52 protein-coding genes and 1 pseudogene (2 of these 53 cut by a window edge) are annotated in these 55,476 nt (G+C 72.1%); 31 read left to right on the top strand and 22 right to left on the bottom strand.

Going from position 1 to position 55,476, the window contains the following annotated elements:
* The 6 genes from AB0C84_RS14175 to AB0C84_RS14150 form a co-directional block, all read left to right on the top strand.
* A protein-coding gene (locus AB0C84_RS14175; protein ID WP_361065360.1) for a LutB/LldF family L-lactate oxidation iron-sulfur protein crosses the window boundary here: on the top strand, positions 1-470 show its final stretch. 952 nt of this gene lie to the left of the window's left edge; 470 of the gene's 1,422 nt are visible here — the last part of the coding sequence; its start codon lies beyond the left edge, outside the window; it ends in the stop codon at positions 468-470.
* Entirely contained in the window at positions 467-1,087 is a 621-nt protein-coding gene (locus tag AB0C84_RS14170) for an LUD domain-containing protein (RefSeq protein WP_361065357.1), read from the top strand. Before AB0C84_RS14175 ends, AB0C84_RS14170 begins: the two co-directional genes overlap by 4 nt.
* A 50-nt stretch (positions 1,088-1,137) precedes the next feature.
* Positions 1,138-2,571, top strand: a complete 1,434-nt coding sequence (locus AB0C84_RS14165) for a rhamnulokinase family protein (RefSeq protein ID WP_361065354.1) — start codon at positions 1,138-1,140, stop codon at positions 2,569-2,571.
* Positions 2,572-2,825: 254 nt separating this feature from the next.
* Positions 2,826-5,765: an AAA family ATPase gene (locus tag AB0C84_RS14160; RefSeq protein WP_361065351.1), complete on the top strand. Its 2,940-nt coding sequence runs from the start codon at positions 2,826-2,828 to the stop codon at positions 5,763-5,765.
* A gap of 172 nt (positions 5,766-5,937) precedes the next feature.
* Entirely contained in the window at positions 5,938-7,032 is a 1,095-nt protein-coding gene (locus AB0C84_RS14155) for an alpha/beta hydrolase (protein ID WP_361065348.1), read from the top strand.
* Complete coding sequence (locus AB0C84_RS14150) at positions 7,029-9,464, top strand: GMC family oxidoreductase (RefSeq protein ID WP_361065346.1); 2,436 nt, start codon at positions 7,029-7,031, stop codon at positions 9,462-9,464. The genes AB0C84_RS14155 and AB0C84_RS14150 overlap by 4 nt, the downstream gene beginning before the upstream one ends.
* Before the next feature lie 131 nt (positions 9,465-9,595).
* Here AB0C84_RS14150 and AB0C84_RS14145 read toward each other — a convergent pair whose 3' ends face one another.
* From AB0C84_RS14145 to AB0C84_RS14135, 3 genes are all read right to left on the bottom strand, one after another.
* Positions 9,596-10,045, bottom strand: a complete 450-nt coding sequence (locus tag AB0C84_RS14145; RefSeq protein ID WP_361065343.1) for an SRPBCC family protein — start codon at positions 10,043-10,045, stop codon at positions 9,596-9,598.
* A gap of 55 nt (positions 10,046-10,100) precedes the next feature.
* Positions 10,101-10,526: a PPOX class F420-dependent oxidoreductase gene (locus AB0C84_RS14140; RefSeq protein WP_179847780.1), complete on the bottom strand. Its 426-nt coding sequence runs from the start codon at positions 10,524-10,526 to the stop codon at positions 10,101-10,103.
* 64 nt (positions 10,527-10,590) lie between these two features.
* Entirely contained in the window at positions 10,591-11,247 is a 657-nt protein-coding gene (locus AB0C84_RS14135; protein WP_179847779.1) for a hypothetical protein, read from the bottom strand.
* A 436-nt stretch (positions 11,248-11,683) separates the two neighbouring features.
* Between AB0C84_RS14135 and AB0C84_RS14130 the strand changes: the two genes are divergently transcribed.
* From AB0C84_RS14130 to AB0C84_RS14120, 3 genes are read left to right on the top strand one after another with little or no spacing between them, the layout of a single operon-like run.
* Entirely contained in the window at positions 11,684-12,172 is a 489-nt protein-coding gene (locus AB0C84_RS14130; protein WP_312879808.1) for a sigma-70 family RNA polymerase sigma factor, read from the top strand.
* Positions 12,169-12,894, top strand: a complete 726-nt coding sequence (locus AB0C84_RS14125; RefSeq protein WP_258943531.1) for a zf-HC2 domain-containing protein — start codon at positions 12,169-12,171, stop codon at positions 12,892-12,894. The genes AB0C84_RS14130 and AB0C84_RS14125 overlap by 4 nt, the downstream gene beginning before the upstream one ends.
* 57 nt (positions 12,895-12,951) lie before the next feature.
* Positions 12,952-13,656 carry a hypothetical protein gene (locus tag AB0C84_RS14120; protein WP_361065339.1) on the top strand — a complete coding sequence of 235 codons (705 nt, stop codon included), beginning with the start codon at positions 12,952-12,954 and terminating at the stop codon, positions 13,654-13,656.
* Here the strand turns inward: AB0C84_RS14120 and AB0C84_RS14115 are convergent.
* Positions 13,653-14,432 carry an ABC transporter permease gene (locus tag AB0C84_RS14115; protein WP_361065336.1) on the bottom strand — a complete coding sequence of 260 codons (780 nt, stop codon included), beginning with the start codon at positions 14,430-14,432 and terminating at the stop codon, positions 13,653-13,655. The genes AB0C84_RS14120 and AB0C84_RS14115 overlap by 4 nt on opposite strands.
* A 68-nt stretch (positions 14,433-14,500) precedes the next feature.
* Complete coding sequence (locus AB0C84_RS14110; RefSeq protein WP_361065333.1) at positions 14,501-15,457, bottom strand: ATP-binding cassette domain-containing protein; 957 nt, start codon at positions 15,455-15,457, stop codon at positions 14,501-14,503.
* A gap of 94 nt (positions 15,458-15,551) precedes the next feature.
* Here AB0C84_RS14110 and AB0C84_RS14105 point away from each other — a divergent pair, with 94 nt between their 5' ends.
* On the top strand, positions 15,552-16,301 hold the full coding sequence (locus tag AB0C84_RS14105) for a TetR/AcrR family transcriptional regulator (protein WP_361065330.1): 750 nt from the start codon (positions 15,552-15,554) through the stop codon (positions 16,299-16,301).
* Here the strand turns inward: AB0C84_RS14105 and hrpB are convergent.
* Positions 16,288-18,798, bottom strand: a complete 2,511-nt coding sequence (hrpB, locus tag AB0C84_RS14100; RefSeq protein ID WP_361065327.1) for an ATP-dependent helicase HrpB — start codon at positions 18,796-18,798, stop codon at positions 16,288-16,290. The two genes, AB0C84_RS14105 and hrpB, sit on opposite strands and share 14 nt — an antisense overlap.
* A 287-nt stretch (positions 18,799-19,085) precedes the next feature.
* Between hrpB and AB0C84_RS14095 the strand changes: the two genes are divergently transcribed.
* Positions 19,086-19,853, top strand: a complete 768-nt coding sequence (locus AB0C84_RS14095) for an NERD domain-containing protein (RefSeq protein WP_361065324.1) — start codon at positions 19,086-19,088, stop codon at positions 19,851-19,853.
* 54 nt (positions 19,854-19,907) lie between these two features.
* Here the strand turns inward: AB0C84_RS14095 and AB0C84_RS14090 are convergent, their stop codons facing one another.
* Complete coding sequence (locus AB0C84_RS14090) at positions 19,908-20,315, bottom strand: hypothetical protein (protein ID WP_361065474.1); 408 nt, start codon at positions 20,313-20,315, stop codon at positions 19,908-19,910.
* Between the two features lie 172 nt (positions 20,316-20,487).
* A complete protein-coding gene (locus AB0C84_RS14085) occupies positions 20,488-20,853 on the bottom strand; it encodes a hypothetical protein (protein WP_361065321.1) in 366 nt (121 codons plus the stop codon).
* An 81-nt stretch (positions 20,854-20,934) separates the two neighbouring features.
* Between AB0C84_RS14085 and AB0C84_RS14080 the strand changes: the two genes are divergently transcribed.
* A complete protein-coding gene (locus tag AB0C84_RS14080) occupies positions 20,935-21,660 on the top strand; it encodes a histidine phosphatase family protein (protein WP_258943723.1) in 726 nt (241 codons plus the stop codon).
* On the opposite strand, the gene AB0C84_RS14075 is transcribed toward AB0C84_RS14080, so the two are convergent.
* Positions 21,644-23,092 carry a GAF domain-containing protein gene (locus AB0C84_RS14075; protein ID WP_361065317.1) on the bottom strand — a complete coding sequence of 483 codons (1,449 nt, stop codon included), beginning with the start codon at positions 23,090-23,092 and terminating at the stop codon, positions 21,644-21,646. The two genes, AB0C84_RS14080 and AB0C84_RS14075, sit on opposite strands and share 17 nt — an antisense overlap.
* Before the next feature lie 267 nt (positions 23,093-23,359).
* On the opposite strand from AB0C84_RS14075, the gene AB0C84_RS14070 reads away from it, so the two are divergent.
* From AB0C84_RS14070 to AB0C84_RS14045, 6 genes are all read left to right on the top strand, one after another.
* Positions 23,360-23,527 carry a hypothetical protein gene (locus AB0C84_RS14070; RefSeq protein WP_179847770.1) on the top strand — a complete coding sequence of 56 codons (168 nt, stop codon included), beginning with the start codon at positions 23,360-23,362 and terminating at the stop codon, positions 23,525-23,527.
* A gap of 82 nt (positions 23,528-23,609) precedes the next feature.
* Entirely contained in the window at positions 23,610-24,170 is a 561-nt protein-coding gene (locus AB0C84_RS14065; protein ID WP_361065314.1) for a hypothetical protein, read from the top strand.
* Between the two features lie 34 nt (positions 24,171-24,204).
* Positions 24,205-25,263 (top strand): beta-eliminating lyase-related protein, encoded by a 1,059-nt coding sequence (locus tag AB0C84_RS14060; protein ID WP_361065311.1) that lies wholly within the window; start codon positions 24,205-24,207, stop codon positions 25,261-25,263.
* Between the two features lie 100 nt (positions 25,264-25,363).
* On the top strand, positions 25,364-26,557 hold the full coding sequence (locus AB0C84_RS14055) for a beta-ketoacyl synthase N-terminal-like domain-containing protein (RefSeq protein WP_361065308.1): 1,194 nt from the start codon (positions 25,364-25,366) through the stop codon (positions 26,555-26,557).
* A 190-nt stretch (positions 26,558-26,747) separates the two neighbouring features.
* Positions 26,748-27,668, top strand: coding sequence for an oxygenase MpaB family protein (locus AB0C84_RS14050; protein WP_258943728.1), 921 nt, complete (start codon positions 26,748-26,750; stop codon positions 27,666-27,668).
* 103 nt (positions 27,669-27,771) lie between these two features.
* Positions 27,772-28,818: a lysylphosphatidylglycerol synthase domain-containing protein gene (locus tag AB0C84_RS14045; RefSeq protein WP_361065305.1), complete on the top strand. Its 1,047-nt coding sequence runs from the start codon at positions 27,772-27,774 to the stop codon at positions 28,816-28,818.
* 19 nt (positions 28,819-28,837) lie between these two features.
* On the opposite strand, the gene AB0C84_RS14040 is transcribed toward AB0C84_RS14045, so the two are convergent.
* Positions 28,838-29,647, bottom strand: coding sequence for an amidohydrolase family protein (locus tag AB0C84_RS14040; RefSeq protein ID WP_361065302.1), 810 nt, complete (start codon positions 29,645-29,647; stop codon positions 28,838-28,840).
* Positions 29,637-30,209 (bottom strand): TetR/AcrR family transcriptional regulator, encoded by a 573-nt coding sequence (locus AB0C84_RS14035; protein ID WP_361065299.1) that lies wholly within the window; start codon positions 30,207-30,209, stop codon positions 29,637-29,639. Before AB0C84_RS14035 ends, AB0C84_RS14040 begins: the two co-directional genes overlap by 11 nt.
* A gap of 252 nt (positions 30,210-30,461) precedes the next feature.
* On the opposite strand from AB0C84_RS14035, the gene AB0C84_RS14030 reads away from it, so the two are divergent.
* Entirely contained in the window at positions 30,462-31,631 is a 1,170-nt protein-coding gene (locus AB0C84_RS14030; RefSeq protein ID WP_179847762.1) for a Cmx/CmrA family chloramphenicol efflux MFS transporter, read from the top strand.
* Here AB0C84_RS14030 and AB0C84_RS14025 read toward each other — a convergent pair.
* Positions 31,577-32,392 (bottom strand): SGNH/GDSL hydrolase family protein, encoded by an 816-nt coding sequence (locus AB0C84_RS14025; protein WP_179847761.1) that lies wholly within the window; start codon positions 32,390-32,392, stop codon positions 31,577-31,579. The genes AB0C84_RS14030 and AB0C84_RS14025 overlap by 55 nt on opposite strands.
* A 353-nt stretch (positions 32,393-32,745) precedes the next feature.
* On the bottom strand, positions 32,746-33,051 hold the full coding sequence (locus AB0C84_RS14020) for a PGPGW domain-containing protein (protein ID WP_312879584.1): 306 nt from the start codon (positions 33,049-33,051) through the stop codon (positions 32,746-32,748).
* A gap of 146 nt (positions 33,052-33,197) precedes the next feature.
* Here AB0C84_RS14020 and AB0C84_RS14015 point away from each other — a divergent pair, with 146 nt between their 5' ends.
* Positions 33,198-33,692: an NUDIX domain-containing protein gene (locus AB0C84_RS14015; protein WP_361065294.1), complete on the top strand. Its 495-nt coding sequence runs from the start codon at positions 33,198-33,200 to the stop codon at positions 33,690-33,692.
* Positions 33,693-33,710: 18 nt separating this feature from the next.
* On the top strand, positions 33,711-34,103 hold the full coding sequence (locus AB0C84_RS14010; RefSeq protein WP_361065291.1) for a PPOX class F420-dependent oxidoreductase: 393 nt from the start codon (positions 33,711-33,713) through the stop codon (positions 34,101-34,103).
* A 141-nt stretch (positions 34,104-34,244) separates the two neighbouring features.
* On the opposite strand, the gene AB0C84_RS14005 is transcribed toward AB0C84_RS14010, so the two are convergent.
* Positions 34,245-36,884: a tetratricopeptide repeat protein gene (locus AB0C84_RS14005; protein ID WP_361065288.1), complete on the bottom strand. Its 2,640-nt coding sequence runs from the start codon at positions 36,882-36,884 to the stop codon at positions 34,245-34,247.
* Between the two features lies 1 nt (position 36,885).
* On the bottom strand, positions 36,886-37,188 hold the full coding sequence (locus tag AB0C84_RS14000) for a trypco2 family protein (protein WP_361065285.1): 303 nt from the start codon (positions 37,186-37,188) through the stop codon (positions 36,886-36,888).
* Positions 37,189-37,624: 436 nt separating this feature from the next.
* Here AB0C84_RS14000 and AB0C84_RS13995 point away from each other — a divergent pair, with 436 nt between their 5' ends.
* Positions 37,625-38,572, top strand: coding sequence for a hypothetical protein (locus AB0C84_RS13995; RefSeq protein ID WP_361065282.1), 948 nt, complete (start codon positions 37,625-37,627; stop codon positions 38,570-38,572).
* Positions 38,573-38,595: 23 nt separating this feature from the next.
* On the opposite strand, the gene AB0C84_RS13990 is transcribed toward AB0C84_RS13995, so the two are convergent.
* Complete coding sequence (locus AB0C84_RS13990) at positions 38,596-38,916, bottom strand: hypothetical protein (protein WP_361065279.1); 321 nt, start codon at positions 38,914-38,916, stop codon at positions 38,596-38,598.
* Positions 38,917-39,000: 84 nt separating this feature from the next.
* Here AB0C84_RS13990 and AB0C84_RS13985 point away from each other — a divergent pair, with 84 nt between their 5' ends.
* Complete coding sequence (locus AB0C84_RS13985) at positions 39,001-40,425, top strand: alpha/beta hydrolase (RefSeq protein ID WP_361065276.1); 1,425 nt, start codon at positions 39,001-39,003, stop codon at positions 40,423-40,425.
* A 7-nt stretch (positions 40,426-40,432) separates the two neighbouring features.
* On the opposite strand, the gene AB0C84_RS13980 is transcribed toward AB0C84_RS13985, so the two are convergent.
* The 4 genes from AB0C84_RS13980 to AB0C84_RS13965 all read right to left on the bottom strand — a co-directional run bounded on the left by AB0C84_RS13980 (position 40,433) and on the right by AB0C84_RS13965 (position 46,617).
* Positions 40,433-43,906 (bottom strand): AAA family ATPase, encoded by a 3,474-nt coding sequence (locus tag AB0C84_RS13980; RefSeq protein ID WP_361065273.1) that lies wholly within the window; start codon positions 43,904-43,906, stop codon positions 40,433-40,435.
* A 521-nt stretch (positions 43,907-44,427) separates the two neighbouring features.
* Positions 44,428-45,420 (bottom strand): SMI1/KNR4 family protein, encoded by a 993-nt coding sequence (locus AB0C84_RS13975; RefSeq protein ID WP_361065270.1) that lies wholly within the window; start codon positions 45,418-45,420, stop codon positions 44,428-44,430.
* Positions 45,421-45,628: 208 nt separating this feature from the next.
* Positions 45,629-46,195: a hypothetical protein gene (locus AB0C84_RS13970; protein ID WP_361065267.1), complete on the bottom strand. Its 567-nt coding sequence runs from the start codon at positions 46,193-46,195 to the stop codon at positions 45,629-45,631.
* On the bottom strand, positions 46,192-46,617 hold the full coding sequence (locus tag AB0C84_RS13965) for an ATP-binding protein (protein ID WP_361065264.1): 426 nt from the start codon (positions 46,615-46,617) through the stop codon (positions 46,192-46,194). The genes AB0C84_RS13970 and AB0C84_RS13965 overlap by 4 nt, the downstream gene beginning before the upstream one ends.
* Positions 46,618-47,296: 679 nt before the next feature.
* Between AB0C84_RS13965 and AB0C84_RS13960 the strand changes: the two genes are divergently transcribed.
* The 5 genes from AB0C84_RS13960 (at position 47,297) to AB0C84_RS13940 (ending at position 51,255) form a co-directional block, all read left to right on the top strand.
* On the top strand, positions 47,297-49,156 hold the full coding sequence (locus AB0C84_RS13960; protein ID WP_361065261.1) for a hypothetical protein: 1,860 nt from the start codon (positions 47,297-47,299) through the stop codon (positions 49,154-49,156).
* A complete protein-coding gene (locus tag AB0C84_RS13955) occupies positions 49,140-49,586 on the top strand; it encodes a hypothetical protein (RefSeq protein WP_361065258.1) in 447 nt (148 codons plus the stop codon). The genes AB0C84_RS13960 and AB0C84_RS13955 overlap by 17 nt, the downstream gene beginning before the upstream one ends.
* Entirely contained in the window at positions 49,586-50,086 is a 501-nt protein-coding gene (locus AB0C84_RS13950) for a hypothetical protein (RefSeq protein ID WP_361065255.1), read from the top strand. Before AB0C84_RS13955 ends, AB0C84_RS13950 begins: the two co-directional genes overlap by 1 nt.
* Before the next feature lie 237 nt (positions 50,087-50,323).
* A complete protein-coding gene (locus tag AB0C84_RS13945; RefSeq protein ID WP_361065252.1) occupies positions 50,324-50,695 on the top strand; it encodes a hypothetical protein in 372 nt (123 codons plus the stop codon).
* 107 nt (positions 50,696-50,802) lie between these two features.
* Complete coding sequence (locus tag AB0C84_RS13940) at positions 50,803-51,255, top strand: hypothetical protein (RefSeq protein WP_361065249.1); 453 nt, start codon at positions 50,803-50,805, stop codon at positions 51,253-51,255.
* Positions 51,256-51,458: 203 nt separating this feature from the next.
* Here AB0C84_RS13940 and AB0C84_RS13935 read toward each other — a convergent pair whose 3' ends face one another.
* The gene (locus AB0C84_RS13935; RefSeq protein ID WP_361065246.1) at positions 51,459-52,109 is read right to left on the bottom strand and encodes a GNAT family N-acetyltransferase; all 651 of its coding nucleotides are present in this window, start codon (positions 52,107-52,109) and stop codon (positions 51,459-51,461) included.
* A gap of 559 nt (positions 52,110-52,668) precedes the next feature.
* Between AB0C84_RS13935 and AB0C84_RS13930 the strand changes: the two genes are divergently transcribed.
* From AB0C84_RS13930 to AB0C84_RS13920, 3 genes are all read left to right on the top strand, one after another.
* Entirely contained in the window at positions 52,669-53,544 is an 876-nt protein-coding gene (locus AB0C84_RS13930) for a helix-turn-helix transcriptional regulator (protein ID WP_339153966.1), read from the top strand.
* 2 nt (positions 53,545-53,546) lie between these two features.
* Entirely contained in the window at positions 53,547-53,741 is a 195-nt protein-coding gene (locus tag AB0C84_RS13925; RefSeq protein WP_361065242.1) for a DUF397 domain-containing protein, read from the top strand.
* Between the two features lie 758 nt (positions 53,742-54,499).
* A complete protein-coding gene (locus tag AB0C84_RS13920) occupies positions 54,500-55,285 on the top strand; it encodes a methyltransferase (RefSeq protein ID WP_361065481.1) in 786 nt (261 codons plus the stop codon).
* A 185-nt stretch (positions 55,286-55,470) separates the two neighbouring features.
* On the opposite strand, the pseudogene AB0C84_RS13915 reads toward AB0C84_RS13920, so the two are convergent.
* Positions 55,471-55,476, bottom strand: a pseudogene (locus tag AB0C84_RS13915) (UvrD-helicase domain-containing protein) (its annotated part continues 251 nt past the right edge of the window); the annotation flags it as partial.

The following is a 55,476-nucleotide window of genomic DNA, read 5'->3' as shown; positions in this document are numbered from 1 at the left end:
CGGTCTACCAGCGCGCGGGCGGCCACGCCTACGGCTCGCCCTACCCCGGCCCGATCGGCGCGATCCTGTCCCCGCAGATCAGGGGCATCGGGTCGGCGGTGGACGCGTCGCTGCCGTACGCGTCGACGCTGTGCGGGGCCTGCTTCGAGGCGTGCCCGGTCGCCATCGACATCCCGGAGGTGCTCGTGCACCTGCGGGCCCGCGCCGTGGAGAAGGGGCCCCGGCATCCGCTGGAGCGGGTGGCGATGGCGGCGGCCGGGTGGACGCTGCGCTCCCCCACCCGGCTCGGGCTCGCGCAGCGCGCCGCGTCCGCGAGCCGCCGCGCCGTGGCGCGCGGCGGCCGGATCCGGCGGCTGCCCGGGCCGCTGGGCGCCTGGACCGAGACGCGGGACGCGCCCGCGCCGCCGCCCGAGTCGTTCCGCGCCTGGTGGGCCCGGACCGGCGGCGGGCGCGAGGAGGGGGAACGGTGAACGCGCGCGAGGAGATCCTGCGCCGGATCGAGCGGGCGGCGCCCGCCCGCCCCGCCGCCGAGGTCGCGGCCTCCTACGACCGGATCGACCGCGGCTACCTGCGCCGCCACCACGACGACGCGATCCTCGACCTGTTCGCCGAACGGGTCGCCGACTACCGCGCGACCGTCCTGCGCGTCGCCGCGTCCGAGGTCGCCTCGGCCGTCGCCGAGCGGCTCGCGGCCCGTCCCGGCGCCTACGGCGTCCCGTCCGGCCTGCCGGAGGAGTGGACGTCCGCGACCGGCGCCGCGCTCGTGCGCGACCCGTCGGCCGCCTCACTCGACGGCCTGGCCGGCGCGGTCACCGGCTGCGCGGCCGCGGTCGCCGAGACGGGCACGATCGTGCTGGACCACGGCGCCGGGCAGGGGCCGCGCGCCCTGTCGCTCGTGCCCGACTACCACCTGATCGTCGTCCTCGCGGCCCAGGTCGCCGCCGACGTGCCGGAGGCGCTCGAACGCCTCGATCCGCGGCGGCCGCTGACGTTCGTGTCGGGCCCGTCCGCGACGAGCGACATCGAGCTGTCCCGGGTGGAGGGCGTGCACGGGCCGAGGACTTTGGAGGTTGTGGTCATCACATGAGCGCAGCGAACCGGGGGGTGTGGGGGATCGCCCCCCCACAAGGGCACAGCATGAGCGAAGCGATGTTCGCGGCGGTCGATCTCGGGGCGTCCAGCGGGCGGGTGATGGCCGGGCGCGTCGGGCCCGGCACCCTCGCCCTGGAGGAGATCCGCCGCTTCCCGAACCGCCCCGTCCGGGTCAACGGCACCCTGCACTGGGACATCCTCGGCCTCTACGGCAACGTCCTGGACGGGCTGCGCTCCGCCCCGCGCGGCCTGGCCTCGGTCGGCATCGACTCCTGGGCCGTCGACTACGGGCTGCTGGACGCCGGCGGCGCCCTGCTCGGCAACCCCGTGCACTACCGCGACGCCCGCACCGACGGGGTGATGGAGCGGGTCCGCGCCGAACTGGGCGAGGACCTCCTCTACCAGGCCTCGGGGCTGCAGTTCCTCCCGTTCAACACGATCTACCAGCTCGCGGCCGACGACCTCTCCCGGGCCGCGACGCTGCTGCTGATCCCCGACCTGCTGGCCTACTGGCTCACCGGGGAGATCGGCGCCGAGCGCACGAACGCCTCGACCACCGGGCTGCTGGACGTCCGCGGCGGCACCTGGTCGGCGGACCTCGTCGACCGGCTGGGCCTTCCCGCGGGGATCTTCCCGCCGCTGCACGACCCCGGCGCGGACATCGGGACGCTCCGCGCGGACGTGGCGGCCGAGACCGGCCACGGCGCCCTGCGCGTCACGGCCGTCGGCTCGCACGACACGGCGTCCGCCGTCGCCGCGGTCCCCGCCGCCGCGGACCGCTTCGCCTACATCTCGTGCGGCACCTGGTCGCTGGTCGGCGTGGAGCTGGACGCCCCCGTGCTGACCGAGGAGAGCCGCAAGGCCAACTTCACCAACGAGGGCGGCGTCGACGGGACCGTCCGCTACCTGCGCAACGTGATGGGCCTGTGGCTCCTCCAGGAGTCCATGCGGACCTGGGGCGACGCGGACCTGCCGGCCCTGCTCGCCGCGGCCGGGGACGTGCCCGGCCTGCGCTGCCTCATCGACCCCGACGACCCCGAGTTCCTGCCGCCGGGCGACATGCCGGCCCGCATCGCCGCGCACTGCCGCCGCCGCGGCCTGCCCGAGCCGTCCTCGCCCGCCGAGACCGTGCGCTGCATCCTCGACAGCCTCGCCCTGGCGCACCGCGCCACGCTCCGCCAGGCGGCGCGCCTGTCGGGGCGGGAGATCGACGTCGTCCACCTGGTGGGCGGCGGCAGCCGCAACGACCTGCTGTGCCGGCTGACCGCCGACGCCAGCGGGCTGCCGGTGGTGGCCGGGCCCGTCGAGGCGACGGCCCTCGGCAACGTGCTGGCGCAGGCCCGCGCGCACGGCGCCGTCGCGGACCTCGCCGAGTCCCGCGCCCTGGTCGCCGCCACCCAGGACCTGCGCCGGTACGAGCCGTCCGGCGACGAGGCGCGCTGGAGCGAGGCCGCCCGGCGGATCGGGCTGGACGGCTGACCCCCGGTCCCCGGTCCGGATGTCACGGCTGCGGGACGGTTTACCCTCCCGAGGTTGACATGGGGCCGCAAAGGGCCGTTCATAGCTATGAACAACACGGTCACGCAGGGTCCCCCCGCGGCGATGGCACTCGGGGATGGGCGGGTTGCCCCACCTTATTGACGTTCTACCCGATAAGGTGAACCCCGCTCAGGGACCACAACGAGAAGCATGATCACGGCGTTTCGACCGCCTGTCGCTGTTGGGGTGTGGACATGGAGGGTCGTACCGGCCACGACAACGGAGCGGCGCCGAGCGGCGTCCCGCTGGTCGGGCGCAGGGACGTCCTCCGTGTCTTCGAGGAGTCCCTGGACGCCACGGCGGCCGACGCGTTCCGCTTCCTGGCCCTGGTGGGCGAGCCGGGGGCGGGCAAGACGCGGCTGCTGACCGAGCTGTCGAACGCCGCCGACGCCCGTAAGCTCGCCACCCTGGCCGGACGGGCCTCGGAGTTCGAGCAGGAGATGCCGTTCGGCGCCGTCGTCGACGCCCTCGACGACCACCTGGAGGACCACGCGGGCGACCTCGGCCGCGGCACCGTCCGGCTGCTCGGCCCGGTGTTCCCGGCGCTCGCCGCCTCCCTCAGCGACGGGGAGGACGCCGGCCCGCCCGGCAGCGCGCCCGTGGCCACCCCGGTGGCCCGCTACCAGCTGTACCGCGCGGTGCGGCGGCTGCTGGAGGAGGTGGCCGCCCCGTCCGGGCTGGTCCTCATCCTCGACGACGTGCACTGGGCCGACAACGCCACGATCGAGCTGCTGGACCATCTCGTGCGGCACCCGCCGCGCGCCCGGGTGCTGATCGCCGTCGCCTACCGTCCCGCGCAGGCGTCGGCGCGCCTCGCCGCGCTGGTCCAGGCGTCGCTGCGGGACGAGGGCGGGCACCGGCTCACCGTCAAGCCGCTCACCCAGGCCGAGGTCGCCGAGATGCTCGGCCCCGGCGTCAGCGGGGCGCGCTGCAGCGAGCTGTACCGGGCCAGCGGCGGCAACCCCTTCTACCTGGAGGCCCTCGCCCGCACCCGCGAGCCCCTCGCCCCCGGCTACGCCGAGGGCGAGCTGCCGCCCGCCGTGCGGGCGGCGCTGCAGCTGGAGCTGAGCGGGCTGTCGCCGGACGCGCTGCTGATCGCGCAGAGCGCCGCCGTCGCGGCCGACGAGTTCGCGCCGCCGCTGGCCGCCGTGGCCGCGGAGGTGAGCGAGCGGGTCGCGCTGGCCGCGCTCGACGAGCTGGTCGCCCGCGACATCGTGCGGCCCCGGGCCGAGCGCTTCCGGTTCCGGCACCCGCTCGTGCGGCACGCCGCCTACCGGTCCGCCGCGGCGGGCTGGCGGCTGGCCGCGCACGGCCGGATCGCCGCCTACCTCACCGAGATCGGCGCGCCCGCCGCCTTCCGCGCCCGGCACCTGGAGCGCTCGGCCCGGGTCGGCGACCGCGCCGCCGTCGCGACCCTGGTGGAGGCGGCCCGCGCCTTCGCCACGCAGGCCCCCTCGACCGCCGCGCACTGGCTGAAGGTCGCGCTCGGGCTGATGCCCGCGACCGACGACGCCGGCGCGGCGGGCGGTGACCCCGCCCAGCCCTCCCGCCTCGCGCTGATGATGGAGCTGGCGCAGGTCCAGACGGTCGGCGGCCACCTCATCGAGGGGCGCGAGACCGCGCGGAGCGTCCTGAAGATGCTGCCGCTGGACGCCTACGAGCAGCGCGCCCGCGCGGCCCGGCTCGCCGCGCTGATGGAACGCCAGCTCGACCGCCCGAACGAGGCCCGCACCCTGCTGCTGGACGAGCTGCGCCGGATGCCCGACCCCCGGTCCCCGGCGGCGGTGCCGCTGCGGATGCGGCTGATCGCCGAGCGGATGATGCGGATCGACTTCCGCGCCGCCCAGGCCGTCCTGGACCTGATGCCCGACAGCTCGGAGGACTGGGAGCCCAGCCTGGAGCTCGCGGTCGCCGCGTTCCGGCCGATGCCCGCGCTCGCCGCCGGCCGCATCGAGGACACCCTGCGCTACCTGGCGGCGGCCGACCGGCTGGTGGACGCCGCCCCCGACGAGCACCTCGCCGAGTGGATGGACGCGATCGCCTGGCTGTGCTGGGCCGAGACGTTCATGGGCCGGTTCCGTCCCGCGGCCCGCCGGTTCGAGCGGGCGGTGGAGGTCGCCCGCGCCACCGGGCAGCTCTACGTCGTCCCCACGCTGATGGCGGGCCTCACCCGCGCCTACGGCATGCTCGGCCGGCTGGAGGAGGCCGCGGTCGTCGCCGAGGAGGCGGTGGAGGAGGCGCGGCTCCTGCACTCGGGGCAGCAGCTGGTGTTCGCGCTCACGCAGCAGAGCCTCGTCGCGGGCTGGTCCGGGGACGAGGAGTCCGCGCTGCGGCACGCCGAGGAGGCCATCGAGAGCGGCGCCGGCGTCGGCGAGTGGTGGGGCTCCATGGCCCGGTACGCGCGCGCGATGGCGCTGATCGGGCTCGGCCGGCTGGAGGAGGGCGCCGAAGCCGTCGACGCGACGGTCAAGGGCCCGCTGGACCAGCGGACGCACCTGTCGCTGAGCGAGGTCATGGCCGGCGTCGAGGCGGGACGGGGCCGCGCCGCGGCCGCCCAGAAGTGGGTGGAGCGCGGCGAGCACTACATCATCCCCGGCCTGGAGGCCCACAACGGGCTGGCGCAGCTGGCCCGCGCCCACGTCCTGCAGCTCACCGACGCCGCCGCGGCGGCGCGCGAGGCGCTCGCGGCCGCGGAGATGTTCGAGGAGGCCGGGCACCGCATCGACGCGGGCCGGGCCCGGATGCGGGCCGGGCAGGCGCACGCCGGGTCCGGCGAGCGCGCCGCCGCCCGCGAGCAGCTGCGGCTCGCCGCCGAGATCTTCGCGGGCTGCGGGGCGCGCTCCCTGCACGCGCAGGCCGTCCGCGAGCAGCGCCGGATCGGGGTGCGGGTGCCGGCGCGGGGCGGCGGCCGCGAGACGGGGCTGCCGGGCGGGCTGTCCAAGCGCGAGTACGAGGTCGCGTCGCTGGTCGTGGAGGGGTGCACGAACTCGCAGATCGCCGAGCGGCTGTTCGTCAGCATCCGCACCGTCGAGACGCACCTGTCGCACATCTTCGCCAAGTTCGGGGTGAACTCCCGGGTCGGCGTGGTCAACGCTCTCAGCCGCCAGGACCCCGACGCCCCCGGGGCCGGCTGACCCGGGTTCGGACCCCGGTCCGGTCCGGGCCGTCCCCGACGCGAACGCGCGCCGCCGTATCCCCGTCTCAGTATGCGTTCGTCAGGGTTCCGTGCCAGAAGTAAGGGTTTACCACGATGTTGTGTTCCAGCAGGTCACCCCATGATTACTGCGGGAAAGGGAGGTGACGGACATGAACCGGACGATTCCTCGATTCACCCTTGAGGGCGTCAAGGATGCGCAGATCTCGACGTATCCGGTCACGACGGGCGACGGTCTCGGGCTGGGGCTGACCCGGTTCCTGCGCGAGGAGAGCGACGACGTCGTCCTGCTCGTGCACGGGCTCACCTCCTCCAGCGACCTGTTCATCATGCCGGAGATCCCGAACCTGGCGTCGCACCTGCTCGACAACGGCTTCACCGACGTGTGGACCGTGGACTTCCGGATGAGCGGCCGCTTCCCGTACGACGGCGAGACGCACCGCTACACCCTCGACGACATCGCCCTGTACGACTTCCCGGCCGCCCTCGCCGAACTGCGCAGGCACATCGGCGACCGGCCGCTGCACGTCATCGCGCACTGCCTCGGCGCCGTGTCGTTCTCGATGGCCCTGTTCGCCGGGACCGTCACCGACATCGCCTCCCTCACCTGCAACAGCGTGTCGCTCACGCCGCGGGTGCCGGCGTTCTCGAAGGTCAAGCTCGGCCTCGGCACCTGGTTCCTGGAGTACGTCCTCGGGCTGCCGTTCCTCGACCCGCGGTTCGGCGACGCCCCGCGGTTCACCCGGCCGTGGATGCTGTCGCGGGCGGTGTCGCTGTTCCACGGCGAGTGCTCCACCCGCGCCTGCCACATGCAGAGCTTCCAGTGGGGGGCGGGCAAGCCGGCGATGTACGAGCACGAGAACCTGCTGCCCGAGACGCACGCGCGCGTCGCCGACATCTGCACCGCGTCCGGGCTGCACTACTACCGGCACGTCCGCAAGATGGTCAAGACGGGCCACTCGGTCAAGTACGCGCCGCGGGACGAGCGCTACGCGCGCCTCCCGGAGAACTACCTGGAGAACGCGGCGGACGTGGAGACGCCCATGCTGCTCCTCGCGCCCGGCAACAACCGCGTCTTCACCGACTCCAACATCCACCTGCACAAGATCCTGGAGAAGGCGGCGCCGGGGCGCCACGAGCTGGCCTCGCTGCCCGGCTACGGGCACCTCGACCCCCTGATCGGCAAGGACTCGCACATCGACGTGTTCCCGCGCGTCGTCGACTTCCTCAAGCGCCACGCATCATGACCGACATCGAACACGTCGACGCCGTAGTGATCGGATCCGGATTCGGCGGATCCGTCACCGCGTACCGGCTGGCGGAGGCCGGGCAGCGGGTCGTCCTGCTGGAGCGCGGGCAGCCGTACCCGCCCGGCAGCTTCCCGCGCACCCCCGCCGAGATGGGCCGGGCGTTCTGGGACCCGGACGCCGGCCTGTACGGGATGTACGACGTGTGGGGGTTCAAGGGCTGCGACTCGGTCGTGTCCGCCGGCCTCGGCGGCGGTTCCCTGATCTACGCGAACGTGCTGCTGCGCAAGGACGAGCGCTGGTTCGTGCACGACCGTCCGGTGCCCGGCGGGGGCCACGAGCCGTGGCCGATCTCGCGCGCCGACCTGGACCCGCACTACGACGCCGTCGAGCGGATGATGGGCGCGACGCCGTACCCGCTGGACCAGGTCCCCTACGACGACACCCCGAAGACGCACGCGCTCCAGGACGCGGCGGCCGAGCTCGGCCTGCACAGCACGCTGCCGCCCCTCGCGGTCAGCTTCGCCTCCGAGCCCGGCGGCACGCCCGGGGTGAGCCTGCCGATCGCCGACCCCGCGTACGGGAACCTGCACGGCGCCCGCCGCCGGACGTGCAAGCTGTGCGGCGAGTGCGACATCGGCTGCAACGAGGGCTCCAAGAACAGCCTCGACCACAACTACCTGTCCGCGGCCGCGCACCACGGCGCCGACATCCGCACCTCCCACGAGGTGAAGGCGATCCGGCCCCGGCCGGGCGGCGGGTACGAGGTCGACTACGTCCACCACGCGGACCTGACCGCCAGGAAGCGCCGCCTGCCGACCCGGACGATCACCTGCGACCGGCTGGTCCTGGGCGCCGGCACCTACGGCACGACGTACCTGCTGCTGAAGTCGCGCAAGGCGTTCCCCGGCCTCAGCTCCGCGCTCGGCACCCGCTTCTGCGGCAACGGCGACCTGCTGACGTTCCTGATGCGGGCCAAGGACCGCAACCGGGTCCGCCCGCTGAACGCCAGCCGCGGACCGGTGATCACCACGGCGATCCGGCTGCCGGACGACCTGGACGGCGTGCCCGGCGCGGGCCGCGGCGCCTACATCCAGGACGGCGGCTACCCCGGGTTCACCGACTGGATCGTGAACGGCTTCGACGTCCGCGGCGAGTTCGAGCGCGCGGTCGAGTTCCTCTGGGGCCGCTTCAAGGAGTTCTTCAAGGACGCGCCGGACACCAACCTGTCCAAGGAGCTGTCGGACCTGATCGGCGACGGGGCGCTGACGGTCAGCTCGCTGCCGCTGCTCGGCATGGGCCGCGAGACCGCCGACGGGCGGCTGCACCTCCAGGACGGCCGGCTCACCGCCGACTGGAACGCCCGGACCAGCGAGGAGCTGTTCAACCGCGTCCGCAAGACGATGCAGGGGATCGCGGACGTGCTCGGCGCCGACTACGCCGACAACCCGATGTGGTTCCGCAAGCGCATCATCACCGTCCATCCGCTGGGCGGCGCCCCCATGGGCGACCACCCGGGCGAAGGCGTCTGCGACGCCTTCGGCGAGGTGTTCGGGTTCCCGGGCCTCTACATCGCCGACGGGGCGGCGATGCCCGGCCCGGTGGGCCCGAACCCCTCGCTCACCATCGCCGCGCAGGCCGATCGGCTGGCCACGCGGCTGCTGGAGGAGACGTCCGCCCGCCGGGGGGCGGGAGGACCGACCGCCCCGCCTGCCACGGGGGCCGAGCCGGCCGGGGGAGCCGGCTCGCCAGGCGGGGCGGGGAACGGCTCGGCGTACGGCCCCGCATCGGGGAGTCACGGCGGAACACGGGGACCGTCCACCGTGGCCGCGGGCCGTACGTCGCTGTCGTTCACCGAGGAGATGAAGGGGTTCGTCACCTACGGCGAGACCGACACGCGGATCGGCGAGCTGGTAGAGGGGCGCCTGCCCCTGTCGTTCCGCCTGACTATCACCGCGGCGGACACCGACCGGTTCCTGGCCGAACCGGACCACGAGGCGACGGCCACGGGGTGGGTCGACGCCACCGGGCACGGGGGGCGCCGCCCGGTCGAGGGGGGCACGTTCAACCTGTTCGTCGCGGACGGGCCCGAGGACCGGCGGCTGATGCGGTACCGGCTGTTCTACACCGACGGGGAGGGACGGCGGCGCACGCTGAGCGGGCACAAGAACGTCCTGCACGGGCCGCCGACGCGGATCTGGCCGGACACCTCCACCCTCTACGTGCGGCTGCTGGACGGGCACGTCGCCGCGGGCGAGGAGGACGGCGCGGAGGTCGTCGCGGCCGGGGTGCTGCACATCCAGCTGACCGACTTCGCGCGGCAGCTGACGACGTTCCGCACGACGGGGCCGGGCGGGGCGGGCACGCTGCTCGACTTCGGCAGGTTCTTCGCCGGGGAGCTGTGGGAGGTCTACGGTCCCGACCCCGACTGAGGGGTCCATGGTCGTGCAGGCCGAGGGAACTGCGGGGTGCTCTCGGCCTGCACCTTTTCGCCGGAGGCCGTGCGGGGGGTCGCACGGTCTCCGGCTCGGGGCCCTCCGCCGGGCCGGGCGCCGCGCCGGGGTCAGATGCCCTCGGCCGTGCGGGCGGGGCAGTCCGGCGGGCAGTGCTCGACGTGGGCGGGCAGCCAGCGGGTGAAGGCCCTCAGCATCTGCCGGAGCGCGAAGCCGACGACCGGGCCGGTGCCGGGGATCAGCGGCTCGAACGTCGCCTCCCAGCGCAGGAATGTCCCGGCGTCCCGGCGCTCCAGCCGGACGTCCGCGCGGTAGGAGCGCACCGGCAGGCCCGCCACCGCGATGTAGCCGAAGTGCTCGTAGGGCTCGTAGGCGACGGTCCGCTCGCTGGCCGGCCAGATCTTCTTGACCGTCCCGACGCCGTAGGGGGCGGTGTCGCCCGCGCGCGCCCGCCGCGCCGGGATGGGGAACCGGCCCCAGGCGCCCCACGCCTCGGGGACGGCCAGGTGCCGGAAGAGGTCCTCGGGCGAGGCGGCGGTGGTGGCGGTTGCCTGGATCATCGCCACACGCTACAGCCGCGCCCGAGGCGGGGGCAGACCCGGTTCCGGGACGCCGTCAGTGCGCCTGCCCGTAGAGGCGGTCGACGCGCAGGCGGACGACGACACGGCCGTCCTCGACCATGACGCGGCGGTACTCGTCCCAGTCAGGGTGCTCGCCGCGGATGTCGCGGTAGACCTCGACGAGCTCCTCGACGGCGGCGTCGCCGGGGTCGGCGGCGACCGCCGAGAGCTCGGCGGTGCCCTCGGCCACCACCCACGACCAGCCGTCGGGCGAGCTGACGTGCAGGCTCGCGCGCGGGTCGCGGGCCAGGTTGCGGGCCTTGGCCCGGTCGGCGGTGATCGAGATCCGGACGAGCCCGCGTCCCTCGTCGAAGTGGTAGTTGATCGTGGACAGCTGGGGCCGCCCGTCGCGCTTGAGGGTGGCCAGCACCCCGATGTCGCGTCCCGCCAGCAGTTTCCGCAGTGCCGCCTCGTCCGCCATGGCCGCCTCCCTCGATTGTCGCCTCTACCCGCGTCAACCCCGGGGCGCGCCGATCGCTTCCCGGTCAGCCGAGGGCGAGGGCCGGGAAGTCGAGGACGCGGGCGGACCGGGCCCCCGGCCCTCCCGCGTCCTCCCCGGCGGCGCGGCCGGTGAGGATGTGGCCGCGGAACACCGCGCCCTTCGCCGCGACCCTGACGGCGCGGAAGCCGCGCGGCGGCAGGGCGCAGAACCCGGTGCGCACGACGTCGTCGAACAGCGAGTCCGACACGACGTAGGCGAGGTCGCGGTCCGCGTCGTCGGCCAGCAGGCGGCGCAGCGGCGCGGCGTCCAGCAGCCGCTGGACGACGATGGGCGCGTCGCCCGCGGGGCCGAACGGCCCGGCCGTGAGCGTGCCGTGGTGCAGTGAGAGCCGCACGCGCAGCCGGAAGCGGCCGGCGTCCCGGTTGGCCTCGCGCAGCGCCCCGTCGAGCAGGATGACGAAGTCGCCGGCGACCGTCGCCGGGTCGACGCCCTCCGGCAGCGTGGCGAGCTCCCCGTCGCCGCCGACCTGCTTGTCCCAGCCGGCGCGGTCGAGGCCGACGCCGCGGGCGGCGCCGTCGAGCGCCTCCGACAGCAGCCGCTGCGCGTGCAGCTGCTCGCGCGTGTCGCGCCTGCTGTACCCCTGGATGTCCACCGCCAGCAGCAGGCGGTAGCTGAGCTGTCCTTCCTCGTTCTCCTTCACCAATCCGATCCCCGCCCTCGGTCTCTATGGGCAAATGGGCCCAATGCCCGCATTCGCTCCAAAGCATGGAGTGAGCGTTGCCCGGCGAAGGTCCGTTGCGCGGTCCGGAGTCGTCGCCTCCCGTACGCCCCTGAGACGCACCTAGGCGAGCCCTGGGACCGAAAGGTAAGGAGAAGGTGGCGAACAAGTAAGTAGCAATCCGGAAAATCCCCCATGAAACGGCCTCGGTTGAACCGCGCGGCGCGAGGGTCCCGTACTGCCTCCCAACGTGACACCCACGGTCACCGCGTCGCCCCGCACCCCTCGCACCCCGCCGGAGACCCCGATGGCCCACAGATCACCGGCCGCCGCGTCGGCCACCCGCGAACGCCCGCCCGGACCGTGGAGCTGGTTCCGCGGCCCGCGGCCCGCCGGCGGCGTGGACGACCAGGTGATCGTGACCGAGCTGTACCGCGTGTACGGCCGCCCGCTGCTGTCGTTCGTCCTGCGGCTCACCGGCGGCGACCGGCACTGGGCCGAGGACGTCGTCCAGGAGACGATGATCCGCGCCTGGCGCAGCGCGCACCAGCTCGACGAGAACGCGACCTCGCTGCTGCCCTGGCTGGCGACCGTCGCCCGCCGGATCGTCATCGACGACCAGCGCCGCAAGAACGCACGGCCGCAGGAGGCGGGCGAGGGCCCGCTGGAGAACATGCGCGTGCCCGACGGGTTGGAGGATCTGCTGCGCTCCGTCGTCGTGTCCGAAGCCCTCCTCGCCCTGTCTCCGGCCCACCGCGAGATCCTCAACGAGACCTTCTTCCGGGACCGCTCGGTGAACGAGGCCGCCAAGCGGCTCGGGATCCCCGTGGGGACCGTGAAGTCCCGGGTCTACTACGCGCTCCGGGCGCTGCGCGTCGCCCTGGAGGAGAGGGGCGTGACGCCATGAGAGCGCCGGACATGCCGCACGTCGACGTCGGCGCCTACGCCCTCGGCCTGCTGGAGGAGCCCGACCGCCGCGCGTTCGAGGCGCACCTGGCGACGTGCTTCTCCTGCCACGAGGAGCTCGGCGCGCTGAGCGGGCTCGCCCAGACCCTGGACGGCATCGGCCCGATCGCCGACCCGGTGGAGGCGATGCCCGCGCCGCCCGAGCCGGCGGCGGTCACCGACCTGATCCGGCACCGGATCCGCCGGGAGCGGCGGCACCGGACCGCGCGGGCGCTGGCCGCGGCCGCCGCCGGGGTCGTGCTGCTCGGCGGGGCGCTCGGCACCGGGTACACGCTGGGCGCCGACCGCGGCCCCGCCGCCTCCGCGCCGGACGGCGGGACCGCCCAGCTGTTGCGGGACGGCCGGGCGATGTCGGCGACCGACGCCGGCACCGGCGTCACCGGGACCGTGGCGATGCAGCAGAAGGCGTGGGGCAGCCGGGTCGCGCTGCGGCTCAGCAAGGTCGCCGGGCCGCTCTCGTGCGAACTGGTCGCCGTGGACGAGCGGGGCAAGGCGCACACCGTCGTCGGCTGGTCCGTCCCGGCCAAGGGCTACGGCCTGCCGGGCTCGCCGCAGCCGCAGCTGGCCCTGCAGGGCGGCACGGCGCTGCGGCCGCAGGAGATCAGCCGGTTCGAGGTCCGGACGATCGGCGAGGGCCGCACACTGCTGACCGTCCCGGCATAGGCTCCGCGCCCGGAACGCGCGGCCGGGGCGCCCTCCGATGTCTCATAGGCTGAGGTGGTGAGTGCGACCCGACCGTCCGCCGGCCCCGAGCTGATGCTGCCGGGGCTCGGCGAGGTGTACGCGGCCTACGTCCGGGAGGCCGGCGCCCTGCCCGCGCAGCCCGGCCCGCTGCAGGCCGAGATGTGGACGTCCGCGCAGCTCGGCGCCCTGGAGGCCGCGGCCCCGCACACCGCCGCGCGGCGCGCCGCGCTCGGCGACCTGATCGGCTGCCTGCACGCGGCGGCCACCCCGGGGGCCCGGGCCTTCCTGCGGGCGCTCGCCGCGGTCGGCCCGGCCGAGGGACGCGCGGCCGCGGCCCGCGCCGCCGGCCGCCTCGACGGCGTCCCGGCGGCGCCCTGGGAGGAGTCGCTCGGGCGGGTCGTCCCGGGCCAGGCGTGGCTGATCCAGGAGGGGCCGCTGGACGGCGACCGCCTGGTCTGCGAGTTCCGCTACGAGGGCGCCGGCACCGCCGGCATGCACGCCCTCGCCGTCCGGCTCTCCTACGGCGACGCCCCCGCCGAGATCGTGGTCGCCGGGGACGTCCCGGCGCTGATGGCGGCGGCGCGGCAGGCGATGCAGGCCGAGCTGTGCGTCGTCCAGCCCCACGACGCCGCGGCCGTGGGCGCGAGGCTCCGCTCCGCGCTCGGCGGCGCGGAGCCCCTGCCCGAGGGGTGCTACCCGGCGCTGGCGCTGGCCCGGCACCGGGTGTCCCTGCTGCCCTAGCGGCCGAGGGCGCGGTAGCGGCGCACCGACAGCGGGAAGAACACCGCCGCGATCACCAGCGGCCACACCACCGCCATCAGCACGCTGTGCTGCGCCGCCCACGACCCGCCGGGGACCGGCTCGCCGAACAGCTCCCGGCACGCCGTCACCGTCGCCGACATGGGGTTCCACTCGGCCACCGCGCCCAGCCAGCCCGGCATCGTGCTCGGCGCCACCAGGGCGCTGGACAGGAACCCGATCGGCCAGACCAGGATCTGGACGGCCGCCACCGACTCGGGCCCCTTGGCGACCAGGCCGAGGTAGACGCCGAGCCAGACCAGGGAGAAGCGCAGCAGCAGAAGGAGCCCGAGCCCCGCGAGGGCCTTGGCCGCGCCGTCGTGGACGCGCCAGCCGATCAGCACGCCGCAGGCCGCCATCACGGCCAGCGCGACGACCGAGTGGAGCATGTCCGCGGTGGCCCGGCCCACCACGACGGCGGAGGAGGCCATCGGCATCGACCGGAACCGGTCGGTCACGCCCTTGCTCGCGTCGCTCGCGATCGCGGCGAACGTCGTCTCGACCCCGAACGCCATCGTCAGCGCGAACATGCCGGGGACGATGAACGCCCGGTAGCCGCCGCCGCCGGGAACGTCCATCTGCCCGCCGAACAGGTAGCCCATCATCAGCACGACCATCACCGGGAACAGCAGCGCGACGGCGACCTCGCCCGGCTTGCGCGCCCAGTGGGCCAGGGCGCGCGAGGTCAGCACCCACCCGTCGGCCACGGCCCACCTCATGGACTGAACGCTCACAGTGACGCCTTTCTGTGGGGGGACGACCCCCCACGCCCCCCGATTCGCTTCGCTCACAGGGACGCCTCTTCCTTCTCCGTGAGGTGCAGGAACACCTCGTCCAGGGTCGGGCGCCGGAGGCCGATGTCGGCGACGGCGACGCCCGCCTCGTCCAGGGCCCGGACGACCTCGGTCAGCGCGGCGGCCCGCCCCGGCACCGGCGCCCCGACGCGCAGGGCCTCCGCGTCGACGTCCACCTCGCCGGTCGCGACCCGGCCGACGATCTCGGCGGCGGCGGCGAGCGCCCCCGGGTCGTCGACGACGACCTCGACGCGGTCGCCGCCGAGCCGCGCCTTGAGCGCGTCGGGGGTGCCCTCGGCGATGACGCGGCCGTGGTCGATCACCGAGACGCCGGAGGCGAGCCGGTCGGCCTCCTCCAGGTACTGGGTGGTGAGCAGGACGGTCGTGCCGCCCTCCACCAGGTCGCGGATCGCGTCCCACACCTCGCCCCGGCTGCGCGGGTCCAGTCCGGTGGTCGGCTCGTCCAGGAACAGCACGGGCGGCGCGAGGATCATCGACGCGGCCAGGTCGAGGCGCCGCCGCATGCCCCCCGAATACTCCCCCGCCGGCTTCGCGGCGGCGTCGGTGAGCCGGAACCGCTCCAGCAGCTCGTCCGCCCGCCGCCGCGCCCGCCCGCCGCCGAGGTGGTGGAGGCGGCCGAACATGACGAGGTTCTGCCGCCCGCCGAGCACCTCGTCGACCGCGGCGTTCTGCCCGACGAGCCCGATGCGGCGCCGCACCCCGACGGCGTCGCGGACCACGTCGAGCCCGGCGACACGGGCGCTGCCGCCGTCCGGCCGGGCCAGCGTGGTCAGGATCCGGACGGCGGTGGTCTTGCCCGCGCCGTTCGGGCCGAGCAGGCCGTGCACGGTCCCCGCGGGGACGCGCAGGTCCAGCCCGGCGAGGGCCTCGGTGCCGCCGTAGCGCTTGCGCAGCCCCTCGGCGACGACCGCGAACCGTGGTTCCGTCACCCGTCCTCCAAAACTATGTACGCAGTACGGATTTACCATCGCGGCCAATATAACGTACGCAGTACAGAGTTTCATTCCCTGAGAGGATCGGCCGGTGACCGAGTACAGCGGGGCGGGCGACCCCAAGCGCACCCTGGAGCTGCTGTGGGGCCTGCGGGAGCGCCCCAGGCGGGGGCCCAAGCCGCGGCTGACCGCGGAGGAGATCGTCCGGGCGGCGGTCCGGCTGGCCGACGCCGAGGGCCTGGACGGGCTGTCGATCCGGCGCATCGCCGAGGAGCTGGGCGTCTCCCCCATGTCGATCTACACCTACGTGCCGGGCAAGGCGGAGCTGATCGACGTCATGGTCGACCGCGCCTTCGGCGAGCTGGAACCGCCCGCCGGCGGCTCCTGGCGGGCCTGCCTGGAGCACATCGCCCGCGGCGACTGGGCGCTGTTCCACCGGCACCCTTGGCTGCTCCAGATCACCACGGTCCGGCCGCCGCTCGGCCCGAACACGTGCGCCAAGTTCGAGTACGGGCTGCGCGCCGTGGACGGCCTCGGCCTCAGCGACGTGGAGATGGACTCGGTCGTCGCGCTCGTGACCGGCTTCGCCGAGAGCTCCGCCCGGGTGTCGGTCAACGCCGCCGAGGCCGAGCGCCGCAGCGGGATGACCGACGAGCAGTGGTGGGAGGCGAGCGCCCCCCTCCTGGAGACGCTGGTGAACGAGGACGACTACCCGCTCGGGACCCGCGTCGGCGCCGCCGTCGGGTCCGAGTACGGCTCCGCCGTCGCGCCCGGCCGCGCCTTCGAGTTCGGCCTCGCCCGCGTCCTGGACGGCATCGAGGTGCTGATCAGCTCCCGCTAGCGCGCCTGGTGGTCCGTTTGGTCGCGACGGCGCCCGCCGGGTCCTCCGGCCACGGGTGCCGGGGGTAGCGGCCGCGCAGCTCGGCCCGGACCGCCCGGTACCCCTCGCGCCAGAACGAGGCCAGGTCCGCGGTGACCGCCGCGGGGCGTCCCGCGGGTGACAGCAGGTGCACGACCAGGGGCACCCGGCCGCCCGCGAGCCGCGGCGCCGCGTCCCACCCGAACAGCTCCTGCAGCTTCACCGCGAGGACGGGCCGCTCCCCCGAGTAGTCGACCCGGATCCGCGACCCGGACGGGACCTCGACCCGCTCGGGCGCGTACTCCTCCAGCCGCTTCGCCAGGTCCCACGGCAGCAGCCCGCGCAGCAGGCCCGCGACGTCCACCTTCGCCAGGTCGGCCCGCCGCCGCGCGCCCGCCAGCCACTCCGGCGCGCGCTCCAGCAGCGCCGCGTCGTCGACGGCGGGCCAGGGCTCCCCGAGGGCTCCGCGCAGGAACGCCAGCCGCTCCCGCAGCGCGACGGCCGCCGGCGTCCAGCGCAGCAGCCCGAGCCCCTCCGCGCGCACCCCGTCCAGCAGGGCGGCCCGCACGAGTGCGGGATCGGGATCCCGCAGCGGCCGCGCCTCCAGCTCGATCGCGCCGAGGCGCTCGACGCGGCGCGCCACCACGTCGCCGTCGCGCCACGCCACCTCCTCGGCGGTCTCCAGCAGCGGCGCCGCCGCGGACCGCGCGATGTCCTCGTCGATCACCACGGCCTGCCGCACCCGCGCCGACGCCGCCCCGGCCGGACGGTCGGCCGCCGCGACCGCGATCCAGGCGGGCCGCGCCGCGGCCAGCGCCGACCCCTCCGCCGGCTCGGCGCCCGTCCCGGACGCCATCAGGTAGCCGCTCCCCCGCCGCGCCCGCGCCACCCGCTCCGGGAACGCCAGCGCCACCACGGTGCCCGCCGCATGGTCGTCGCCGAGCCCCGCCGGCGCCCCGTCCCGCCCGGCGAGCGACCGCTGGAGGCGGGCCGCCTCGTCGCGCCACCGCGCGGCGTGCGGGTCGGCGGGACGGTTCCGGCCGCGCAGGGCGCGCCAGACGGCGGTGAGGTCGTCGCCCGCCGAGCGGGGCGGCGGCTCGGACAGCAGCGCGACGATCTGCGCCGCGTCGCGGGCGCCGACCCGCGGGGCGCCGTCGAGGAGGGCGCGGGCGAGGCGGGGGTGCAGGCCGACGCGGGCCAGGCGGCGGCCGCGGTCGGTGGCGCGGCCGTCCCGCAGGGCGCCGAGCGCATGCAGGGTGGAGCGCGCGGCGTCCATCGCGGCGGTTGGGGGCGGGTCGGGCAGCGCGAGGCCGGTCGCGCCCGGGTCGCCCCAGCAGGCCGCCTGGAGGGCGAAGCCCGTGAGGTCGGCCAGCTCGATCTCGGGGCGGGGGCGGGCCGGGAGCCGGTCGTGCTCGGCCTGCGTCCAGCACCGGTAGACGGTGCCGGGGGCCTCGCGCCCGGCGCGCCCGGCGCGCTGGTCTGCGGTGGCGCGCGACGCCCGGACGGTGGTGAGCGAGCCGAGGCCGCGGGCGTGGTCGGTGCGCGGCTCGCGGGCGAGGCCGCTGTCCACGACCGCGCGGACGCCGGGGACGGTGAGGCTCGACTCGGCCACCGAGGTGGCGAGGACGATCCGGCGGCGGGACGCGGGCGCGAACACCTCGTCCTGCACGCGCCCCGGCGCCTGTCCGTGGATCTGCAGGACCTCGGCGGGCGCGCCGGACAGCAGCCCGGCGACGCGGGAGATCTCGCCGACCCCCGGCAGGAAGCACAGCACGTCGCCGTCGCGTTCGGCCAGCGCCCGGCGGGCGGTCGCGGCGACGTGCGCGAGGAACCCCGGGTCGACGCGCATGCCGTGCGGCGGCGGGACGGGCCGCGGCGGCGGCGCCCAGACCGTCTCGACCGGGTGGAGCGCCGCCGCGGTCTCCACGACCGGGGCGCCGCCGAGCAGGCGCGACCACGGGCCGGTGTCGGCGGTGGCCGACGCGGCGACCAGGCGCAGGTCGGGGCGCAGCGCGGCGCGCACGTCGAGCAGGAACGCCAGCGCGGTGTCGGCGTCCAGGTGCCGCTCGTGGCACTCGTCCAGGATCACCGTGCCGACGCCGTCGAGCTCGGGGTCGGACTGCAGGCGCTGGAGGACGACGCCCGTGGTGACGACCTCGACGCTGGTGCCGGGCCGGTTCTCGCCGCGGACGGTGACGCCGACGCGGTCCCCGACGCGTTCGCCGAGGAGCCAGGCCATGCGGCGGGCGGCGGCGCGGGCGGCGAGGCGGCGGGGCTCCAGGACCAGGACCTTGCCGGGCGCGGGCGGGGCGCCCCGACCGTCCGCGAGGGCCAGCCCCGCGAGCGCGAGGGGGACCAGGGTGGTCTTCCCGGTGCCGGGAGGCGCCGCCAGCACCGCCGCGCCGTGCTCGTCCAGGGCCGCGCGCAGGGCGGGGACGGCGTGGCGGACGGGGAGGTCTTCGGCGGCGCTGAGGTGCATCGTCCCAGTCTGCCGCGCCGCCCGCGCCAACCGGAAATCAATTGCAGCGAAAAAGGCTTTGAATGTTGCGGTGATAGTTGCACCGCGCCTTTCAGCCAATCTCCGGCGGCTCTTCTGCGTTGTTCCCCCGAATCGTCGCACGAATCACACGCGAACGAGCAGGTGAGGAATGCCCCAGGTCCAAGAAGTGGCGCGGAAGTTTGATTTAAGTCACCTCGCGAAGTGTGGCGGCAATGCCGCGGCGTCCCCATACTGGTGGCGTCTAAGCAGGTGCTGGGAGGACGGACATGTTCGGCAGTTCCATCTACCTCAGGGACCGCCCCGCTTTCACCGGCGGTTCACCGCAGGCGGTGTACGAGGAACTCTGGCAGCGGGGCCGAAAAGGACGATTGCGGACACGCGCCTTTCTGTCGGCCGCGACGCTCGTGCTGTGCGCTCTGCTGGTCAACGCCGTTTTCGGAATCGTGATGGCCGTTGTGGTGGCGGCCTCGGACACGCTCGTCCATTGGCGCATTTACAGCGCGTCGCGGGTGTGGCGGCTCGGGCTGCGCGGCGATCAGCGCATGAACCGCTTCCTCCGCCACACGCTGGAGCGGCGCGGGCACCGCGTGCTGCACGCCCGGACCGTCCCCGAGCACGGGATCGCCGACCAGCTGGTGGTCGGGCCCGGCGGCGTTTGGCTCGTGCACAACGAGGCCTGGTCGCCCGGGGCCGAGGTGTCCCAGCACGGCGGCCGGCTGTTCATCGACGGCCGGACGCAGTCCAAGCTCGTCGCAGGGCTGACCGCGCGGGCCGAGGCGGCCGGCGCGGCGATCTCCCGCGCCGCGCGGACGCCGGTCACGGTGACGCCGGTGCTGGCCGTGCACGGCGGCAAGCTCGCCCGCACCCCGTTCACCGCCGACGGCATCGTGTTCGCGCCGCCGCTGAAGCTGATCCGCTGGATGCGCCGCAACCCGGCCGCCGACCGCTCCGCCGAGGAAGTCGAAGCGATCACCCGGGCGGCCGTGCACGCCCTGCCGGTCGGCTCGAACGCCGCGGCCCGGACCGCGGCGTGACCGGCCCCCTCCCGGGAGGACGGCATGACCCACAGACACCTGTGGCCGGAGGGCTCACACGCCGCCGCTCACAGGGCGCCCACCGCCCGCGGGGGTTCCGCCACCTCTGCGGGCGGTGCGGCGCAGCCAGAGCAGCCCCACCACCGGCAGGACCAGGGGCACGAACCCGTAGCCGCGCCCGTACACGGACCAGACGGTCTCGTCGGGGAACGCCGCGCGGTCGGCGATGCTGAGCGTGCCCACGGCGAGCACGCCCACCAGCTCCGTCGCGCAGGCGGCGACTGCGATCCGGAACGAGGTCCGGCCACCCCGGGCCAGGGCCACCGTCGCCAGGACGTAGACGGCGGCGGCGAGCGCCGACAGCAGGTAGGCGGCCGGCGCGTCGGCGAAGCGGGTGGCGATCTGCACGCCCGCCCGCGCACCGGCCGCGAGCGCGAAGATCGCGTAGACGGCGACCAGCAGCCGTCCCGGCCCGCCGGCGGTGGCGCCGGGCCGGGCACCGCCGCCCGTGCGGGCCTCGGCGCCGGCGCGGGCGCCGTCGTCCGCGCGGGTCAGCGGCCCCTGGACCGCGGTCTCGGGGCCGGGCGGGTCCTCCCGGACGGGCTCGGTCCCGCGGACGGGCTCGTGTTCGGGCTCAGGCACCGGTGCCGCTCCACAGCTGGTTCATCCGCACGATCATGACGGCGACGGCCACCCCGGCCACGACGAGCACGGTGGGGCCCCACCGGGTGCGCTCCAGCAGCCCCCACCCGGCGCCGGCGGCGGGGATCAGCAGCGACCCCAGCAGGTAGCCGACGAAGGTGGCGGCGCCGTCCGGCCCCTCGCCGCCGGAGAGCCGGACGAAGGCCACCACGGCCTGCGCGACCAGCAGCACCTCCAGGACGCCGAACGCGGCGAGGTCGCCGGCGCCCATCGCCCGGCCGCGCAGCGCCGTCACCAGGGCGTAGCCGGCGGCCAGGAGCGCCACCACGATCGTCGTGGTGGACAGCACGTTCGTCACGGCACCAAAGAGTACTACCGGCTGTAGAGCAACCGGGACGGCGCCTCCGGGCGGGGCCGGGAGGCGGCGGGGCATGGCAGCATGGCGGGCGTGAACGCGCTGCGATGGCTGACCCTGACCCGGCACGGTGAGAGCACCGGCAACCTCGCCTTCCAGGCCGTCCTCGGCACCGACGCCGAGGAGGCCGACATCTCCGAGCGGGACGCCGACATCCCGCTGTCGGACACCGGCCGGGCGCAGGCGGCGGGGCTCGGCCGCTGGCTGGAGGCGCTCCCCGAGGACGAACGCCCCACCACGGTGATCACCTCCCCCTACCTGCGGGCCCTCGACACCGCCAGGATCGCGCTCGCCGAGACGTCCTTCCCCGCCCCGCGCATCCAGGTGGACGAGCGGATCCGCGACCGCGAGCAGGGCGTGCTGCAGGGGCTGACCCCCCGCGGCGTCCGCAACCGGTTCCCGGAGGAGGCCGAACGGCTGCGCCACCTCGGCAAGTTCTACCACCGGCCGCCCGGCGGCGAGTCGTGGGCCGACCTGGCCCTGCGGCTGCGCAGCTTCTACCGCGACCTGCAGGCCGGCGCCCCCGGCGGCCGCGCCCTGGTCGTCGCCCACGACGCGATCATCGTCATGACCCGCTACCTGGTGGAGGAGCTGACCGAACAGGAGATCATGCGGATCGAGAAGGAGCCCATCGCCAACGCCTCGGTCACCCGGTGGCGGCACGACGGGACCGGGCTCGCCGCCGTCTGCTACAACGACTGCGCCCACCTCGCCACCGCCGCGGTGCCGCCTCCTACGGCTCGCCGCTGAGCAGCCGGGCGCTGCGCGAGGCCACGGCGGCCCGCCGCGGATCCCCCAGCGGCAGGACGCCCCGCAGCCGCTCCAGCGCCTCCAGGTCGGCGGCGCCCGGCTCGGACTGCGCGTAGGCCCACAGCACGTCGGCGCCGCCCCGGTCCAGCACCTGCCGCCGGACCCGCACCGCCAGTTCGTCGCGTTCCGCGCGGACGGCGGGAGCGTCCGAGCGCGGCAGCAGCTCTCCCCCGTACAGCCGCACGGCACCGGCGACGTCCCCCTCGTCCAGCAGCCGCCGCACGGTGAGGAAGTCGGCGTCGACCGCGCAGCCGAGCCGGTAGGGGCGGGCCCGCACGATGTCGCCGAACTGGTGGCGGAGCCGGTGGATCTCGGGGCGGACGGTCGCCGCGCTGCCCTCGTCGCCGTACAGGTACAGCGAGAGCCGGTCGCCGCTCAGCCCGCGCGGATGCAGCGCCAGCAGCGCGAGGATCTCGGCGTGCCGCAGCGTCAGGTCGAAGGGCCGCCCGTCCAGCAGCGCGTGCGGCCCGTCGCCGAGCAGCGCCAGCGCCAGCAGCGGCGGCCCCCCGGCCGCGGCCCTGGCCGCCAGGCCGCGCCCGGTCGGGGCGCTCTCGTCGACCCGGCCGCGGGCCCCCGGGATCCGCAGCAGGAACGCCTCGGCCAGCGGCTCGGCGATGGCGGTGCGCCCGTCCGGCAGCATGACCGTCCCGCCCGGCTCGGGGACGGTGACGCGCCGACCGACCAGCGCGCCCTCCTGTGCGGCGAGGATGCGGCCGGTGGCCGTGGCGAGGACGCCGGTGCCGCGCAGCCCCCGCAGGTGCGGCAGGAGCCGCTCGCGCAGCCGCTGGTCGCGCACCAGCATCTCGTTCTCCAGCCGCGCCTCGGCCAGCCGCGCCGCGGCGGCGACGAGCGCGACGGTCGCGGGGTGCAGCGCCTGCACCGTCGCGCTGACGTCGATGCAGCCGACCACCCGCCCCGAGTCGGGATCGGTGATCGGCGCGCCGGCGCACGACCAGCAGTGCAGGACGTGGGCGACGTGCTCGGCGGCGTACACGTACTCGGGCCGCCCGGAGGCGAGCGCGGTGCCGATGCCGTTGGTCCCGACGGCGTCCTCCGACCAGAGGAAGCCCTCGGTCAGGCCGATCGCGTCGGCGGCGCGGCGGGCGAAGGCCGGGCCCTGCGTCCACAGCACGTGCCCGGCGGCGTCGGTGATCACCATCAGGTGCTCGGCCTCGTCGGCGACCCGCCGCAGCAGCGACTGCAGCATCGGCAGGTGTGGTTCGAGGGGGTGGGCGCCGCGGGCGTCGGAGAGGGAGTCCCGGTCGAACACCAGGGGCGCCGCCTCCACGCCCGCGTCGACGTCGGCGTCCTTGGAACGCCGCCACGACTCGGCGATCGGCGCCCGGACGGTCACCGGCTCGCGCACCACCATCGGCCCTTTCTCCCGGAGGAAGCCCGGCTCGTTCGAGCATCGGTCCATCGTCTGGACGGCGCAACCGATTCGCCGGATCCCGCCTGACCGGATCGCGGCACGGTCCGTGACCGGATGATCGCAACGTGCATGCAACGTGGCTGCGCCTACCGTGAGCGTCGCCGGGGAGCCAGAGGACCATCCCGTGGGTCCGCCGTCCCGCACGCGTCCGGGGGGAATGCGTGCGGGACGGCCCCGCTCTCCCGGCGCTACGGGGGGAGAACGACCATGCTCTGCCTGACATGCCACCGCGTCCGGCCGGCCGCGAGCCGGGCCGACTACACCGCCGAGCGCGCCTCGCTCATCGTGCGGCAGGGACTGTGCACCTGCAGCGCGCCGCCCGGCCGGCCGTGGCGCCGCGAGCCCGTCCGCGAAGGCGCGCACGCCCCGAAATAAACCGGTGAGTTCACAAAACGTTCACGGTCGATTCGCCTACAGTTTAAGGAGATTCCACCCGCCGGCCCCGGAAGGGAGCGCCATGACCGTGATACCGGGTCTCGTCCGCCGCGCCGCCGCCGAGGTGGAGCGCCATCTGCGCGAGGGCGCCGGCGCCCTCGTCAGGGCCGGGCGAGATCTGGAGCGGTCGGCGGAGCTCGTCCGGCTGCTGCCCTCTCTCGTCGAGCGCCTGTCGATCCTAGAGCAGGCCGTCCGCGTCCAGGACACCGAGCTCCGCACGATCCGCACCGAGCTCGACTCGCTGGTCGGGCAGCTCAACGACCGGCTGCTGCCGCGCCTCGACGAGCGCATGGACGACACCGAGCGCGACCTGGCCGCCGTCGCGACCAGCCTGATCCGGACCGGCCGCGACACCGCCGGCAACCGCGCCCGGCTGGAGGCCGCCGAGCGGCGCGTCGCCGACCTGCGCTCCAAGGTCGCGGCGCTGGAGCAGCGGACCGGGATCTGGCGCGACCTGGAGTCCACCGTCACCAGGTTCGGCGACGACCTGGACGCGATGCGCGCCCGGATGGCGCCGCGCCCCGCCGAGCCGCCGGACGCCCTGCCCGCCCCGGTGCAGAACCTCACCGACCGCCCGGCATAAGGGGACATCGGCGGGCGTCCTGGAGAATGGGCGCATGACTCAGCCGTCCGACATCCGTCCGTCCGCCGCGCGCGGTTTCGCCAGCGACAACCAGGCGAGCGTCCATCCGGAGGTCCTCGCGGCCCTGGCCGAGGTCAACACCGGGCACCAGCCCGCCTACGGCGACGACGCCGTCACCGGCCGGCTGCGCGAGGTCGTCCGGCGCCACTTCGGCGAGCAGGCCGAGGTGTTCCCGGTGTTCAACGGGACAGGCGCGAATGTGGTGTCGCTGCAGGCCATGTCGGAGCGGTGGAGCGCGGTGGTCTGCCCGGAGTCGGCGCACATCAACACCGACGAGTGCGGCGCGTCCGAGAAGATCGCGGGGCTGAAGCTCGTCACGGTGCCGACGCCGGACGGCAAGCTCACCCCCGACCTGGTGGACCGGTACGCGACGGGCTTCGGCAACGTCCAGCGGCGGGAGCCTGCCGTCGTGTCGATCACCCAGAGCACGGAGCTCGGCACCGTCTACACCGCGCAGGAGACGGCGGCCGTCGCGGCGGCGGCGCACGAGCGTGGCCTGTCGGTCCACATGGACGGCGCCCGCATCGCCAACGCCGCCGCGTCCCTCGGCCTGCCGCTGCGCGCCCTCACCACCGACGCGGGCGTGGACGTGCTGTCGTTCGGCGGCACCAAGAACGGGCTGCTGCTCGGTGAGGCGATCGTGGTCCTCGACCCGGGCGCCGTGCGGGGGACGGCGTACCTGCGCAAGTCGAGCATGCAGCTGGCGTCCAAGATGCGGTACGTGTCGGCGCAGCTCATCGCGCTGCTGGACGGCGACCTGTGGCTGCGCAACGCCGCGCACGCCAACGCCATGGCCCGCCGCCTGGAGGCCGCCGCCCGCGCCGTCCCCGGCGTCGAGATCACCCAGGACGTCCAGGCCAACACCGTGTTCGCGCTCGTGCCGGCGGGCGCGGCCGAGCGGCTGCGCAAGCGGTTCCCGTTCTACACCTGGGACGAGGCGACCGGCGAGGTCCGCTGGGTCTGCTCCTTCGACACCACCGAGGACGACGTGGACGCCTTCGCCGCCGCGCTCGCCGAGGAGACGGCGGCCTGACCGGCCCGTTCATCCCGATCATCGGGAGCGCGCACGCCCGCCCGGCGGCCCGGGGGTTATGGTGTAACCGAACAGGATTCGGTTACAGGAGGCGAGCCCGATGGCCAACCGCACCTTCGTCGTCGGCGTGGGCATGACCAAGTTCGAGAAGCCCGGCTCCCGCGACTGGGAGTACCCCGACATGGCCAAGGAGGCCGTCGGCAACGCCCTGGAGGACGCGGGCGTCGGCTACGACGCCGTCGAGATGGCCTACGCCGGCTCGATGTACGGATCGATGGGCCAGCGTGCCCTCTACGAGACCGGCATGACCGGCATCCCGGTCATGACCGTCATGAACGCGTGCGCGACCGGGTCCAGCGCGCTGTTCCTCGCCCGCCAGGCCGTCCGCGGCGGCCTCGCCGACTGCGCGCTCGCGCTCGGCATGGAGAAGATGAAGAAGGGCTCGCTCGGCGCCGGGATGGGCGAGTCCAAGGTCACCATCATCGACCACCACCTGCGCTCCATGACCGCGGGACGCGAGTGGGAGCTGGACAAGGCGCCCATGCCGCAGATGTTCGGCAACGCCGGCCGCGAGCACATGGAGAAGTACGGGTCCACCCCCGACCACTACGCCTGGATCGGCTGGAAGAACCACAAGCACTCGGTGAACAACCCCTACGCGCAGTTCCAGACCGAGTACTCCCTCGACGACGTCAAGAACGCCACGATGATCTTCGACCCGCTGACCAAGCTGCAGTGCTCCCCCACCTCCGACGGCGCCGGCGCCGCGCTCGTCGTCAGCGAGCGGTTCCTGGACGAGCACGACCTGTGGGACCAGGCCGTCGAGATCGCCGGCCACCACATCGCGAGCGACACGCAGGAAAGCTTCGCCGACCACTCCTCCATCCAGGTCGTCGGCTTCGGCGTCTCCCAGCGCGCCGCCCGGAAGGCGATGGACGAGGCGCAGGTGTCCATCGACGACGTCGACGTCATCGAGCTGCACGACTGCTTCAGCGCCAACGAGCTCATCACCTACGAGGCGCTCGGCATGGCCGAGGTGGGCGAGGGCCACAAGCTCGTCGACGACGAGGCCACCACGTACGGCGGCACGTGGGTCGTCAACCCCTCCGGCGGCCTCATCTCCAAGGGCCACCCCCTCGGCGCCACCGGCCTCGCCCAGTGCGCCGAGCTGACCTGGCAGCTGCGCGGCAAGGCCGGTGCCCGCCAGGTGGACGGCGCCCGCGTGGCCCTCCAGCACAACATCGGCCTCGGCAGCGCCTGCGCCGTCGCCGTGTACAAGCCCGCGACCGCCTGACCCGCGAGACGGCAGGGCTCAGGGAGGTCCGCACAGGTCGATCGAGGTCGACGACACCGTCGCCGGCGGAGCGCGTCCATGGCGCGCTCCGCCGGCGACGGCCGTTCCGGCACCCCACCATGCGACAACAATTGACTTTTGTCTCACAGCGGCTACGGTGAAAGCACATAGTTACCGGTCAGGAGGCGCGATGCCCGCCCCGTCCCCGCCCCCGACGGTCGCCACAGCCGCCGCACGTAAACCCGCCCGGACCGCCGCCCGCGCCCCGCTCGGCCCCGGCACGCTCCTCTGGCGGTACGCCGCCGACCTGCGCTCCCTGCTACCCGGGGCCGCCGCCGGGCTGATGCAGCTCATGCACCCCGGCATCGGCGCCGGCGTCACCGAGCACTCCGCGTTCTTCGACGCGCCCTTCGACCGGATCCACCGGTCCGTCCCGCAGATCTGGGCGACCATCCTCGCCCCGGACGGCGCCGCCCGCGCCCGCACCATCCGCGACCTGCACCGCGCCATCGGCGGCGTCGACGAGCACGCCCGCCGCTACCACGCCCTCGAACCCGAGACGTTCTGGTGGGCGCACGCCACCTTCACCTGGGAGATCTTCAAGGCCGCGGAGACCTTCCACCCCGGCACCCTCACCGCCGAGGACCACGAGCAGATGTACGCCGAGACCGTCACCTGGTACTCCCGGTACGGCGTCAGCATGCGCCCCGTCCCCGCCGACTACGCCGCCTTCCAGTCCAGGTTCTGGCACATCTGCACCCGGACCCTCGAACTCACCCCCGCCGCCGCCCGCGCCCTGGAGATCGCCAAGCACGGCTCCGGCACCCTCACCCTGCTGCCCGTCGGCGGCTCCCGGGTCGACCGCGCCGGACGCCTCGTCATCGAGCGCCCGCTCCGGCTGATCACCTTCGGCTGCCTGCCGCAGACCGTCCGGAACCGCTTCGACATCCCCTGGTCCCCGCTCGACCAGGCGCAGTTCGCCGCGCTCGCCCTCGCCAACCGGCAGGGCTACCGCATGATGCCCACCGGCCTCAACCACCGGGCCCTGCGCGGCATGCTGCGCTACATCGGCGCCCAGACCCGCCAGAACCGCTATCGCCCGGCCGCCTGAACAGCCGTGACCTGCGGGCCCGCGGCCCGCAGGTCACCCAACGTTCTTGTCGAAGGGGCCCGGAGGTCGCGTGCGCTTCAGCCGGGTGGCCGAACACTGAGGTGTGGAGACGATCACCGCCGGCGCCGACCCCGCGGCGTCCGCCAGGCTCCCCGGCCTCGGCGCCGACGCCGCGACGCGGTCCCTCGCCCAGCGGATCCGCCGGGCCCGCTGGGCGGTCGGCGGGCTCCTGCTGACCGTCCTGACCGCCGCCGCCCTCGCGACCGCGGGGCCGCTTCGACCGGCCCTGTCGGCGCTCGGCCACATGCGCTGGGGGTTCCTGCCGAGCCTGGTCCTGCTGTCCCTGCTGCACTACGTCTGCTCCGCGGTCGCGCTGCGCGGCGCCGCCGGCCGCCCGCTGCCGCTGATCAGGACGACGATGACGCAGCTCACCGCGTCGGCCGCCAACCGCGTCACGCCCGGCGGCCTCGGCGCCGCGGCCGTCAACACCCGCTACCTCGTCTGCCGCGGCCTGCCGCTGCCCCGCGCGGCCGTCGCCGTGACGGTCCTCCAGGTGGCCGGCGTCCCCGCCGACCTGCTGCTGATGGGCGCCGTCCTCGGCCTCGGCGCCGTCCTGGCCCCGGACGGCGGCAACGACCGGATGCTGGACGCCCTCGGCCACCACGCCTCCCGGGCCGCCGGTCTCGTCCCGCCCCTCCCCCTGCTCATCGCCTGCGGGGTGCTGCTGCCCGCCGCCGCGCTGTGGGGCCGCCGCGCGGCCCGCTCCACCGCGGCCCGCAGCGCCGCGGGCGGGCTCGCCGACCTGTGCCGCCGCCCGCGCGACCTCGCGATCACCCTCGCCGCGTCCGCCGGGACCACGTTCGTCCTCGGAATCGCGTTCGCCCTCAGCGTCCTCGCCATCCCCGGGACGGCGGTGGGCCCAGCCGACGCGCTGGCGCTCCTCGCCGCCTACCTGGTGGGGGCCGCGGCGGGCTCGGCCGTCCCGACGCCCGGCGGTGTCGGCTCCACCGAGGCCGCCCTCGTCGCCGCGCTCGCCGCCCTGGGCGTCGCCGCGGTCCCGGCCCTGCACGCCGTCCTGCTGTTCCGGGCGGTCACGTTCTGGGCGCCGGTCCCCCTCGGGATCCTGGCCTGCCGGACGCTCCGGCGGTGACCTTTACATTGTAGATCAATTACAGGCGGAAGACCTTCCGGGCGTTGCCCGCGAGGAACGCCTCCCGCGCGTCCTCGCCGAGGCCGAGATCGTCCAGGCCCTTGAGGGCCCGCTCGGCGGTCAGCATCGGATAGTTGGTGCCGAACATGACCTTGTGGTGCCGGTCCTGGGCCATGTACCGGACGAGTTCCGGCGGGTACCTGCGAACCGTGTAGGCGGACGTGTCGACATAGACGTTCGGGTGCTTGCGGCACACCGCGACCATCTCCTCCGTCCACGGGTAGCCGATGTGCCCGCCCACGATGACGAGTTCGGGAAAGTCGAGCGCCACCTGGTCGACGTACGGGATCGGCCGCCCCGTCTCGCTCGGGCGCAGCGGCCCCGTGTGGCCGACCTGCGTGCAGAAGGGGACGCCCAGTTCCACGCATTCGGCGAACAGGGGATAGAAGCGCCGGTCGGTGGGCGGGAGCTCCCACAGCCATGGCACCACGCGCAGCCCCTTGAAACCCAGTTCCCCCACGCACCGCCGCAGCTCCCGCACGGCCTCCATGGGCTTGCGCAGGTCGACCGAGGCGATGCCGGCGAGCCGGCCGGGGGCCTGCCGGACGAACGACGCGACCTCGTCGTTGCTCACGAGATCTCCCTCAGGCCCGTACCAGGCGCTGATCAGGCCGACGTCCACTCCCCCGGCGTCCATCGCCGCGACCGTGGTGCCGACCGGGACCTCCTCCGCCGGCGGCTCCTGCCCGGTCCACCTCCAGAGCGAGTCGAGCATCTCGTGCCGCAGGAACCGCACCGTCCCGTGCTGCATCCACGCGTCAATCACCATGGGCACCTCCCACCGACCGCCATGCGGCCTCGCTCAGCGATCCGACCTGCCCGCCGTCCGGTTCGGGGCACTGGCCGTTCAACCAGAGCCGGCACAGTTCCTGCGCGGGCCCGAGCCACAGGACGAACGCGGTCACCGCGTCCACGTCCAGCAGCGCGCCGTGCCGCACCTGCACGCGCCACCAGCTGCGCACTTCCCGGAAGAACCCACCGTTGCGCTCGGCCAGCCCTTCGCTCCCGGCGGGCCGCTCGGTGAACATGAAACGGGCCCGGTCGGGATGCTCCCTGCACCACCGCACATGGAAGGCCACGACCGAGGTCACCGCCTCCCGCGCGCCGTCACGGGCCTTCAGCTCGGCGAGGAAGGCGTCCTGGTACATCCCGATGCTCTCGACGAACAGCGCCTCCGCCACCTGCTCCTTGCCGGAGAAGTGGTGGTAGAAGCTGCCCACGCTCACCCCGCTCGCCGCCCTCAGCCCGCTCAGCGTGGTCCCGGCGACCCCGTCGCGCCCGAACAGCTCCAGCGCCGCCCGCAGGATCCGCTCCCGTCCGGCCTCCTTCATAGAACATTATTCTGCCATACCAGAACAATGTTCTGTGCGGGCGGCGTCCGGACCCCTGCTAGCCTCATGACCATGTCCAGCCCCGAGTCCGACAGACGCTGACTCCCGGGCGGCTCCCCCTCGTGCGGGCCGCCTGAGGCGGGCTGCCTTTCTTTCTTCCTTTCTGCCGTGCCGTCCGTGCCGATGCCGGACGGCCATCTCGGCGCAGCCCCCCAACGACAGCCGACCTGTTCGCCGTCTCGGGAGACTCCCTTGCCATTCGCCGTCTACGTCCTCGGGCTCGCCGTGTTCGCCCAGGGCACCTCCGAATTCATGCTGTCCGGGCTCGTCCCGGGCATCGCCGCGGACCTGGGCGTGTCCATCCCCGCCGCCGGCCTGCTCACCTCCGCCTTCGCCATCGGCATGGTGATCGGCGCCCCGTCCATGACGCTGCTGGCCCGCCGGTGGCCGCGCCGCCGCGCGCTGCTGGCGTTCCTCGTCGCCTTCGTCGCCGTCCACGTCGTCGGCGCCCTCACCACCAGCTACGCGGTGCTGCTGGCGACCCGCGTCGCCGCCGCCCTGGCCAACGCCGGGTTCTGGGCCGTCGCGCTCGCCACCGCCACCGCGCTCGTGCCCCCCGCGGCCCGCGCCCGCGCCACGTCCGTCGTGGTCGGCGGCGTCACCGTCGCCTGCGTCGCCGGGGTCCCGGCGGGCGCGCTGCTCGGCGGGGCGTGGGGGTGGCGGGCCGCCTTCTGGGCGGTCGCGCTGGTGTCGCTGCCCGCCGTCGCCGCGATCGCCAAGGCGATCCCGGAGGAGCGTCCGTCCGCGGGCAGCGCCCGCACCGAACTGCGCGCCCTGGCCAACGGACGGCTGCTGCTCACCCTCTCCGTCAACGCGCTGTTCCAGGGTGCGACGTTCTGCACCTTCACCTATCTCGCGCCGCTCGCCACGAACGTCGCCGGTTTCGGCTCCGCCTGGGTGCCGGCGCTGCTGGCGCTCTTCGGCCTGGGGTCCTTCGCGGGCGTCACCATCGGCGGACGGATCGCCGACGCGCACCCGGCCGCGCTCATCGCGGCCGGCATGACGTCCCTGACCGCCGGGTGGGCCGTCCTCGCGCTCACGGCCGGAAGCCCGGCCGCGGTGGTCGTGCTGGTGTTCGTCCAGGGGATGCTGGCGTTCGGGACGGGCCCCGCGCTGATCTCACGCGTCCTGGAGCAGGGCTCCGCGGCGCCGACGCTGGCGGGCGGGTTCGCCACCGCGGCGTTCAACGTCGGCGGGACGCTCGGCCCGTGGCTGGGCGGGACCGCGATCGGCGCCGGCCTCGGCTACCGCTCCCCCGTGTGGGTGAGCGCGATGCTGATGGCCGGCGCGATCGCGGTCCTCGCCGGTCAGGTCTGCTTCTGGAGGGCCAGGCTGGCCGAGCCCGTCAGCGCAGGCAGGTAGCCGGAGCGGTGGCCCAGCGCGGTCGGGTGGTAGGACGAGCCGATCGGGATCGTGACCGCGTTGAGCCAGTCGTCGCCGGAGCACAGCTCGTGCCCGGAGAACTCGTCCCGGACGTCCGACCAGGTGAACCCGGCGCGTCCCGCCGCGGCGGAGACGACGGTGTCGAGGGTGTCGGCGGCGTGGTTCAGCGCGGTGCGCTTGGTGTTGCTCAGCCCGGCGCACCAGTCGACGATGACGTAGAGGCGCGGGTACCCGAGGACCACCACCCGCGCCGACGGGGACTTCGCGCGGATCTTTCCGTACAGCGAGTCGAGCTGCCCGGGAAGCGTGTTCTTCATGTAGGTCTCGGCCTGCGTCACCCTGCTCTGGCACGAGGCGTTCGACTGCAGGACGCAGGTCTGCATGACGTCGGCGAACCCGGCGTCGTTGCCGCCGGCGGTGACGCTCACGAGCGTCGTGGAGGAGCTGAGCGCGCCGAGCTGGCCGCTGGCGACGGTCGTGGTGGTCGCACCGGAGCAGGCGACGAACTTGTAGGACGACGTCGCGTGCGACGCCGCCCACAGGTTCGGGTAGGCGTTGGCGCTGCGCTGGCACGATCCACTGTTCGGGTCGTAGTTCCCGGCCCCCGTGCCGGACGAGTAGGAGTCGCCGAGGGCGACGTAGTCGGGCCCGGCCGCCGAGGCGGACCCGGACCCGAGCAGTGAGGCGGCGGCGAAGGTCGCCGCACCGAAGGCGACCAGGTAGGGGCGGGGCAGACGCATCGGCACACTCCGGGGCGACGTATCGAATTGTGTCTTCCGTCCTATACCCGTGCCGCCTTTATGCCAAGCTCAAGACTGATCAACTTTGTTTGGCATGATTCGCCATTGTCATCCGAAACAGCCAAAATCTCGGGGCCGTCGGCCTCAAAACCTCACAACCATTCCGGCATGCTCCCCAGCAGCCCCAGGGGCCCGTCCCGCATCACAGGCCCTGCCCGCCGGCACGTTTCTCCCCCGAAAGGAAGGACCAATGCGGCGATATTTGCCTAACTACCGCTGATTCGCAGCAGAAGAGCGGATGGGGCAGGACGCCAGAAATGCGTCCTGCCCCATCCGCTCACGGCGGCGCGGGCTCAGCCCTTCCGGCCGAGGCGGGAGGCCCCGCCCCGGACGCGGTGCCACGCGGCCCGCGCGTGACGGTTCACGCTCGTGCTGACGCGCCTGGCCGTCGGGAACTCGGTGCCGAGCAGGCCGAGTCCGGCGAGGATCGCGACGATGCCGGGGCCGGGCAGCACGAGCATGGCGACGCCCGCGACGATCAGCGCGGTGCCGGCGACCGCGACGCCGACCTTGCGGAGCAGCCGGACGTGCGCGCCGCGGCGGCTCTCGGTCGCCGCGCCGGCGTCCGTCCCGGCACGGTCCATGGCGGTCGTGGTCACATCGTCCCCCGATCTACGTACACGGCTTTCTTCTGGGACGAACCGGCATGCCGCGGAAGATCCCCGATCCGGTGCGGTGTGGTCAGCGTCACAACGCGTTCCCCAGGCCGGCCGCCCGCCTTCCAGGGCCCGCTAGCATCGCGGAAATGAAGACCCCGTTCGGCGCGCGGGCCCGTCTCGGGGTCCTGGCCGCGCCGGTGTGGAGGCGGCTGAGCGGCCCGGCGCAGTGGCGGCTCGCGCGGCTCCGGCATCACACGTTCCTGGTGTACGCGGGAGGGGTCGTCCAAGACGAGCAGGGCCGGATCCTCCTGCTCCGTCACCGCCTGTGGCCCGCGTACCGCGCCTGGGGCCTGCCCGGCGGATACGTCGACGCGGGCGAGCGGCTCGAAGACGGGGTCGCGCGCGAAGTCCGGGAGGAGACGGCCCTGGAGGTCGAGGTCACCGTGCCGCCGCTCCACGTCGCGGGCGGGTTCCGGCACCGGATCGAGGCCTACTACGCGGCCCGCGTCGTAGGCGGGCGACTCGACCTGGACGCGGGCGAGATCCTGGAGGCCCGCTGGTGGCCTCCCGACGCGCTCCCGGACGCGATGTCGCCCCGCCTCCGCGCCGTCCTCGCCTCCCTTGACCTCAGCCGCGGTTGAGGTTGCACCCTGGACGGCATGAGCCTCACCGACCTCGAACGCGAATACCTCTCCACCCAGCGCCTCGGCCGCCTCGCCACCGTGGGCCCCAAGGGCGACCCGCAGAACAACCCGGTCGGTTTCGACTACAACCCCGAGACCGGCACGATCGACATCGGCGGCTGGAACCTCACCGCGTCCCGCAAGTACCGCAACCTGCGCCACAACGACCAGGTCGCCTTCGTCGTGGACGACCTGGCCTCCGTCGAGCCGTGGCGGGTACGAGGCATCGAAATTCGCGGCCGCGCCGAAACCACGACCACGGAGGCCCCCCGTTTCAGCGGCGACATCATCCGCGTCCACCCGCACACCATCTTCACCTGGGGAATCGACCCCGCCACCAACGGAATGACCAAACGCACCACCAAATAACCACCCCGCCCCCGACCACGAGGACCACAAGGCTTCGATCAGCACTTCAGGGGAAAGTGATGACGAGCATCGCCCCGCCGCCGAGCAGCTGCGACTCCTGTGTTGCGCTCACCTCATCGGGCTTCGGAGGGTGGGCGGGGCTTAGTTCTCTTCTGAGAGGTCTGCCAGGATCTGGCGCAGTTCGGTGGCTCTTGTGGGGGCGTTGATCTCCACGAGGAGGTCGAGGGCCTCGGAGTAGGCTCGCCTGGCGTCGGACGGACGGCCGGCGTGGCGGTGGACGTCGCCCAGGATGCGCAGCATGGTGGCCAGACCGGACTCGTTCTCGACCTCCCGGTGGAAGGCGACGGCCGGCCTGAGAACCGCTTCGGCGTCGGCGAAGCGGCCGAGGCCGTCGTAGGCCAGCGCCAGGTGCCAGGCGCACCAGACGATCTCGTCGCGGTCGCCGCGCCGTTCGCTCGCGGCCATCGCGTCCTCCAGGACGCGGGCGGCGTCCGCGTGCCGGCCGAGTTGCCGGTACGCGTCGGCGATGTGCGCGGCCAGCCAGATCTCGCCCGCCGTGTCGTCCCGGCTCCGGTAGATCGCCTGCGCCTCGGCGTAGCGGTCGAGGGCCCGCTCGGGCTGGTCGAGGTCGCACTGGAAATCGCCGAAATGGGTCAGGACCCACGCCTCCTTGCCGGGATCGTCCATGGAGCGGACCACCTCCAGCGCCCGCTCGTAGAGCGGCGGCGCCTCATCCCCGCGCCCGAGGAGCCGGCGCGCCTCGGCCAGGTGGATCAGCGACCCCAGCTCGGCCGGGCCGTCCCCCGCGCGTCGCGCCGCCTCCACGGCGAGGGCCTTGACCACCTCCATCTCCTCCCAGTGCGCGCGGTAGAAGATCAGTCCGTAGAGCGACTCGGCGATCCTGACGACGAGCCCGTCCTCCCGCGCCCGCGCGGCGGCCCGGAGGCTCGCCCGCACGTTCAGGGACTCCTCGGCGAACCACGCGATCGCGTCGGCCGGAGGCTGCTCGTGCGCGCCCGGCCGTGCCATCCATTCGTGCAGGCGGTCGCCGTACCAGCTCAGTGAGCGCCGGAACGCCTCCTGCCGGGCGGACGCGGACTCCTCGTCCGCCATGCGTTCCCCGGCGTAGAGCCGGAGAAGGTCGTGGAGGCGGTAGCGGTCGTCTCCCGCGACCTCGATCAGGTGCCGGTCCGTCAGTTCGCCGAGCATGCGCTCGGCGTCCTCGTCGTCCACGTCACCGGTGCGTGCGACCAGTTCGGCGGTGAAATCTCCGCCCGCCAGAACGCCCAGATGGCGGAACAGTCTCGCCGTGTCGGGCCGCAGTGACCGGTAGCTCAGTTCGAAGCTGCTGCGCACTCCCCTGTCCTCACCTTGGAGACGGGATATACGCCTGGTCCCGTCCTGAAGTTCCGACAGGTAGCGGGCCGGCGATGCGCGTCTCATCACCAGATGCGCGGCGGCGATGCGGATGGCCAGCGGGAGCCCGGCCAGGAGTTCGATGATCGTGAGGGTGGACGGCCGGTCGCGGCGCACCACCTCGGCGCCGACGATGCGTTCGAACAGCCGGAGGCCTTCGGGGTCGGGCAGCGGGTCGAGCCGGAGCCGGTCGGCGCCGTCCAGCGAGGCCAGCGTGGCCCGGCTGGTCACGATCACGGCCGTGCCGGGCGTTTCGGGCAGGAGCGGGGCGGCCTGCCGCGCCTCGGACACGTTGTCGAGCAGCAGCAGGCTGGGCCCCTGGCGCATGCGCGTCTGGTACTCGCGCCGGCGCTGCACGGGATCGCGCGGCATCTCCTTGCCGGACAGTCCGAACGCGGCCAGGACCTCCACTGTGGCGGCGTCCGCGGTGGCGGCCGCGGCCACGTCCACCCGGATCCGCGCGTGCGTGAACGTGGGGGCGAGCCTGTGGGCGAGCTCATTGGCCAGTTCGGTCTTCCCGACCCCCGCCATGCCGTGCAGGACGACCAGCGGACACGTCTCGGTCAGCCGGTCGGTGAGCAGGGCGCCCGCTCTCGCGATCACCTCGTCCCGGTCGGTGAAGTCCGGGAGCGATCTGCTCAGGTTCACGTGGCCCGAGGAGAACGGGCGAGGGCGTTGCGGGCGCGGGAGGCGCGCCAGGTTCCCCAGCCCGAGTTCCCGCCCCCAGGGCGTGTCGCGCATCGTGTCGGCCCAGCGGTCCAGCGGGGCGACGGTGAGGACGGACGGCCCCTCTGACAAATGGTGCTCCACCACCACGCCGATGGCGAATTCGTCTCCTGAGCCGTCGTCGGCGAATACCAGGGCCCCGGACATTCCCTGCCATTCGCTGACACCTCGCCCGCCGGCCGATCGCGGCATGCGGGAAACACCCAACTCCATCAGGTTCGTGCGAAGGTTCGAGCCCGTCGGGATGGAACCGCTCACCTGAGCGCTTTCACGACGCGGGACCTCGGACGGGCCCCGCGGACGTTCCTTCCATCTGGGAAAGCCGATCGCCCAGCACGGGCCGACCTGGCCCGTCCGGGAGCGGTCGACCCGGGCGAAACGGACCGGGGGCAGGTCGTCCGGCACGGAATCCCCTGCCACCGCCAGTAGGGCGATGTCTCCCGGTTCGTCCACCATGACGACTTCGGCCGGATGCTCCGTCTCGTCCACCCGCCGGACGAGCAGCGTCGCGGCGTCCATGACGTTGTGCGCCGCCGACAGCACCCACCGCCGTCCGACCAGGTAGCCGGAGCCCACGTTCCACCGGCCGGCGGGACTCCGGCGCAGGATCTCGACCGCACGGGCCGTGAGCTCGGCCATCTCAGGGCTTGTTCCCCAGGTCGCGGGTCACCTTGATCGGGCGTCCGTCGCCGTCGAGCGGCGGCTCCAGCGTCACCGTCACGCGCTGCATCTCCTCGCGCCGGTAGGACCCGTCGCCGCCCAGTTCGAGAACCCAGAACTTCGCCTTGCCGGACCCCCCGCCCTGGCGCGTGACCCCGACGTGGAACTCCAGCTGTATCTGGCCGACGCCGAAAGCGAACTCCGACTCCTTCCCCGCCGCCAGAGCCTCCATCAACTCCGCGCGAAGCGCGGCAATGCTCTCGGCAAGACCGAGCTCACCCATGGATTCCTCCCCTATCCGCGTTCCGTCGAGGGGCGGACGACCAAACCGAATGATCTTCCGGGTGAAGGACGCCTTCTGCCGCCGCGCGGTCCGCGAATCAATACTCCATGAGCTTCGGCACTCGTGACGAGAGGGATTTGGCCGTGCGGCCAGAAAAGGCCATTCGAGTACCGACAGGGCAGGAGGAGGCAGGCAGCGGCCCTACGACCGGCACGGGCCGTCCACGCCGCGGCAGGACGTCGCCGCGCACCTTGATCACGGGCCCTAGGGTTTCGGCTCCGAGGTGAGCGAGCCCGCACCGGCGGGTGCGCTTGTCACGCCATTTCTCCGGCATCGCCAGGCCATTTATGGCCAATGTCGGCAAGATGATAGGAACGCGTGATAAAACTCTGCACGACCGGGCCGGACGAGGGAAGAACGACCGTCAGGAGCCCCGATGAGCGAGAGACGCGAGACGCCCCCGCCGTGGTCTCCGGCTATCAGCACCGAGTGTCCGGTCGGTGTCGCGCATCAGGCGTGGATCGAGGCGTCGATCACCTGGTTCGCCCGGGAGTTCGGCCGCGAACCGGCGTTGCGGCCGATCGTCCTGCCCCGGCTCGATCTGTACCCCTCCGGCTACACGGGCACGCCGAGGCAGATCGACGACGTGGTCGCCAGGATGTGCGGGCTGATGGGGATCGACCGGTCCGGGCTCATCGTGGAACTGTTCGACCGGGAGGGCGAGGACGCGACGGCGGGCGAGGGCACGCGCGCGGTCGGGCACTACTACGTCGAGGACGGCCGGGCGGTCATCGGGCTGGACGTGACGGAGGCGTCCGACGCCCCCTACCTGATCGCCGTGATCGCGCACGAACTGTGCCACGTCCGCCTCCTCGGCGAGGAGCGGATCACCACCGGGCGCAAGGACCACGAGCGGCTCACCGATCTCCTCACCGTCTATTTCGGGTTCGGCGTCTTCAGCACGAACGCCGCGCTGAGATTCGGCGAGACCGCCCGCGGCTTCTCCGTCCAGCCGCTCGGCGATCTGGACGAGCGCACCCTGAACGCGGCCCGCAACGACGGCTATTCGCGGCTCGGGTATCTGACGGAGCGCGAGTTCGGGTACGCGATGGCCTGCTATGCCTGGCTGCGCGGCGAGACCGAGCCGCCGTGGGCGGGCCACCTCGATCCGGGGCCGCGGGCCTTCCTGCGCCAGGGACTCGCCTATCTGGCCCGGTCCGCCCCGCCGGGCGAGTTCCCGACCCGCCGTTCCGGAGGCGTCCCGGTCACGGTCCGCGTGATATCGAAGACCGGCCCCGCATGGCTCGGCGGCCTCCACCTGACGGTCAAGCCGGCCAGTTGGCCTCCGGACGCGCCCGGTCATGGCCCCTCGCACCCGGTTTAACGAATTCAGTGCGCCTCGCGAGGCTACCGGCGCTGCTGTGCCAGCAGTTCCATGGCCTCTCGCCAGTGCAGATGCGAATGCTTCTCGGCCAATGCGGAGTGCTCGTGACAGAACCATTCCACCTCCGCAGGATGGCCGACCCAGCCCTCCCGCTCTCGTTCCCGGGAGGCCGCCTCCTCCTGCGGGGTGAGCGCGAACCGGATGGTTTCGAACGACGAGAACGACGCCTCGTCGTCGGGGGTGCGTAGACAGATGAAGCACATCGGCGGCCTCAAGGCGGCTCCTCGGTAGGCGAGAATTCTCCAGAACGGTAACGCGCCAGCGGCCGCCGGTGGCGTGAGCATCGGCCGAACGGTCGATGCCCGCGGGCCGGGACGCGACCGTCCGGCCGATGTGCCCGCCGCGCCGCATCAGCAAGATCGATCTGCATGAAGCGACCCTCTGTGCTGGCGGCGTTCGCCCTGACCATCCCGCCCTTGATGGCCGTCCCGGGAAGCGCGGCGGCGAGCACGATCGCCTGGCGGGCCTGCGGGAGCACCGGCGCCGAGTGCGGGACGGTCACGGTGCCCATGGACTGGTCCCACCCGGACGGGCGGAGGCTCTCGCTGGCCGTGACCCGCCGGAAGGCGACCAAGGCCCGTGTCGGCACGCTGCTGTACAACCCCGGCGGCCCCGGCACGGGCGCTGCCGACCTGGTCCGCGACTGGGCGCCGCAATTCTTCTCACCCCGGTTGCGGGAGCGGTTCGACATCGTCGGCATCGACCCGCGGGGTGTCGGCGGTAGTGAACAGATCTCTTGCAGGTTGCCCGTGCACGATCCGCAAGTGACACAGTTCCCCAGCTCCGAGCGTGAGTATGAGCGCATGGTGGCCCGGAACAGGGCGGTCGGAAAGAGCTGCGATCCGCTCATCCGGTACGTCGACACTGTGAGCGTGGCGCGTGACTTCGACGCCGTGCGCGCCGCTCTGGGGGAAAGGAAGGTCAGCTACCTGGGACGTTCGTACGGCAGCATGCTCGGCACCCAGTACGCGCGGCTGTTCCCCGATCGCATCCGCACCATGGCACTGGACGGTGTAGTGGACCACGGCATGCCGTCCCGCCGTCTGACAGGCCAGGCGGCATCGGCCGTGGAGGACTCCTTCGACCGGTTCGCGGCCTGGTGCGCGCGGACAACCGACTGCGAACTGCACGGCCGTCCCGTCGCGAAGGTGTGGGACGAGCTCGTTCACAGGGCCGAACGCCGTCCCCTGCCGGTCCCCGGTGGGCGGCCGCTGACAGCAGAGGAACTGCGCTACAGCGTCTACGCGATGCTGACGTTGTTCCCCGAGTTCGGGCAGGGCCTCGCACGAGGCATCGCCGAAGCCGACAGGGACGATGCCTCGCTGCTCGGGCGGATGCGCGACCAGGCGCTGTACGACCCGGCGAGCACGGCCGCCTACCGGGCGATCCTGTGCCAGGACATCGACCCGCAAGTGTCCGGCTTCGGCGAGTTGCGCAGGCGTGAGCGCATGGTCCGGCTGCGTGCCCCGCACATGGGCGGAACGTCGGAGTTCTGGGACATGACGACCGGGTGCATCGGCTGGCCCGTCCGCCCGGCCGATCCCCAGCGTCCGGTGCACATCCGCGACGCGCCGCCCGTCCTGCTGGTGGGCAACACCCACGACCCGGCCACGCCCCTGCGGTGGGCGAAGAGCCTGAGCCGCGGCATCCGTGGCTCGCAGGTCCTCGCCTACGACGGCGACGGGCACACCGCCTACCTCCGCAACCGCTGCGCGACCTCCGGCATCGACCGCTACCTGCTCACCGGCGCGCTCCCGAGCGTCCAGTCCTGCCCCGCCGACCCGCAGCCCTAGGCGCCAGTCAGAGGTACAGGCCCACGTTCTTGGAACGCGTCTCGGGGGTGACGGGTCGCAGGTCGGCGGCGCGCAGCGTGGTGATCTCGGTGTCGTCCGGGCGGTCGCCGGCGGTGATGCGCTGCGCCTGGCCGGCGATGGCGGCGTCGAGGAGGTTGCGCATGAGCCGGCCGTTGCCGAAGGACGGCCCGCGGGAACTGGTGCGGAGCAGGGCGCGGAGCCGGTCGGGGACGTCCGGGGCCAGGGTGAACCCTTCGGCCGCGGCGAGGTGCCGGAAGATCTCGGCGAGTTCGGTGTCGGTGTAGTCGGGGAAGGCGATGCGCTTGGGGAAGCGTGATTCCAGCCCCGAGTTGGCGGCGAGGAAGCGGCGCATCTCGCGTTCGTATCCGGCGGCGATGACGACGAGGTCGCCCCGGTACTCCTCCATGAGCTGGATCAGGGTGGCGATGGCCTCCTGCCCGTAGGCGTCGGACGCCAGCGCGTACGCCTCGTCCACGAAGAGGACGCCGCCCAGGGCCTGCTCCACGACGGCGCGGACGCGGGGCGCGGTCTGCCCGAGATACGGGCCGACCAGGTCGACGCGGGACGCCTCGACCATGTGTCCGCTGGACAGCAGGCCCAGCTCCGCGTAGACGGCGGCGACGAGCCGGGCGACGGTCGTCTTGGCGGTGCCGGGATTGCCGGTGAACACCATGTGCCGGGTGGGCGCGGCGGGCTTCGCGCCGACGTGGCGGCGCAGGTCGGCCGCGTGGGCTTCGGCGATCAGCCGGTGGACCTCCTCCTTGACCTCGTCCAGCCCGACGAGCGCGTCGAGTTCGACGAAGGGGTCGTTGACGGGCTGGACGCGGGTGGTGCCGCTCAGCACGTCCGGGATGTCCTGCGGGCCGAGGGCGGTCAGGTCGTCGGCGGAGGGCGCGTCGAGCGCGGTGAGTCGGCGGGCCTGCAACGCGACGGCGCGTTCGCACAGGTTGCGCATGACGCGGGCGTTGCCGAAGGACCGGACGCGCGGCGAGCGCCGGAGCAGCTCGGTGACCTTGCTCAGCGCGTTCGCGGACGGCTCCACGCCCGCCGCGGCGGCCTGGCCGGTGAAGATCTCGACGAGTTCGGCGTCGGAGAAGTCGGGGAACCGGACCCTGGTGGGGAACCTGGAGGCCAGACCCGGATTCGCGCCGAGGAAGCGCTCCATCTCGCTCTCGTACCCGGCGACGATGACCACCAGGTCGTCGCGATGGTCCTCCAGCGCCTTCAGCAGTTCGGCGATCGCCTCGGGGCCGTAGTCGTTCTCGGAGGCGCTCCGGGTGAGCGAGTACGCCTCGTCGATGAACAGCACGCCGCCGACCGCGCTCTGCACGACGTCGCGGGTCTTCGGCGCGGTCTGGCCGATGTACCGGCCGACGAGCCGAGCGCGGGACGCCTCCACCAGGTGCCCGGACGACAGCACGCCGAGCTCCTTGAAGATCCTGGCGACCAGCCGCGCGACGACCGTCTTGCCGGTGCCGGGGTTGCCGGTGAAGACCATGTGGAGGGCGGGCGCAGAAGCGACGGGCAGCCCCGCGTCCCGGCGCAGCCTCCCGGCCCGGACGCGGGCGGCGACGAGTTCGATCTCCTGCTTGACCGCGTCCAGGCCGACCAGCGCGTTCAGCTCGGCCATGGGATCGGCTGCCTTCCCCGCCTCGCCGAGGGAGGCGGGAATGTCGGCACTCGTGACGAGGAGTTCCTCACCTGGTTCCGCCCGCTCGCGCACGGCCGCCAGAACGAGACCGGCGAGATAGGGCGCGAGGCGGGCATTGCGGAGATTGCGCACCGGAGGCGTCCGGACCAGCAGTTCTCCCGCCGCGCTCAGCGCGTCCTCGTCCGCCCGGGCCCCGCGCTCGCGCAGCGCGCGGCGGAACAGCTCCGCGAAGCCGCCGGCGTCGAAGGAGTGGGTGGGCACCGTCGTGAACCGCAGCGCCAGCGCGGGGTTGACCTCGCTGACCGCCTCGCCGCCGCCCGGCTCGCACAACGCGACGACGTGGAGGCCGTCCCGGACGTCGATGGCCCGGTGCAGTTCCTCGAGGGCGGCCGCCCCGGCGTCGTCGTCGCGCGCCAGGTCGTCCAGGCCATCGATGATCAGGACTCGTTCGCCGACGCAGCTCCGGACGGCGTCCATCATCTTCGTCGTGGCGTCCGAGGCGCTCTTGCCGGCGTAGTGGTCGCCGGCCTGCCAGAGCGGATCCTTGGGGACGCGACCGGCGAGCAGCCGGGCGACCTCGGCGGCGGCGTCCCGCTTGCCGGTGCCGTCCGGCCCGACCAGCAGGAGCCGGACGTTCCCCGCGTCCGTGGAGACACCCTTCAGCGCGGCGACGACGTCGGGCTGGCCGACCAGCCCGAAGGAGGCATCCTCGTCCTGGTGTTCCGCATCGTCCGGCGGTTGAGGGGCCGACGTGAGAGTGGACATCACCGGGTTGACGACGCGGCGGCGCGGAGCGTGGAGCCGCTTGAGCTGCCGCATGAAGCTCACGACCGGAAGCCTGGCTCCGTCGGGATACTGGGCGTTCCCAGGAAGACCGCCGACCGCGCCCATGAAACGCGCCGCCAGATCCAGCCAGCGCCTGCAAGCCTCGGCCTCACCTGCCCCCAACGCTCTGCCGAGCCAGCCCCCGGTCACGGCCACCCAGGAGTCCCGGTCAAAACCGGCACGCTGGGCGGCGAAACGGTCCAGCAGGTCGCGGAAGGCTTCCTCACCGAGGACGGCCGAGAGTTCGACGGGAACAGCGTCGAGTCCGGCATTGCGCAGAAGGCTCACGAGCAGGCGGTCCGTCGATTCCTCGTGGGGGGCGGCCTCCAGCAGATGCTCGTGCAGCGGCCGCAGCCCTGACCACACCCACTCCAGGTATCCGGTGGGTCCGGCGAGTTCAGGAAGTGCCGCCACGGTGTCGTCATCGGCCCGCGCCGCCCATGCCTCGGCACGGGCCGCCTGCTTCATGCCGGTGAGTTCTGGTGGCGGGTCGTCGAAGAGGCGCATCAGCGCCTTCCGCCTCGCCTCCAGCGGCTCTATGCCTTCGAGGACGTCCAGCGACTCGCGGTTCAACTGCACCGCGAGATCGAGATCCGGCGCATCGGCCAGCCAGTTCAGCGGAAGGAACTCTCCCCCGCTGACGTACCAGTCCTTGGCAGTGCTCAGGGCCCCGCGGCCCGTCTTGTAGTAATCGCCGAGGCACTGCCGCTTCAGCGACGAATGCGAACCGGTGCGGACCGCCGACGCGCCCAACAGGAACTCGATCGTGATGACGAGCTCAGCCACCACGAGAGGGGCCGGCGTCTTCAGGTTGACGCTCTTGATGCTGGTCAGATCCGCGCAGCGCGGATCGGCCACCAGCTTGTCGACGCGCGCGCCGATCTCCTCGAACAGCCCGTCCGGGACCCGCCACGGGCCGACCGACCACAGATCCAGCATCGGCTCGTCGGTGACGAGCAGTTCCAGATGTTCCGGTAGTGGCATCGCACCCATCTCCCGAATACGCCGTCCCGGCAGTGACGACCACCCGCCGCACTCCCTGTCCAGCCGCAGACCGTTCGACGGGCCATGCTAGGACGCGAGCCGCCGCCCCTCACCCCGAGTCAGACCCCAGAGTCACCCAACCGCGCACCCACACTGCGCAAACGACCTCAGAGCATCATTTTCTTCAACAAACAAGGCAGCGACGTGACGCTTGAAAATCATCACCCATGCAACTGGTTTCTCTAAGAAAGACTCATTTGCTGGACGATAATGTCGTTGAAGCTCACTGAGCCACTTGGCGCGCATGTCGGTCTTCAGAGAGTCGAAGTGCGCACACGCAAAGCTCACACGTGCGTGATTACGCAGGGGGCCTCTGCGTCCACGACGTCAGCCTCGCGCGTCAAGGGCCACACCCGCCGAACCACCCGATTTACCGTCCGAGGACGGTTCACTCCCCGCAGCCCGGCGCCCGCGATACGCGAACAGGTCGTATGAGGTGCAGTTGAGGCATGCCCACCGTGTCAGTGGGGGCGGGGGCCCCAGATGGGCCAGGCCCAGGTGGAGGGGTCGCCGAGCGAAGAGTCGATCAGCCCGAGTCCCGCTCCGGTGAGTTCGGCGACCAGGAACTCGGTGAGCGTGCCATGGAAGACGCCGGAGTCGATGTCGACGATCGGCCACTTTTCCGGATCGGGGTTCGCAGTGTCCCAGCAGAGCAGGTGCCTGCCTTCGGTACTCCCACAGAACAGCAGGCCGCCCGCTTCCGGATGAATCCGCGTCAGATCGCCCGCGGCGCTGCCGTCGCGCAACAGGTCGGCGTGCGCCTCGTGGTCCTCGACGATCACGTCGGGCATGCAAACGAAGATTCCCTGGAGGACGACCTCCGGCCCGTAGGCCTCGTGAAGACGTTTGTAGTCGGACGGTAGGCGTACACCGAGTTCGTGTTCGAGCGCTTCCCATTCATAGGTCCAGGGACGTCCAGGCCCGATGATGGTCTGTAGTTGCGCCAGCGGATCTCGGACTGCCTCCGCCTCAAGAGCGCCGCGCTCGACCGGAAGGCCGGCCGGGGTCAATACGCGCTCGCGGCGCACCGGCGGCAGGGACAGGACCGGAAGGTCGAGACGCCCGTCCAGCCACTCGCCGAGAAAGTCGGAGGTGGTGAGGTTGAGCTGCTGGTGGCCGTTGCCCGCCACGACGACGAGCCACTCCGCCGGGTCGGGGCGGATCGGCAGCCACCAGCACGTCTCGCCACTGCCGAAGACACCCCACAGCAGTGCGTCCTCGTGGGGAGCCGGGTGCCGCGGCCGCTCGATCTCCATGCCAGAGCCGTCAAGGAGGCGGAGCGTCCCGGCGAGCGTCCCCGGCCCCGTCCGCGACATGAGGGCGGCATAGTCCTCAGGGATATGGAAGCCGGAGAGTTGGGACTGCCTCTCCGGGGCGGCGTCCACCTGGATCGTGTCCGCGAGCGCATGGCCTGCACCCGCGAGATCGGTCGCTGCCAGGTCGTGATGGGGCATGGAGGCTCCGAGGCATCGCATATCGATCGGACGGCCGAACCCTAGCGAGGCCGTCGGACAATCGGCGTGCGTGCCCGTTCTCAGGTGGCTGGCCATCACCGGCACGGACTCCCTCTCGTCGCCTTGCAGGAGGCCAGGGCCTGGAGGTCGCAAGGGCGTGGTCACGGATCGACGCAAAGGTGTCGGGTGCCGCCTGCGCATGGGTCGTCTAGAGCCCTTCTCGGTAGCGGGTGTATTCGCAGGCGAGGAGGTCGAGGGGCATGGACGGCCAGCGGCTCAGCGCGCCCGTGTGGCGGTCGATGACCAGTAGTGGGGCCTCGTCGTCGCCGGGGCCGTCGGCGGCGCGGGCGACGAAGCCGTCCGGGAAGTCTTCGATGAGCAGCGGGACGGGTCGGCCGCCGCGCCAGAAATGTGCGTCCGCGCGCCTCCACGCCTCGGCGCGGTCGACCAGGGCCGGGCGGACGCTGTAGGCGGCGAGGACATGGGAGAGGCCGCGCAGCGTCCGGCATTCAGGCGTCCCGCAGCCGCGGCAGACTGGTTCGCCGTGCGGGCTCTCGCCGGGGCGATGGGAGGCGAGAACGCAGGTCAACGCGGCGGTGCAGGCAAGGACGAGGCGCCGCGAGTGGGCGACGAACGCCCGGCTGGCGGGGTCGAGGCTCCCGGCCTGGACGAGCGCGGCGTCGATCGAGTGGGGGTCGGCGCGCATAGCGGCGGTCATCGCGGCGTGGACACGCAGGTGGACCTGGTCGTGCGTCCAGGAGGCGGGCTCGGTCACGCGGCCCACTCCCCCGCGAACACGGCGGTGACCGTCCGGCCCTCGCCGTTGCCGTGCCATCCCCAGCTCGCGGCGGTGAGTGAGATGGTGCGCAGGCCCCGGCCGGACTCGGCCAGCTCGGCGGCGTCCAGCGCGGCAGGCTCGCCGGGGCCGCCCTGGTCGGTGACCGACACCGCGACCAGGCCGCCGTCCCGCACGATCTCGATGTTGAAAGAGCCGCCCACCTGGCCTGACTTGGTGTGCCGCAGCGCGTTGACGACCAGTTCGTCGGCGGCGAGCAGGACGTCGTCGAGGAAGGGGCAGCCGTCCAGCAGGCAACCCACGAACCGGCGGGCGTTGCGGGCCTGTTCGGGCCCGCCGGGGAAGGAGCGCCGCCAGCACAGCGGCGCCGGCTGCGCTGCCGGAAGCATGGTCAGGGACATCAGAGCACCTCGGGTCGCGATGGACGTGGACGTTGCGGATCTACGGGGTCACCCCTTGTTCCGCTCGCACATCGTCACACTCTGCTGTCGTTCGAGCACGAAGGATCGGAGCACTACCGGCCCTGGCAAGGGCTTTAGAACGAGTGCCGGTCGCACGTCCGATCTCCGCACGTGCGAAATTGCGCACGTCAGCTTCCGCATTCGGGCGAGGAGGAGGCAGGGGCGCCTTCGACGGCCACGCCACATCCGTGGCCGCCTGGACCAGCCGACCAGATCACCCTGAACGCAGAAGAATGGGGACACTGTGGCGGCGTGAAAGGCGTCCGTCGCGAGCACCGCCGGGCCGCGAGACCCGGCGGGACACGCCCGCCCCCAAGCGAACATATCGCCTATATCGGCGCAAAAGCCGCATCATCGGAACGCTTGAATGACGCGCCGAGTGAAGCCGCTCCGATCCGACCGGTCCGAACAAGCAGACGAATCAGCGGGAAACCGACACGGAGTCGCGGGATACGTGCGCCAGGAGGAGGTGAGTGGGATATCGGCACGTGCAAAGTTCGCACGTGCACGATTACATAGGGTCCGGTGTGATCCGGCGTTGGCCCCGCACGTCACGGACACGCCCGGCGAACCGTCTGGCCGACCGGTTCGCCTTCCCCCTATGGAAAGGGCTGCGAGCGTGGGCTTGGACAACCCCCCCGGCGGGCCGGGCAAAGGCCCCGAGACCCCCGAAAAGCCCGCCCAACCGTCCACCGGCGGCGAGTCACCGTCCACCGTTCCCGGAGCAGACGGCAGAACGCCCCGCATAGACAGCTATAAAGCAGCAGGTCAGCCGGTTCCCGGTCGCACGGAGGTCGGCACCGAGCAACGAGGCGGCCGCGAGGCGCGACCCAACGGGTCCGCCACCGGCCCGGCCGCGGAGAAGCCCCAGACCCCCGGTGACCCGCCGTCCGAAGCCGACCCGAAGACCAAGAAGGAACCAGAGACCGGCGCAGGCGGCACGGGGGCGGAAAAGCCCGGCCAGACCAAGACCGAGAACCCTCGGCAAGACGAGGGCGAGCTGGGCACCGACGACCGCGGTTCCAAGACCGATCGGCCCGAGCCAGGCAAGGCGGAAGGGCAGGACGGCGGCAAGGACAACGACGAGTCCGCGTCCTCCGAGCAGCCGAGCACCCGCGCTGTCGAGGCTTCTCAGTTCCCGCCCGGCTCCCGCCGGGCAAGCCTCGCCGCCGCCCGAGAGCGGCAAGAAGCGACCGCGGAAGAAAGGCGAGCCCTATTCCAGGACACCCGGACCGCCAACGGCCCCGGAAAGGGAACCACCAGCGAGAGCGGTGAGGGCGGACTCCCGCCGCAGAGCCAGGACGCGGGGTCGAACGGGCGCGGTCCGGAGGCACAACCCCCGGGCGCCGAGACGCCGCCTGGCGCTATCGGCGGCAGTGACACTCCCGACGGCGGCGGTGACGCGTCCGGCGATGGTGAGGGGTCCGGCGGCCGCGATCAGCCCGCGCCTGGGACCCCCGAAGTAGAGGCGGAGCCCCCGGCACCCGAGGTACCGCGCCCGCAAGATCAGGAGCACGAACCGCTCGTCCCGAAGGACTCCTCAGGCTCCGGCGACGGCGGCGGCGACCCGCCGGCCGAACCACCAGCGGACGCTTCACCGCCCGACGACGACCAGCCCGGGGACGGCAAGGACGGGACGCCCCCGGGCTCAGAAACCGGCCACCCCATCGATCCCGCCGCCGAGACCGGCACCGGCGTTCCCGAACCCGGCCGCGAAGCTTCCTCCACCGGCCCCGAGACCACAGACCAGGGCACCGGACCCCCAGAGCCCAAGGCCACCGACGGAACCACGGGCAACGAGACAGACGACCCGAAACCCCCCGTCGAGACCACACCCCCTCCCGAGGGAACCGGCGATAACGTCCCGCCCCCAGAGCCTCCCGGTGAACAAGGCGACGGCCATGGTAAAACTGCCGAAGGCCCGGAGCCGACCGAGTCCACCGACGAAACCGACCCACCCGATAGCAAGGCAACGCAGCAACTAGAGCTCCACAGAAGAGAATCAACGGAAACAGAACCAAGCCGATTTGCCGGAAGCATCACGATCACCCTAGACAGCGAGGGAAGGCCGATCTCGCCAGATCGGCCAGGTGCCGAATCCGAAACACCGAACCGCGGCGAGCTACGCGACCCCGAAAACGATCCTGAGCACCGGGACGTTCAGGAGCGTGACCCCGAGCGCCCGATCAACCGGAGAGATCTGCGCCGGGAAATGCTCAGAGCCACCGCAGAACTAAAGAAAACCATTAACGAGAACTCCAAACCCGCCTCCACGCATTTCGATTCGCGACCGCCGTTGACACAACCGTGCACAGTTCGTAACATCTCCGATCACATACGTTCAGTGGATCAGCCCGTCAAGGCTGGCGACGCATTGGTCGGCGCAGTTAGCGGGATCGTGGTAGGGGTAGAGATGGTGCGGCGAGGCGTCGGACTACTAAAACGATACATGGGAAGAGAATATGCCGGTAACGGATAAGCAAGTCGCCGCGCTCCATGCTCAATTGGCAGGGCGTTCACCGGAGGAACACCTCCGGCTGTTCAACGAGCTCGACGAAACCGACAACGTCGGTTACGCGGCGCTGCTGGCCGCAGGGCTATTCGAGGCCATCCAACGGCGGTTCGCAAAAAATAACGAAGTCTCGGATCGCTCAGAGATCATCGACTTTATTGCAGAAGCGCGCACAAAAAGCGATGAATCTTCAGATGCCCTCAACCCGGACGTCGCGGAGCGGATCATTCTGCATGCCCTGGGAAAAGGCTCTCTTTCAGGAATCGATGACGACATCGTTCTCGGTCATCAAGTCGTCTTGCTTTCCGCCCTGACAGCGCGGGAGAACTACAGCGAATCCGAACTCAATGCCTTCATGGCGCAGATTCGCGAGGACGCGGAGGAAATGCTGGAGTAATGGACTACTCGGCTGTTGAGATTCGAGAGAAGAACATCCTGGCACTGCGGTCGTTTCTGCTTGAAGGGCCTGAGGCGTGGGTGCCTCTGCAGGCCGAGATGCAGGTGGACGACGAAACGGCGGCTGGGTACATGTCGCTGCTCTTCTGCGCGTTCGAAGTTGCGGTGCGTCGAAAGTTCGCGCCGACTTACATCGTGGGTCAGCTTGTTCGGTTCGTCGCAGACGTGCGGATCGCGGCCGGCGAGGACGTGAACCTGATCAATCCGCTCATCGCCGAGGACATGGTCCGCCGGGCCGTCGATGCGCCACCACTGAAGGAGACCGTCCCAGAAGACGTGTCGGCCACTCTGCATGCCCAGGTCTTCATTCTTCTCTACCTCATCGCAGAGATGGATCTCGATCGGGCGGGGCTGGAGCAGTTCATCGACGAGGTCGTCGCCTTCACCGAGGAGTGGCTTGCGGCGCGGCGGGACGAGATGCCCGCTCACCCTTCCACATGAATCATTGAACGGGTCCGGTGTCCCAGGCCGCGACACGATTCGCCCCATGTCGTTCGGGCCACGCTAGGAGGGCGGCCCGTTGGGCTTGAAGGATTTCGCGACCGAACGTGGGAACATCGGACGTTGCGCCGCGCACTCGCCCGCAAAGAGCAGGGAGAGAACATGCCGGTTACTGATGAGCAAGTAGCGGTCCTACGAGCCCAACTTACAGGGAATCGCGAAGAGCATCTTCGGCTGATGGACCAGCTTGAGTCCGACGAAGCCAATCGCTTCTACCCTGCACTCGTCGGCGCCGCCTTCATCGTGGCAGCTGAGCAGCACTTCGTAAAGGGCGATCAGGTTGCGGACGAGCTCCAGGTCATCGACTTTGTTGCACAAGTCCGAGAAGGAAGCGATGAGTGTTCTGACCTCATCAACCCACGACTAGCCGAAAGCATGCTTCTTGATTTGCTCGGCAAGGGCACGATGATCGACGCGGCGCCGGGCATGAAACTCGGCCATCAGATTGTCATGTTGGCGGCCATGGTGAGCGAGAAACAATTCACTCCAGTTGAACTCGAAGCCTTCTTGTATAGTGCCCGCTCGCTCGCCGAGGAGTTGCTCGAGTGACTCCCGCGCCGACTTGGCCGTGGACGGAGGCGGGACGCCCAGGTCGCGATCCCAGCCGGATAGTTGACGAAGCACCGTTCTGCCAAACCGATACAAGGGAGCAGATCATGTCGGTGACGGATAAGCAGGTGGCGGCTCTTCATGCTCAACTGGCGGGACGTCCTCTGGAAGAACATCTGCGGCTGTTCAACGAGCTCGATCAGACCGACAACGTTGGTTATGCGGCACTGTTGGCGGCGGGGCTGTTCGAGGCTATCCGGCGGCGGTTCGTCAGGGACGGGAAAGCAGCCGACCGCTCAGAGATCATCGAATTCGTCGCAACGGTGCGCGCGGCAGGCGATGAATCTTCATACGCGGTCAACCCGGATGTCGCAGAACAGGTGATCCTGCACGCACTGGGCCTAGGCCCTCTCCCGGACTTTGACGACGAAACGGTTCTCGGTCACCAGATCATTTTGCTTTCAGCTCTGACCGCGCAGGCCAACTACAGCGACGCCGAACTCAATGCCTTCATGGTGCAGATTCGCGCAGACGCGGACGAACTACTGGAACTTGGCTGATCAGCCAAGTTCCGTCCGGTGCTCGCGCCACAGGGGGCCGTTTTCACGGCCGCCCTCGGCGAGAGGTGGTTCAGCAGTGAGGCACGGCCGGCGCCGGGATCGGGAACGTGCGCACCTGGTCGCGTTTGCCGTGCATCCGCATCGCTGCGGTCGCGCGGCCACCGCGATGTCCTCCACCTGGTTGTCCGTGGGCAGCCCCGCGTTCAGTCCAGGTCGCAGACAAAGAACCGTTCTGTTGGCGCGGTGTGGATGCCGACCGGGACGCTGAACATCGTCAGCCTGACGCCCTGTTCCTCGGGCAGCACCGTGAGGCCCTGCCGCCGGTAGTACGTCTCCAGCCCGCTCCCGACCTCGAACTGGCCGTAGAGCAGCGTGTAGCCGAGCTGGGTGTAGAGCTGGCGGCAGGCGGCGATGAGAGCCGCGGCGACCCCGCCCGAACGGTGGGCCGGGTCGACCGCGACGGCCTTGAGCTTGATGACTTGCAACAGGCCGAGGAGGGACTCCATCTCCGGGAGTCCGGCATGCGACAGCACCCTGGCCGGCGGCAGCGCCAGCAGCGCGCCCACCACCCCGGCCTCCGGGTGCTCGGCGACCAGCACGCACGTCAGCCCGACGAGCAGATCCTCAACTGTCCCCTCGCCCTCCTGCGACATCGCCGACGCCAGTTCGTAGGTCAGCGCGTCCTCGCCACCGGAAAGACCCTTCCTCACTGCGGCGCCCAGTGTCCCGTCCGAAACCGCGGCGGAGAGCCTGTCCTCCAGGGTGACTCCACTCCCGGTCAACGCGATCAGCCGTCGCGCGGCCGCGACGTCCTCAGCCCGCGCCGCGCGGATCCGCACTCCGCTGGCCGTCACCAGCCCCTCCGACAAGCCGGCGGCCGTCAGAACTCCGCCGCCTGTCCCGGGCAGAACCAGCAGTGGTGGACGGGATGGACGGCGGCGGCGAGCGGCCTTGTCTTTCTTCGGATTAGGGCGTTTAGCGTCCATACGTGAAGCGTAAAGGCAATCGACTCCGGGAAGACCTGCGTAATCTGCCAAGCGCACTGGGCGGGGTCTGGCACGCGCGTGCCAGTGGCAACGTAGTGGTGCGTTTGTTGTAGGCCGTACTGGTCTGACGAGGCTCTTCGGACGCGACGTTGGCGGGAGCAACGCCAGGAAGAGACAACTCTGCACATCGAGACTTCCCACTGTTCCCGATACACCCCGGTATGGACGGGTTGCGAATACAGACCTAAACCGCCGAAGCGGACCGACCGAAGATGCGACTTCCAATTCCCGCACGTGCGGATTTCAAGGGCGCGCCGGTGAGGCGCGCTTTTGTCGGGGCGTGACTTTACTCTTGCCTGCAACGTTCGATTGCAGTGAGTTAGCGATCAGTACGGTCCGTGTTCGACGCGATATCGGGAGGACGGCCATGCCTAGCCCCTACGTCCGCCGCCGCCGGCTGGCGGTCGAGATCCGCAAACTCCGCGAGAGCCGCGGCCTCACGACCGACGGTCTTGCCCGCCTGGTCTTCCATTCCCGGACGAAGATCACCCGCCTGGAGAACGCCCAGATTCGTCCCGACCTGGCCGAGATCATGAACATGCTCGACGCCCTCGAGATCACCGGCAGCCAGTACGATCGCCTCCTCCAACTCGCCCGCGAGGCCGCGCAGAAGGGCTGGTGGGATCGCTACGGCATGTCCATGGGTCCCCGTCAGAAGCTCGCGGCCGACCTCGAATACAACGCCAGTACTGTCCGCAGCTACGACCAGACCGCGCTGCCAGGCGCTCTGCAGTGCCGCCCGTTCATCGAGGCGCTCATCGAGCTCGACGAGAGCCAGGGAAGCCCGGATTACCAGCCGGAACGTATGACCGAAGCTCGTGAGTATCGACAGCGCGAGCTCTTGAGGCCGGATGGTCCGTCGTACGAGACCGTCTTGGACGAGTCCGTAATCCACAGGCTGGCGGTTCCCCCAGCAGTCATGGCCACCCAGCTTCGGCACATGGTCAGCCTGCTCTCCGAGCAAGAGAGGGTCACCGTACGAGTGCTGATGCACGACGTCCGTATCCCTGGAGGGCTCCTCCCGCAGTCGTCGTTTTACCTCTACACCTTCGCCGAGCCTGGCGACCCGCCTATGGCAGTGGTCGACACCGTCACCACCGATCTCGTTCTCAACCAGCGTCGTGAGGTCGAGAGGTATACCGGGATGTACGACCGCCTACGTGAGGTTGCACTGCCCCCCGATGCCAGCATCGCCTTCCTCGAACGGGTAGCCAACCAGCTGGCAGACCAGACAGGATCGTGAACATGAGCAAGTACTACTTCGCATGGCACAAATCCAGCCACAGCAACCCTGATGGTCATTGCGTAGAGGTAGGCCAAGCCGCCGATGGCACCGTCGGCGTCCGGGACACCAAGCTTGATGGCAACGGGCCAATCTTGGAATTCACTGCGGATGAGTGGCGCACTCTCCTCAACAAGATCCGTTCACGAGGTCGCTGAATTACGTCCTGTGGCGAGGAGTGGCGTGCGACGGTTTGGCGGGCCGGGGGCTTTCGCTACGGATCTCGCGAGGGCCTCACGCCGGATAGCGCCGCTCTTCGGTTTGAGTTCTCGAAGCATCGCATACTCATGCGCGGGGGTGTGTTGAGTTCTTCTCTGCGTGGCGTTGAGGCAGCGTCTCGTCCTCCCGTTTGATGGGGTACTGATTTCAGGTTCGTTCCTGCTGGCCCGCGGCGAGCGGGGTCGGCGATGCGAGGCCGTGGGGCTTTGCGGACGGCGACGCGGTGTGCTGGGGGGCGTTTCGTTCGGTGTGGTGCCGCGCGGTGGCGCTTGGCCGGTCGCCCTGCGCTGGCGGCGGGTCGGCGGGTGAGGCGGTCGTGCTGGTGCCGGTCCGGGTCCCCGGACGCGGCTTTTCAGTTCGGACAGCGTTCTTGGATCACGTGATGGTCGTGCAGGTTCCCGCGGCGCGAGTAGGTGTTCGAGCGGCCTAGATGGTCGAGTGATGGCGGGGCGGGCGCCGGTGAGCGCGGTCCTTTGTCTTCCCTGCGGCGCGTGAGCTTGCCGATGGAGCCTGCTCGCAGGCGATTCCGATTCTGCGGATCGGGTGCCTGTCGTTCTTGAGGGTTTGGGTTCTCTCTTCCCTTCTTCTGGGGCCGTGGTTGCGAGCGAAGATCGCGGGCCGACTGTCAGTAGGGGAAGTTGTGTGGACCGCCGGTGAACGCATCGGGGGCCACGCCCAAACGAAATGGAGGACGATCATGGCTCGTATGCCTATGCTGGACTCTCTCCGCCCGTTCTTCGAGAAGAGGGAGCTCGTCAGGCCGACCGCCGGTGACGGCGACGGTCACCTGGACGCCGCGCTGATTCCGTCGTGGCGGTCCAGCGGGGACGCCGATCGCTACCGCGGCTACCAGGCCGCGTGGGTGACGCCGTACCTCGGCCGTTCGGTGCTCGACGCCGGGGCGCAGACGGGCGAGCTGGTCGCCCGGATCGTGAGGCGGGGCGCCAAGCTCGAACGCCTGGTGCTGACCGACCACGAGCAGGGCTGGGTCGAACACCTGCGTCGGCGCTTCACCGACGCCGAGGTTCTGGGTCTGAGCCTGCCGGGCCGTCCCGACATCGCGCCCGTCGACACGGTGCTTCTGGTCAACGTCCTCGGGCATCTCGAACACGACGTCGAGACGATCGCGGGGCTCGGCGATGTTCTCGTGCCGGGTGGCCGGGTCGTCGTCTGGGAAGCCGGATATCCGGAGCTGTTCAGCGATTTCGATCGCGACCAGGCCGGACGCCGGCGGCGGTACACGCCGGAGGGCCTGGCCGAGAGGCTTCGGCTCGCCGGGCTGGAAGTGGAGATCAGCCGACCCGTCAACCTCCTGGGTGGGCTGTTCAACCGCGTCATGGTCGGTCGCACGGCCGACTTCGCCGACCCGCGGCTGGTGAGGCTGTACGACCGCCTGGTCGTTCCGCTGAGCCGGCTGTTCGACCGGCTGCCGTTGCGCTTCGGGCAGAACGTGTTCGCGGTCGCGAGGGTGCCGGCCGAGTGACCTTCCGGGTCCTCGTGACGGGGACCCGTGCCAAGTCGAGCGCGGGCGGTCCTCTGGATCCGCCCGCGCTCTTCTCGTTGGCTCAGCGGGGGTCGCCGGTATTCCAGGCCCTTGAAGCGGTGCATGGTGCCGACGTGGACGACGTCGTCGAGGCGCGGGCCGTCGAGGTCGTCCCAGGACTCCTCGCCGAG

It is taken from the genome of Actinomadura sp. NPDC048955 (genome assembly GCF_040649435.1).
Classification (GTDB): Bacteria; Actinomycetota; Actinomycetes; order Streptosporangiales; family Streptosporangiaceae; genus Spirillospora; species Spirillospora luteofluorescens.
This window is presented reverse-complemented; position numbering and strand designations above follow the sequence as displayed.

What these genes read in the sequence shown, in the direction of transcription:
- AB0C84_RS14070 (WP_179847770.1), top strand. Translation starts at nt 23,360, where the DNA reads ATGCTCTGCCTGACATGCCACCGCGTCCGGCCGGCCGCGAGCCGGGCC.
- AB0C84_RS14080 (WP_258943723.1), top strand. Translation starts at nt 20,935, where the DNA reads ATGGCGGGCGTGAACGCGCTGCGATGGCTGACCCTGACCCGGCACGGT.
- hrpB (WP_361065327.1), bottom strand. Translation starts at nt 18,798, where the DNA reads ATGCACCTCAGCGCCGCCGAAGACCTCCCCGTCCGCCACGCCGTCCCC.
- AB0C84_RS14040 (WP_361065302.1), bottom strand. Translation starts at nt 29,647, where the DNA reads ATGGTGATTGACGCGTGGATGCAGCACGGGACGGTGCGGTTCCTGCGG.
- AB0C84_RS13945 (WP_361065252.1), top strand. Translation starts at nt 50,324, where the DNA reads ATGGACCAGCTTGAGTCCGACGAAGCCAATCGCTTCTACCCTGCACTC.
- AB0C84_RS14115 (WP_361065336.1), bottom strand. Translation starts at nt 14,432, where the DNA reads ATGAGGTGGGCCGTGGCCGACGGGTGGGTGCTGACCTCGCGCGCCCTG.
- AB0C84_RS13955 (WP_361065258.1), top strand. Translation starts at nt 49,140, where the DNA reads ATGCCGGTAACGGATAAGCAAGTCGCCGCGCTCCATGCTCAATTGGCA.
- AB0C84_RS14075 (WP_361065317.1), bottom strand. Translation starts at nt 23,092, where the DNA reads ATGGTGGTGCGCGAGCCGGTGACCGTCCGGGCGCCGATCGCCGAGTCG.
- AB0C84_RS14095 (WP_361065324.1), top strand. Translation starts at nt 19,086, where the DNA reads ATGTTCGGCAGTTCCATCTACCTCAGGGACCGCCCCGCTTTCACCGGC.
- AB0C84_RS14125 (WP_258943531.1), top strand. Translation starts at nt 12,169, where the DNA reads ATGAGAGCGCCGGACATGCCGCACGTCGACGTCGGCGCCTACGCCCTC.
- AB0C84_RS14155 (WP_361065348.1), top strand. Translation starts at nt 5,938, where the DNA reads ATGAACCGGACGATTCCTCGATTCACCCTTGAGGGCGTCAAGGATGCG.
- AB0C84_RS13950 (WP_361065255.1), top strand. Translation starts at nt 49,586, where the DNA reads ATGGACTACTCGGCTGTTGAGATTCGAGAGAAGAACATCCTGGCACTG.
- AB0C84_RS13980 (WP_361065273.1), bottom strand. Translation starts at nt 43,906, where the DNA reads ATGCCACTACCGGAACATCTGGAACTGCTCGTCACCGACGAGCCGATG.
- AB0C84_RS13925 (WP_361065242.1), top strand. Translation starts at nt 53,547, where the DNA reads ATGAGCAAGTACTACTTCGCATGGCACAAATCCAGCCACAGCAACCCT.
- AB0C84_RS14050 (WP_258943728.1), top strand. Translation starts at nt 26,748, where the DNA reads ATGCCCGCCCCGTCCCCGCCCCCGACGGTCGCCACAGCCGCCGCACGT.
- AB0C84_RS14150 (WP_361065346.1), top strand. Translation starts at nt 7,029, where the DNA reads ATGACCGACATCGAACACGTCGACGCCGTAGTGATCGGATCCGGATTC.
- AB0C84_RS14165 (WP_361065354.1), top strand. Translation starts at nt 1,138, where the DNA reads ATGAGCGAAGCGATGTTCGCGGCGGTCGATCTCGGGGCGTCCAGCGGG.
- AB0C84_RS13940 (WP_361065249.1), top strand. Translation starts at nt 50,803, where the DNA reads ATGTCGGTGACGGATAAGCAGGTGGCGGCTCTTCATGCTCAACTGGCG.
- AB0C84_RS13990 (WP_361065279.1), bottom strand. Translation starts at nt 38,916, where the DNA reads ATGCTCACGCCACCGGCGGCCGCTGGCGCGTTACCGTTCTGGAGAATT.
- AB0C84_RS14010 (WP_361065291.1), top strand. Translation starts at nt 33,711, where the DNA reads ATGAGCCTCACCGACCTCGAACGCGAATACCTCTCCACCCAGCGCCTC.
- AB0C84_RS14140 (WP_179847780.1), bottom strand. Translation starts at nt 10,526, where the DNA reads ATGGCGGACGAGGCGGCACTGCGGAAACTGCTGGCGGGACGCGACATC.
- AB0C84_RS13985 (WP_361065276.1), top strand. Translation starts at nt 39,001, where the DNA reads ATGAAGCGACCCTCTGTGCTGGCGGCGTTCGCCCTGACCATCCCGCCC.
- AB0C84_RS14145 (WP_361065343.1), bottom strand. Translation starts at nt 10,045, where the DNA reads ATGATCCAGGCAACCGCCACCACCGCCGCCTCGCCCGAGGACCTCTTC.
- AB0C84_RS13930 (WP_339153966.1), top strand. Translation starts at nt 52,669, where the DNA reads ATGCCTAGCCCCTACGTCCGCCGCCGCCGGCTGGCGGTCGAGATCCGC.
- AB0C84_RS13920 (WP_361065481.1), top strand. Translation starts at nt 54,500, where the DNA reads ATGGCTCGTATGCCTATGCTGGACTCTCTCCGCCCGTTCTTCGAGAAG.
- AB0C84_RS14055 (WP_361065308.1), top strand. Translation starts at nt 25,364, where the DNA reads ATGGCCAACCGCACCTTCGTCGTCGGCGTGGGCATGACCAAGTTCGAG.
- AB0C84_RS13995 (WP_361065282.1), top strand. Translation starts at nt 37,625, where the DNA reads ATGAGCGAGAGACGCGAGACGCCCCCGCCGTGGTCTCCGGCTATCAGC.
- AB0C84_RS14000 (WP_361065285.1), bottom strand. Translation starts at nt 37,188, where the DNA reads ATGGGTGAGCTCGGTCTTGCCGAGAGCATTGCCGCGCTTCGCGCGGAG.
- AB0C84_RS14005 (WP_361065288.1), bottom strand. Translation starts at nt 36,884, where the DNA reads ATGGCCGAGCTCACGGCCCGTGCGGTCGAGATCCTGCGCCGGAGTCCC.
- AB0C84_RS13975 (WP_361065270.1), bottom strand. Translation starts at nt 45,420, where the DNA reads ATGCCCCATCACGACCTGGCAGCGACCGATCTCGCGGGTGCAGGCCAT.
- AB0C84_RS13965 (WP_361065264.1), bottom strand. Translation starts at nt 46,617, where the DNA reads ATGTCCCTGACCATGCTTCCGGCAGCGCAGCCGGCGCCGCTGTGCTGG.
- AB0C84_RS14160 (WP_361065351.1), top strand. Translation starts at nt 2,826, where the DNA reads ATGGAGGGTCGTACCGGCCACGACAACGGAGCGGCGCCGAGCGGCGTC.
- AB0C84_RS14065 (WP_361065314.1), top strand. Translation starts at nt 23,610, where the DNA reads ATGACCGTGATACCGGGTCTCGTCCGCCGCGCCGCCGCCGAGGTGGAG.
- AB0C84_RS14060 (WP_361065311.1), top strand. Translation starts at nt 24,205, where the DNA reads ATGACTCAGCCGTCCGACATCCGTCCGTCCGCCGCGCGCGGTTTCGCC.
- AB0C84_RS14025 (WP_179847761.1), bottom strand. Translation starts at nt 32,392, where the DNA reads ATGCGTCTGCCCCGCCCCTACCTGGTCGCCTTCGGTGCGGCGACCTTC.
- AB0C84_RS14015 (WP_361065294.1), top strand. Translation starts at nt 33,198, where the DNA reads ATGAAGACCCCGTTCGGCGCGCGGGCCCGTCTCGGGGTCCTGGCCGCG.
- AB0C84_RS14035 (WP_361065299.1), bottom strand. Translation starts at nt 30,209, where the DNA reads ATGAAGGAGGCCGGACGGGAGCGGATCCTGCGGGCGGCGCTGGAGCTG.